The 57,671-nt window shown below is 65.7% G+C and carries 56 protein-coding genes, 3 tRNA genes and 1 pseudogene (2 of these 60 only partly in view); 27 read left to right on the top strand and 33 right to left on the bottom strand.

Annotation, left to right across the window (positions count from 1 at the left end):
• The 3 genes from V9E98_06415 to V9E98_06405 all read left to right on the top strand — a co-directional run.
• Window positions 1-390: the 3' portion of a rhodanese-like domain-containing protein gene (locus tag V9E98_06415; GenBank protein MEI2716613.1), read on the top strand. The gene continues 48 nt to the left of window position 1, outside the view; the window shows 390 of its 438 coding nt (coding positions 49-438); its start codon lies beyond the left edge, outside the window; the stop codon is at window positions 388-390.
• A 290-nt stretch (window positions 391-680) separates the two neighbouring features.
• The gene (locus V9E98_06410; GenBank protein MEI2716612.1) at window positions 681-911 is read left to right on the top strand and encodes a DUF2892 domain-containing protein; all 231 of its coding nucleotides are present in this window, start codon (window positions 681-683) and stop codon (window positions 909-911) included.
• A 75-nt stretch (window positions 912-986) separates the two neighbouring features.
• Complete coding sequence (locus V9E98_06405) at window positions 987-1,754, top strand: sigma-70 family RNA polymerase sigma factor (GenBank protein ID MEI2716611.1); 768 nt, start codon at window positions 987-989, stop codon at window positions 1,752-1,754.
• Window positions 1,755-1,877: 123 nt separating this feature from the next.
• On the opposite strand, the gene V9E98_06400 is transcribed toward V9E98_06405, so the two are convergent.
• The 4 genes and pseudogenes from V9E98_06400 to V9E98_06385 form a co-directional block, all read right to left on the bottom strand.
• A complete protein-coding gene (locus V9E98_06400) occupies window positions 1,878-2,861 on the bottom strand; it encodes an alpha/beta hydrolase (GenBank protein ID MEI2716610.1) in 984 nt (327 codons plus the stop codon).
• Between the two features lie 136 nt (window positions 2,862-2,997).
• Window positions 2,998-3,873: an LLM class flavin-dependent oxidoreductase gene (locus V9E98_06395; protein ID MEI2716609.1), complete on the bottom strand. Its 876-nt coding sequence runs from the start codon at window positions 3,871-3,873 to the stop codon at window positions 2,998-3,000.
• A gap of 113 nt (window positions 3,874-3,986) precedes the next feature.
• On the bottom strand, window positions 3,987-5,777 hold the full coding sequence (locus V9E98_06390; GenBank protein ID MEI2716608.1) for an acyl-CoA dehydrogenase: 1,791 nt from the start codon (window positions 5,775-5,777) through the stop codon (window positions 3,987-3,989).
• 1 nt (window position 5,778) lies between these two features.
• Window positions 5,779-5,835, bottom strand: a pseudogene (locus V9E98_06385) (acyl-CoA dehydrogenase N-terminal domain-containing protein).
• 120 nt (window positions 5,836-5,955) lie between these two features.
• On the opposite strand from V9E98_06385, the gene V9E98_06380 reads away from it, so the two are divergent.
• Window positions 5,956-6,576: a DUF6069 family protein gene (locus tag V9E98_06380; GenBank protein MEI2716607.1), complete on the top strand. Its 621-nt coding sequence runs from the start codon at window positions 5,956-5,958 to the stop codon at window positions 6,574-6,576.
• 361 nt (window positions 6,577-6,937) lie between these two features.
• Here V9E98_06380 and V9E98_06375 read toward each other — a convergent pair whose 3' ends face one another.
• From V9E98_06375 to V9E98_06365, 3 genes are all read right to left on the bottom strand, one after another.
• Window positions 6,938-8,023 carry a hypothetical protein gene (locus V9E98_06375; protein MEI2716606.1) on the bottom strand — a complete coding sequence of 362 codons (1,086 nt, stop codon included), beginning with the start codon at window positions 8,021-8,023 and terminating at the stop codon, window positions 6,938-6,940.
• Complete coding sequence (ppk2, locus tag V9E98_06370) at window positions 8,023-9,009, bottom strand: polyphosphate kinase 2 (protein ID MEI2716605.1); 987 nt, start codon at window positions 9,007-9,009, stop codon at window positions 8,023-8,025. Before ppk2 ends, V9E98_06375 begins: the two co-directional genes overlap by 1 nt.
• Window positions 9,010-9,252: 243 nt before the next feature.
• Complete coding sequence (locus V9E98_06365) at window positions 9,253-10,614, bottom strand: MFS transporter (protein MEI2716604.1); 1,362 nt, start codon at window positions 10,612-10,614, stop codon at window positions 9,253-9,255.
• Window positions 10,615-10,829: 215 nt separating this feature from the next.
• On the opposite strand from V9E98_06365, the gene V9E98_06360 reads away from it, so the two are divergent.
• From V9E98_06360 to V9E98_06350, 3 genes are all read left to right on the top strand, one after another.
• A tRNA-Leu gene (locus V9E98_06360) sits at window positions 10,830-10,916 on the top strand.
• 293 nt (window positions 10,917-11,209) lie between these two features.
• Window positions 11,210-11,626, top strand: coding sequence for a hypothetical protein (locus V9E98_06355; GenBank protein MEI2716603.1), 417 nt, complete (start codon window positions 11,210-11,212; stop codon window positions 11,624-11,626).
• The gene (locus V9E98_06350; protein MEI2716602.1) at window positions 11,605-12,081 is read left to right on the top strand and encodes a hypothetical protein; all 477 of its coding nucleotides are present in this window, start codon (window positions 11,605-11,607) and stop codon (window positions 12,079-12,081) included. The genes V9E98_06355 and V9E98_06350 overlap by 22 nt, the downstream gene beginning before the upstream one ends.
• Window positions 12,082-12,340: 259 nt before the next feature.
• Here the strand turns inward: V9E98_06350 and mdlC are convergent, their stop codons facing one another.
• The 10 genes from mdlC to V9E98_06300 form a co-directional block, all read right to left on the bottom strand.
• Window positions 12,341-13,933: a benzoylformate decarboxylase gene (gene mdlC / locus V9E98_06345; GenBank protein ID MEI2716601.1), complete on the bottom strand. Its 1,593-nt coding sequence runs from the start codon at window positions 13,931-13,933 to the stop codon at window positions 12,341-12,343.
• A gap of 260 nt (window positions 13,934-14,193) precedes the next feature.
• On the bottom strand, window positions 14,194-14,781 hold the full coding sequence (locus V9E98_06340) for a hypothetical protein (protein MEI2716600.1): 588 nt from the start codon (window positions 14,779-14,781) through the stop codon (window positions 14,194-14,196).
• Window positions 14,782-15,037: 256 nt separating this feature from the next.
• Complete coding sequence (locus V9E98_06335; protein MEI2716599.1) at window positions 15,038-17,182, bottom strand: PAS domain S-box protein; 2,145 nt, start codon at window positions 17,180-17,182, stop codon at window positions 15,038-15,040.
• Between the two features lie 102 nt (window positions 17,183-17,284).
• Window positions 17,285-18,253 carry a GGDEF domain-containing protein gene (locus tag V9E98_06330; GenBank protein MEI2716598.1) on the bottom strand — a complete coding sequence of 323 codons (969 nt, stop codon included), beginning with the start codon at window positions 18,251-18,253 and terminating at the stop codon, window positions 17,285-17,287.
• Window positions 18,254-18,336: 83 nt separating this feature from the next.
• The gene (locus tag V9E98_06325) at window positions 18,337-19,200 is read right to left on the bottom strand and encodes a hypothetical protein (protein ID MEI2716597.1); all 864 of its coding nucleotides are present in this window, start codon (window positions 19,198-19,200) and stop codon (window positions 18,337-18,339) included.
• Window positions 19,201-20,598: 1,398 nt separating this feature from the next.
• Entirely contained in the window at window positions 20,599-21,147 is a 549-nt protein-coding gene (locus tag V9E98_06320; GenBank protein MEI2716596.1) for a prepilin-type N-terminal cleavage/methylation domain-containing protein, read from the bottom strand.
• Between the two features lie 28 nt (window positions 21,148-21,175).
• Window positions 21,176-21,619, bottom strand: a complete 444-nt coding sequence (locus V9E98_06315; protein MEI2716595.1) for a hypothetical protein — start codon at window positions 21,617-21,619, stop codon at window positions 21,176-21,178.
• A 127-nt stretch (window positions 21,620-21,746) separates the two neighbouring features.
• Window positions 21,747-22,604: a type II secretion system F family protein gene (locus V9E98_06310; protein ID MEI2716594.1), complete on the bottom strand. Its 858-nt coding sequence runs from the start codon at window positions 22,602-22,604 to the stop codon at window positions 21,747-21,749.
• 31 nt (window positions 22,605-22,635) lie between these two features.
• Window positions 22,636-22,827 (bottom strand): hypothetical protein, encoded by a 192-nt coding sequence (locus V9E98_06305; GenBank protein MEI2716593.1) that lies wholly within the window; start codon window positions 22,825-22,827, stop codon window positions 22,636-22,638.
• Between the two features lie 122 nt (window positions 22,828-22,949).
• Window positions 22,950-24,752 (bottom strand): ATPase, T2SS/T4P/T4SS family, encoded by a 1,803-nt coding sequence (locus tag V9E98_06300; protein MEI2716592.1) that lies wholly within the window; start codon window positions 24,750-24,752, stop codon window positions 22,950-22,952.
• 94 nt (window positions 24,753-24,846) lie between these two features.
• Between V9E98_06300 and V9E98_06295 the strand changes: the two genes are divergently transcribed.
• A complete protein-coding gene (locus tag V9E98_06295; GenBank protein MEI2716591.1) occupies window positions 24,847-25,908 on the top strand; it encodes a PilT/PilU family type 4a pilus ATPase in 1,062 nt (353 codons plus the stop codon).
• Between the two features lie 365 nt (window positions 25,909-26,273).
• Here V9E98_06295 and V9E98_06290 read toward each other — a convergent pair whose 3' ends face one another.
• Complete coding sequence (locus V9E98_06290) at window positions 26,274-26,405, bottom strand: prepilin-type N-terminal cleavage/methylation domain-containing protein (GenBank protein ID MEI2716590.1); 132 nt, start codon at window positions 26,403-26,405, stop codon at window positions 26,274-26,276.
• Between the two features lie 297 nt (window positions 26,406-26,702).
• On the opposite strand from V9E98_06290, the gene V9E98_06285 reads away from it, so the two are divergent.
• The 6 genes from V9E98_06285 (at window position 26,703) to pknB (ending at window position 34,044) form a co-directional block, all read left to right on the top strand.
• Entirely contained in the window at window positions 26,703-27,401 is a 699-nt protein-coding gene (locus tag V9E98_06285) for a DUF3662 and FHA domain-containing protein (protein ID MEI2716589.1), read from the top strand.
• Entirely contained in the window at window positions 27,401-27,880 is a 480-nt protein-coding gene (locus V9E98_06280) for an FHA domain-containing protein (protein MEI2716588.1), read from the top strand. Before V9E98_06285 ends, V9E98_06280 begins: the two co-directional genes overlap by 1 nt.
• A complete protein-coding gene (locus tag V9E98_06275) occupies window positions 27,877-29,163 on the top strand; it encodes a PP2C family serine/threonine-protein phosphatase (protein ID MEI2716587.1) in 1,287 nt (428 codons plus the stop codon). Before V9E98_06280 ends, V9E98_06275 begins: the two co-directional genes overlap by 4 nt.
• The gene (locus tag V9E98_06270; protein ID MEI2716586.1) at window positions 29,160-30,575 is read left to right on the top strand and encodes an FtsW/RodA/SpoVE family cell cycle protein; all 1,416 of its coding nucleotides are present in this window, start codon (window positions 29,160-29,162) and stop codon (window positions 30,573-30,575) included. Before V9E98_06275 ends, V9E98_06270 begins: the two co-directional genes overlap by 4 nt.
• On the top strand, window positions 30,572-32,002 hold the full coding sequence (locus V9E98_06265; protein MEI2716585.1) for a penicillin-binding protein 2: 1,431 nt from the start codon (window positions 30,572-30,574) through the stop codon (window positions 32,000-32,002). The genes V9E98_06270 and V9E98_06265 overlap by 4 nt, the downstream gene beginning before the upstream one ends.
• Before the next feature lie 182 nt (window positions 32,003-32,184).
• Complete coding sequence (gene pknB / locus V9E98_06260; protein MEI2716584.1) at window positions 32,185-34,044, top strand: Stk1 family PASTA domain-containing Ser/Thr kinase; 1,860 nt, start codon at window positions 32,185-32,187, stop codon at window positions 34,042-34,044.
• Window positions 34,045-34,103: 59 nt separating this feature from the next.
• Here pknB and V9E98_06255 read toward each other — a convergent pair whose 3' ends face one another.
• The gene (locus tag V9E98_06255) at window positions 34,104-34,733 is read right to left on the bottom strand and encodes an aminodeoxychorismate/anthranilate synthase component II (GenBank protein MEI2716583.1); all 630 of its coding nucleotides are present in this window, start codon (window positions 34,731-34,733) and stop codon (window positions 34,104-34,106) included.
• A 157-nt stretch (window positions 34,734-34,890) separates the two neighbouring features.
• On the opposite strand from V9E98_06255, the gene V9E98_06250 reads away from it, so the two are divergent.
• Both V9E98_06250 and V9E98_06245 read left to right on the top strand, forming a co-directional pair.
• Window positions 34,891-35,163: a cell division protein CrgA gene (locus V9E98_06250; protein ID MEI2716582.1), complete on the top strand. Its 273-nt coding sequence runs from the start codon at window positions 34,891-34,893 to the stop codon at window positions 35,161-35,163.
• A 303-nt stretch (window positions 35,164-35,466) separates the two neighbouring features.
• On the top strand, window positions 35,467-36,420 hold the full coding sequence (locus tag V9E98_06245) for an EamA family transporter (protein ID MEI2716581.1): 954 nt from the start codon (window positions 35,467-35,469) through the stop codon (window positions 36,418-36,420).
• Here the strand turns inward: V9E98_06245 and V9E98_06240 are convergent.
• The 14 genes from V9E98_06240 to dnaA form a co-directional block, all read right to left on the bottom strand.
• Complete coding sequence (locus tag V9E98_06240; protein ID MEI2716580.1) at window positions 36,346-37,077, bottom strand: rhomboid family intramembrane serine protease; 732 nt, start codon at window positions 37,075-37,077, stop codon at window positions 36,346-36,348. The two genes, V9E98_06245 and V9E98_06240, sit on opposite strands and share 75 nt — an antisense overlap.
• A 191-nt stretch (window positions 37,078-37,268) precedes the next feature.
• Window positions 37,269-37,787, bottom strand: coding sequence for a peptidylprolyl isomerase (locus V9E98_06235; protein MEI2716579.1), 519 nt, complete (start codon window positions 37,785-37,787; stop codon window positions 37,269-37,271).
• Window positions 37,788-37,829: 42 nt separating this feature from the next.
• Window positions 37,830-37,902: transfer RNA gene (locus V9E98_06230), tRNA-Ala, on the bottom strand.
• A gap of 7 nt (window positions 37,903-37,909) precedes the next feature.
• The gene (locus V9E98_06225) at window positions 37,910-38,245 is read right to left on the bottom strand and encodes a DLW-39 family protein (protein MEI2716578.1); all 336 of its coding nucleotides are present in this window, start codon (window positions 38,243-38,245) and stop codon (window positions 37,910-37,912) included.
• A 44-nt stretch (window positions 38,246-38,289) separates the two neighbouring features.
• Window positions 38,290-38,364, bottom strand: a tRNA-Ile gene (locus V9E98_06220).
• Between the two features lie 57 nt (window positions 38,365-38,421).
• A complete protein-coding gene (locus V9E98_06215) occupies window positions 38,422-38,973 on the bottom strand; it encodes a DUF3566 domain-containing protein (GenBank protein ID MEI2716577.1) in 552 nt (183 codons plus the stop codon).
• Between the two features lie 27 nt (window positions 38,974-39,000).
• On the bottom strand, window positions 39,001-39,579 hold the full coding sequence (locus V9E98_06210; GenBank protein ID MEI2716576.1) for a DNA gyrase C-terminal beta-propeller domain-containing protein: 579 nt from the start codon (window positions 39,577-39,579) through the stop codon (window positions 39,001-39,003).
• Window positions 39,563-41,605: a DNA gyrase subunit A gene (gene gyrA / locus V9E98_06205; GenBank protein ID MEI2716575.1), complete on the bottom strand. Its 2,043-nt coding sequence runs from the start codon at window positions 41,603-41,605 to the stop codon at window positions 39,563-39,565. The genes V9E98_06210 and gyrA overlap by 17 nt, the downstream gene beginning before the upstream one ends.
• Window positions 41,606-41,627: 22 nt before the next feature.
• Window positions 41,628-43,595 carry a DNA topoisomerase (ATP-hydrolyzing) subunit B gene (gene gyrB / locus V9E98_06200; GenBank protein MEI2716574.1) on the bottom strand — a complete coding sequence of 656 codons (1,968 nt, stop codon included), beginning with the start codon at window positions 43,593-43,595 and terminating at the stop codon, window positions 41,628-41,630.
• Window positions 43,596-43,905: 310 nt separating this feature from the next.
• On the bottom strand, window positions 43,906-44,391 hold the full coding sequence (locus V9E98_06195) for a DUF721 domain-containing protein (protein MEI2716573.1): 486 nt from the start codon (window positions 44,389-44,391) through the stop codon (window positions 43,906-43,908).
• 494 nt (window positions 44,392-44,885) lie between these two features.
• Window positions 44,886-46,016: a DNA replication/repair protein RecF gene (gene recF, locus V9E98_06190; protein ID MEI2716572.1), complete on the bottom strand. Its 1,131-nt coding sequence runs from the start codon at window positions 46,014-46,016 to the stop codon at window positions 44,886-44,888.
• Between the two features lie 4 nt (window positions 46,017-46,020).
• Window positions 46,021-47,133 (bottom strand): DNA polymerase III subunit beta, encoded by a 1,113-nt coding sequence (dnaN, locus tag V9E98_06185; protein MEI2716571.1) that lies wholly within the window; start codon window positions 47,131-47,133, stop codon window positions 46,021-46,023.
• Window positions 47,134-47,648: 515 nt separating this feature from the next.
• Window positions 47,649-47,771 carry a hypothetical protein gene (locus V9E98_06180; protein MEI2716570.1) on the bottom strand — a complete coding sequence of 41 codons (123 nt, stop codon included), beginning with the start codon at window positions 47,769-47,771 and terminating at the stop codon, window positions 47,649-47,651.
• Between the two features lie 255 nt (window positions 47,772-48,026).
• A complete protein-coding gene (gene dnaA / locus V9E98_06175) occupies window positions 48,027-49,538 on the bottom strand; it encodes a chromosomal replication initiator protein DnaA (protein ID MEI2716569.1) in 1,512 nt (503 codons plus the stop codon).
• 523 nt (window positions 49,539-50,061) lie between these two features.
• Here dnaA and rpmH point away from each other — a divergent pair.
• The 11 genes from rpmH to V9E98_06120 all read left to right on the top strand — a co-directional run.
• Window positions 50,062-50,199 (top strand): 50S ribosomal protein L34, encoded by a 138-nt coding sequence (gene rpmH / locus V9E98_06170; protein MEI2716568.1) that lies wholly within the window; start codon window positions 50,062-50,064, stop codon window positions 50,197-50,199.
• A gap of 11 nt (window positions 50,200-50,210) precedes the next feature.
• On the top strand, window positions 50,211-50,627 hold the full coding sequence (gene rnpA / locus V9E98_06165) for a ribonuclease P protein component (protein MEI2716567.1): 417 nt from the start codon (window positions 50,211-50,213) through the stop codon (window positions 50,625-50,627).
• A 98-nt stretch (window positions 50,628-50,725) separates the two neighbouring features.
• Window positions 50,726-51,100, top strand: a complete 375-nt coding sequence (gene yidD / locus V9E98_06160; GenBank protein ID MEI2716566.1) for a membrane protein insertion efficiency factor YidD — start codon at window positions 50,726-50,728, stop codon at window positions 51,098-51,100.
• 67 nt (window positions 51,101-51,167) lie between these two features.
• A complete protein-coding gene (locus V9E98_06155; GenBank protein MEI2716565.1) occupies window positions 51,168-51,977 on the top strand; it encodes an alpha/beta fold hydrolase in 810 nt (269 codons plus the stop codon).
• Complete coding sequence (locus V9E98_06150) at window positions 51,922-52,458, top strand: hypothetical protein (protein MEI2716564.1); 537 nt, start codon at window positions 51,922-51,924, stop codon at window positions 52,456-52,458. The genes V9E98_06155 and V9E98_06150 overlap by 56 nt, the downstream gene beginning before the upstream one ends.
• A 4-nt stretch (window positions 52,459-52,462) precedes the next feature.
• Complete coding sequence (locus tag V9E98_06145; GenBank protein ID MEI2716563.1) at window positions 52,463-53,587, top strand: hypothetical protein; 1,125 nt, start codon at window positions 52,463-52,465, stop codon at window positions 53,585-53,587.
• 104 nt (window positions 53,588-53,691) lie between these two features.
• A complete protein-coding gene (yidC, locus tag V9E98_06140; protein ID MEI2716562.1) occupies window positions 53,692-54,663 on the top strand; it encodes a membrane protein insertase YidC in 972 nt (323 codons plus the stop codon).
• Between the two features lie 152 nt (window positions 54,664-54,815).
• The gene (locus V9E98_06135; GenBank protein ID MEI2716561.1) at window positions 54,816-55,463 is read left to right on the top strand and encodes a R3H domain-containing nucleic acid-binding protein; all 648 of its coding nucleotides are present in this window, start codon (window positions 54,816-54,818) and stop codon (window positions 55,461-55,463) included.
• Window positions 55,460-56,065 (top strand): 16S rRNA (guanine(527)-N(7))-methyltransferase RsmG, encoded by a 606-nt coding sequence (gene rsmG, locus V9E98_06130; GenBank protein ID MEI2716560.1) that lies wholly within the window; start codon window positions 55,460-55,462, stop codon window positions 56,063-56,065. Before V9E98_06135 ends, rsmG begins: the two co-directional genes overlap by 4 nt.
• A gap of 98 nt (window positions 56,066-56,163) precedes the next feature.
• Complete coding sequence (locus V9E98_06125; GenBank protein ID MEI2716559.1) at window positions 56,164-57,207, top strand: ParA family protein; 1,044 nt, start codon at window positions 56,164-56,166, stop codon at window positions 57,205-57,207.
• A 113-nt stretch (window positions 57,208-57,320) separates the two neighbouring features.
• Window positions 57,321-57,671 carry the 5' portion of a ParB/RepB/Spo0J family partition protein gene (locus tag V9E98_06120; protein ID MEI2716558.1) on the top strand. 618 nt of this gene lie beyond the right edge of the window, so only the first 351 of its 969 coding nucleotides appear in the window; its start codon is at window positions 57,321-57,323; its stop codon lies off the right edge, out of view.

Below are 57,671 nucleotides of genomic sequence, written 5' to 3'. Positions count from 1 at the left end.
GTGCTTCTCGCCGGTTGCAGTTCCGCCGCCGACACCGCCGTGGCCCCACCGGCTGGCGCGGCCACGGAACAGGTGGCAGGTGTGCAGAAGGTCGGGCCCGAGGAGTTCGACGCCGCCATCAAGCAGGGCGCCACAGTCATCGACGTGCGCACGCCGGCCGAGTTCTCCTCCGGTCACCTCGAGGGCGCAGTCAACATCGATATCGCCAGTCCCGATTTCGCGGCACAGATCGCTGAACTGGACCCCAAGAAGACCTACGCGGTCTACTGCCGCTCCGGGAACCGATCCGGCGTCGCCACCACGCAGATGCAGAACGACGGCTTCGTGTCCCTGTACGACCTTCAGGGCGGGATCGGGGCCTGGCAGTCCGCCGGCTTCCCGGTTGTCTGATACGACACATCTTGGCCACGGGACGGCGCGGGCGTTTGCCCGCTGGATCACTCGGGCATAAGAAGCCCATGAGGTTCACCGCTTCCGATCATTGATCTTCTTGCGGTCACCCGCTCCGGACACCGATTACGGGGGTGCCCGGATCGACACAACAAGCACATGAACGAGGGCAACGCCTGGAGGGTTGCCCTCGTTCAGTCATGTGTGCCTTCACCAGTCGTCTCGATCGATGTATCCCTTTCGCGTCCTCCTGCGTCTATGAGGCACAACCCAACAACGTGGAGGAAATCATGAAGACCAACGAAAGCAGCATCGACCGAGGCATCCGAGTAGTGGTCGCCGTCGTGGCAGCCATCGCGGCGTACCTGGTCGGCTTCGGTTCCATCGTCGGAATCATCCTGCTTGTCGTCGCGGCCGTCATGCTCGTGACCGCGGCCGTGGGCTTCTGCCCCCTGTACCGCGTCTTCGGAATCAGCACCTGCAAGGTGCCGCAGAACAAGAAGGTCCCGGCGCACCAGTGACCACACAGTGGCGGCGGCGAGCATCAGGCCCGCCGCCGTCACTGTCGCCACTGCCCACCTCCTATCGTCTCCCTCATGGACCGCAATGAACTCGCCCCCTTGCTCACTGCAGCGATCCCCGGGCTGCTCCGATATGCACGGTCCATCACGGCGGACGAGACCCTGGCCGAGGATCTCGTCTCCGACACCCTCGTGCGAGCCTTGGAACGGTCGGAGAGTTTCCGCGGCGATGCTGCCCTCCAGACCTGGCTGCACCGCATCCTGCACAACCTGGCGGTGGATGCGTTCCGCCGGCAGCGGGAGTTCGCCACCGAAGACGTCGTCGACCAAGTCGAGCAGGACTGGCGCGACGATGCGTACACCGTCGATGCGGCCACGGTCGTGGCGCGAGCCGAGACCTCCGACGAGTTGCTCGATGCGTTGGTCCGGCTGCCCTTCGATTACCGGGCCGCGGTCGTCCTGCACGACGCTCACGGCCTGACGAACCAGCAGGTCGCCGAGGTCCAGGCGGTGAGTCTGCCCGCTGCGAAACAACGGCTGCGGAGAGGACGCATGATGCTCGTCAGCGCTCTGGCCCAAGGCGCCGAGCGGCGCGCTGCTTTGAAAGGCGTCCCGCTCGGATGCTGGGAGGCGCGAGCGAAGGTCAGCGATTACCTCGATGACGACCTGCCCCAGTCCGACCGCAAGCTGCTCGAGGCTCACTTGGACACCTGTCCGACCTGCCCGCCGCTCTATGCGTCATTGGTGGGAGCCACCGAAGCGCTGAAGGCGGGTGGCCGCGATCCGGATTCCGTGATCGACCCGGCCGTGCTGTCCCGGATCAGCGAGCGCGCCCGGGCCTGACATCGGCTGCACCGCTCCTCCGGCTACTACAAGCTTCGGATGCTGTGATCCAGTCGCTACCGCCCGACCCAGCCGATCGTCCACACCGCCGCATGCGGTCGCACCACCGATCCAGGTAGCGATTCAGGCTCGCCGCGACCGTTGCTCCCGGACGTCGACGACCGCCTCGACGAGTTGAGCGCCTTCCGCCTGATCGGCCACCTCGGGCCGCTCGGTGAACATCCATTCAAGGATCGTGTCCGTGACCAGGGCTGGGTCTTCGAGTTGCGGGACATGGCCGACATGGTCCATGACCTCGAAGCGCCATGAGTCGTACTTCTGCGCAGCTTCGTCGGCCTGTCTGATCGAGACGAGGCGGTCGTGGCGGCCGTGGATAAGGAGCACCGGCGATCGGACGCCCTCCAGTTGGGCGACGTACCAGGGACTGGTGATCGCGAAGACCACCGAGCGCGCGGCTTGCACGAGCGCGTTGTGATTGCCCGAGAATCTGCGCCGTTCCTCGGCCAGCGCGGTCGCCGCGTGCCGGAACTCGTCGGGAATCTTGGTCGGGTCCAACGCCACGAGGCGCAGCATCCGGCCCACTTGGCGTTCGGCAGAAGCGAACCGCGTCCACAGGGACACCACGGCGCTTCCGAGGCCAGGGGTGGCCAGCACGGCGAACTCCACGGCGCGACGAACGTCCTTGAGCACGAGTCCCGTCAGCGGCAGCGCAGGACCGATCAGCACCAAACCGGCGACGGAATCCGGGCGCTTGGCCGCTTGGAGCAGCGCGATCAACCCACCCATGGAGTTGCCGATCACCACAGCTGGTTCGCCCACGACCTCGCGCATGAAGTGGTCCACGACGCGACGGTTGGCGCCGACCGTCGCGGAACGACCCAGGACAGGAGTGCGGCCATGCCCGATCAGATCCACGGCGTAGATGCGGCATTCAGCAGCCAGCAGAGCGGCGATGAGGTCGAAACTGATCGCCGAACCACCCAGACCGTGGACACACACCACGAGCGGCCCATCCCTGCGGCCCCCGTAGTCGAGGTAGTGGACCGGACCGTCGTAGTCGAAGTACCGCGAGGTGCCTGCCGGTCCCCGGGCCGCAGTGTCGGCCATACATCTGCTCCTCACGTCGTGCGCCACGCGCGTCACAGTGCGCGCGGCCCTCGTGCCGTCCCAGTGTGACACCGCACTCGCGGGAGTCCCGACCGCACCTGGCTCGGAAGAGAGGCCCCGGTTGATCCGGGATCGGTCACAGGAACTTGTCGGCGATGCGATCGACCGTCGCAGGGTCGTCATCCCAGACCGGATCGTCGGGACGTGGATCGTGGAAGACGATGTCGGTGAACCCGAGGGCCTCATACCTGGCCACGAAGTCGGTGAAAGCAGCCAGGTCCGCCAATGGTCGTTCGGCCCGGTTGCTGAGCAGGAAGATCCGCTCGATCGAGGCCGGGTCGCGGCCTTGGTCGGCGCAACTCCGGTCGAGTAGTGCAGTCTGTCGACGCATCGCCTCTTCGCAACTGGCGGCCGTCGGTGCGGGCTCCGTCGGTTCGCCCTCGGTGATCCACGCGTCACCGAACTCCGCGGCGACGGCGATCGTCTTCGGCCCGGTGGCCGCTATCGCCAGGGGGAGGCGCGGTCGCTGGACACAGCCGGGGATCATGCGGGCTTCATTGACGGAGTAACGCTCGTTGTCCGTGGTGTAGGTGGGGTTGCGCAGCAGTCCATCGAGAACGGTCACGAAGTCGGAGAGTCGGGTGGCGCGCTGGCCTGGGGTCAGGATCGGGTCGTCGAAGACGGTCGCGTCGAAGCCGACACCTCCGGCGCCCACACCTAAGGTGAGCCGTCCGGCGGACACATGGTCCAGCGACATGGCGTCCTTGGCCAAGGTGACGGGGTGCCGGAAGTTGGGTGACGTCACCATCGTGCCGAGGCGGATGGTGGTGGTGGCTGCGGCGATCCCGGTCAGCCAGGGGATGGCCGCATGCCATGGCTTGTCCTGGTATCGCTGCCAGGACAGGTGGTCGTACGTCCACAGGTGTGCGTAGCCCAGGGCCTCCAGGTGTTGCGCCCGAGCGACTGTGACGGGCCAGGAATCTGTGGGGATGAGCAGGACACCGAGGCGCACGACTGGATCCTGTCACGCGCCGTACAGACAACGAGGCCCTGCCCCGGGGGTGTGGGGCAGGGCCTCGTGTCACGGGATCCGGAGTAGCCTCCGGATCACCGTCGTGATCGAGATCAGAAAGCGCTCTCCGGCAGCTTCATGATGTCGAGATCAGTGTTCAGGGCAGCGACCTTCTCCGCAGTCAGCAGCGGCAGCCGGTTGTGGGCGAACCACTTGGCGGCCTCGACCTTGCCGGTGTAGAAGTCCTTGTCCTTGTCCGAGGCACCGGCAGCCAACGCCGCAGCAGCGACTTCGGCCTGGCGCAGCAGGAGCCAACCGATCACAAGGTCGCCGACCATCATCAGCAGGCGGGTGGTGTTGAGGCCGACCTTGTAGATCTCGTCCACGTCGGTCTGCGAGGCCATGGCCCACTCGCCGAGTTTGCCGATGGTGGCCTGGACATCCTCCAGCGCGGTGTTGAGCAGTTCCCGCTCTGCCGCGAGCTGGTCGCCGTCGGCGCCGCCCTTGACGGTCTCGGTGATCTGGCCCGCCAGGTGGAAAACGGCCTTGAACTGGTCGCGGACCATCTTGCGGAAGAAGAAGTCCAGACCCTGGATGGCGGTCGTGCCCTCGTAGAGGCTGTCGATCTTGGCGTCGCGGATGTACTGCTCGATCGGGTAGTCCTGCAGGAAGCCGGAACCACCCAGCGTCTGCAGAGACTGGGCCAGCATCTCGTAGGAGCGCTCCGAACCGACACCCTTGACGATGGGTAGGAGCAGATCGTTCATCCGCTCAGCCATGTCGACATCGATGTCCTCCGCGCCGTGCTCGGCGGCGGCGATGCGGTCCTGCCACGAGGCCGTGTAGGACACCAGGGCGCGCATCCCCTCGGCGTACGTCTTCTGCAGCATCAGCGAACGGCGTACGTCGGGGTGATGGATGATCGACACGCGCGGGGCGGTCTTGTCCAGCATCTGGGTCAGATCCGCACCCTGAACGCGATTCTTGGCGTAGTCCAAAGCATTCAGGTAGCCGGTGCCGAGGGTGGCGATCGCCTTGGTGCCGACCATCATGCGGGCGTACTCGATGACCTTGAACATCTGTGCGATGCCGTCGTGCACGTCACCGACGAGCCAACCGATGGCGGGCTCCTTGTCGCCGAACGTGATCTCGCAGGTCGTGGAGACCTTCAGACCCATCTTCTTCTCGACGTTGGTGACGTAGGCGCCGTTGCGCTCGCCCAGTTCGCCGGTGTCGGGGTCGAAGTGGTACTTCGGCACGACGAACAGCGACAAGCCCTTGGTGCCCGGGCCGCCCGCACCCTCGACACCCACGGGGCGTGCGAGGACGAGGTGGACGATGTTGTCGGACATGTCGTGCTCGGCCGACGTGATGAAGCGCTTGACGCCTTCGATGCGCCAGGAGCCGTCCTCGTTCGGGAAGGCCTTGGTCGTGCCCGCACCGACATCGGAGCCGGCGTCAGGTTCGGTGAGCACCATGGTGGCGCCCCACTGGCCCTCGATCATGCGCTCGGCCTGCTTCTTCTGGACCTCGTTGCCCAAGTCATAGAGGATTCCGGCGAATCCGGGGCCGGACATGTACATGAACGCGGCCGGGTTGGCGCCCAGGACCAGTTCGGCCACTGCCCAACGCAGGCTCGGCGGTGTCGAGATGCCGCCGATCTCGGGCTGGATCTCCATGCGCCAGCCCTCGGCGTCCATGAGCATCTGGTAGCTGCGCTTGAAGTCCTCGGGCATCGTGACCGAGTAGGTCTTCGGGTCGTAGACGGGCGGGTTGCGGTCCGCGCTGGCGAACGTGTCCGACAGCGGGCCGGTCGCCAGTTCGTTGGTCTCGCTTGAGGAAGTCCTTGGCCGTGGCGACGTCCATGTCCTCGAACGCTGCTGTGCCCATCCAGTCGCCGGCACCGAAGACCTCGAAGAGGTTGAACTCGATGTCGCGCAGGTTGCTCTTGTAATGGCTCATGCCGGATCCCTTCCAGGAACGGCGCCCCACCCCCGAGGCACCGGCAGGCGGGTAGGTTACCCGCCAGTAACTCCAATCATGCTACTCGCCAGTAACCTGCGCAAGACGCGGGGGTGTGCCGTGCGTCGCACTCTCGGCGAACCGGCTGCCATGGCGCGCCCGACGGCCCCGGTGCGGCAGGATGTCCCCATGGCCACGTCCGCGGATCAGCAGCCGCCGCGCGAACTGCCGCCGGGAGTCGACGCGGTTGCCGCCAACGCTGATTCGGTGACGCCGATCCCGCCGCCGCTGAGTTCTGTCCCGACCACCAAGACCGTCCTGACTGCGGGCTGGGTGACCGGATCGACGGCGGGGATCGTGTGTCTGCTGATCCGCCTCATCAGTGGCATCTTCGGCGTCGACTATTTGGTGGCCCGCCCGGGATCGGACCAGATGGAGCCGGTGCCGTGGCTTGTGGTGCTGCTTCTGCCCCTGGTGGTCGGCGTGGTGGGTTCGCTCATCGCGGCGATCTTCTTGGGAGTGCGGGGCTGCCAGCGGTGGACCTTCTGGCTCGGCACCGCCGCCATGCTCGCGTCGCTGTCCGGGCCGTTCCTCCAACCCGGTGCGGTCACCTGGCCCACGCGGATCTGGCTGGGGGTCATGCACGTGGTGACCTGGGCGATCATCGTCCCGCAGGTGGCGCGGGTCGTCGGTGACAGTGACCCCAGAGTCACCGCCGGGTACCGCGAAGTTCTCACCTGACCCGGTTGGCTCTCGATTCACCACTTCGTTCGCCGCGGAGACATCCGGTCGCCGCGGATACATCCGGCCGCCCCGCGATAGCCGGTTCGGTCCGACTACTCCGGCGCAGGATGTGATGTCGCCGCATTTGGCGACATGACGTCCTTGGTTGGCGGGGTTGCGGCAATCGGTCGGCGAGCTCAGGCACCAATCGCTGCCGCGCGTGTTGCGCGTGGTGCGCCGGTCCCCCGCCGACTCCAGCCCGCAAACCGGGGCTCCACACCTGACCTGCGACCTCGCGCACAGAGTGCCGTTTGTCGGCCACCTCGTGCCGCGTGGCGGCCACATACGGCGAGATCACGGCGGCCGACGCGGTGACGACTCAGAGAACCAGGCGCTGGGACTCAATCGGCAGGGCCAGGGCGGCCATGACTCCGACAGCTGCAGCGTGATCCAACACGAATCCGGAGTCGTACCTGCCCGCCCCGCTGATCAAGCCCCGCCGATCGCGGGCATCCCGCCACAGACGGTCGGTGTACTGGGTCACGACGTCCTGCCAGCGGCCGGTCCCCGTCACCGCGTCGAGCCGGAGCAGAGCGCGTAAGTAGATCGCATTGAAAGCCAGGGCATGCCGCCAGAATCCCGTTTCGCCGAAGTGATCCTGGACGGACTCCGCGAGAGCTTCGGCCGGGCGCAACAGACCGCGCTCGATCCGCAGTTGGATCGCCAGGCCCTGGTTGTAGGTGAACACTGAAGGATCGACTTCACCAGACGGTGAGACACGATCGGCGATCAGACCTTCGGCATCACCGAGTTCGTGGTCGAGGAACTCCCCCGCGGCGTCAGCCAGTGGATACCGTCGCCCGTCGAAATGACCGACCGCGGCAGCGAGCAGACCGGTCGATCCGGTGGAGCACGCGTTCAGGTCAGAGCCTCCTTCGACCCACAGCACACCGCCGTCCCGGCGCACTCCCTGACTGACGAATTTCAGCGAGGCCCGGGCCCGGCGTGCCCACACGGACCTCGTCTCCCCCGCCGAGGCCCCACCCGCCGTGGTCCCCCCCGCCGTGGCCCTACCCGCCGGGAGGGCGCCATCCGCGTTCCCAACCGCCGATGTCTCGCCCACCGCGGTCTCACCAACCGCGAGCAGGGCGCGCTGGGCACACGCGAGACCGATCCAGGCGTTGTCGTCGAAGTACCGGGTGCCCCCCAGGGCAGAATCGGCGAACCCGTCGGCCTTGCGGAAGCGGCGCAACGACCGCCACACCTGATCAGGACCGTAAGCACGGGTCGGGACTCCCGCCGCGGCGAGCAGCGCGGCGGCGTGCAGCACCTGACTCATCGGCCAAGCGGCGACCATCGCGATCCGTCCGGGTTCATGGATGCGGGGCCCGCGCAGACCGGGGCTGCGGGTGGCGGCGATGAGGGCCTGCCAGGCCTCGTCCGCACGCTCGGCCCAGTCGACCATCAGGTCAGGACGGGATAGACCGTTCCGGTGTTCTCACCGGTCTCGTAGATGACTGACGGTGGTCCGACGATGTTGGGATCGGGGGTGCCGACGACGGATTCGTCCTTCTCCGGGTAGTCCATCTGCGCGAGGACCCAGCGCATCGCCTCGAGCCGGCCGCGCTTCTTGTCGTTGCTGCGCACGACAGTCCAGGGGGCCCAGTCCGTGTCCGTGTACCAGAACATGGCCTCCTTGGCCTCGGTGTAGGAGTCCCAGCGGTCCAGCGAGGCGAGGTCCATCGGGCTGAGTTTCCACTGGCGTACGGGGTCGATGCGCCGGATCGTGAACCGGGTGACCTGTTCTTTGCGGGACACTGAGAACCAGAACTTGATCAGGGTGATGCCGGAGCGCACGAGCATCCGCTCGAACTCCGGGGCTTGCCGCATGAACTCCTGGTACTCGTCATCGGTGCAGAAGCCCATGACCCTTTCGACTCCAGCGCGGTTGTACCAACTGCGGTCGAACAGCACGATCTCGCCCTCACTGGGAAGGTGCGCCACGTAACGCTGGAAGTACCACTCGCCCTTCTCCTTCTCCGTCGGTTTGGTCAGGGCGACCACCGTCGCGCCACGGGGATTGAGGTGCTCCATGAACCGCTTGATGGTGCCGCCCTTGCCGGCGGCGTCGCGGCCTTCGAAGAGCATGCAGATTCGTTGGCCGGTGTCCTTGACCCAGCTCTGCATCTTCAGCAACTCGATCTGCAGGAGCCTCTTGGTCATCTCGTATTCGCGCCGGCTCATCCGCTTGTCGTAGGGGTAGCCCTCTTTCCAGGTGTCGACGGGGGTGCCGTCCGGCCCGATCAGAATGGGGTCGTCGACCTCGTCCCAGGTGCCGGTGACCGTCAGGCCGCGTTCCTCGAACTCGTCGTCGTCCAGATCCTGAAGCGACGCGATGATGTCATGGAGGTCCATGACGGCTTCGATGTCGAAGTAGTGGTCATCAGACACGGTGGCTCCTCGGTGGCTCCTCGATCGGCGGTTCCGCGCCGATGGGCGGTTCCGCCCCGACTGTAGGACCGGCGGGCGCGGCACGCGTGGCAGTACCGCTGTTGTTCACTTTCATTCTTGGCGCATGCTCGGCCATTCTTGGCGCATGCTCGGCGCACTCTCGGTGCGCCGACCCGGATCCGCTCAGTCGGGTCCAGCCGGAACTGGCCCGATCCGACCTGCGGTGGGCTGGTCCCGCGGTCGTCAGGTTCGGGCGGCGCCGAGCTCCTGCTCGAGGACGGACTCGGTCAGGGTGTAGCGGCTGATCAGCCACAGACTCAGACCCATGGCGACGGCGGGCAGGATCGACAAGGCGACGACGATGCCGGTCAGGGCGGTGTCGGTCTGAGTGGTTCCGGCGCCACCTTCGGAGGAGACGAACCCGAAGGCGCCCAGGATGAATCCGACGATTCCGGGTCCAATCGCGAAGGCGGCGGTCTCGCCAGCTGTCCACAGTCCGGTGAGCATGCCGCTGCGCCGCTCACCGCTTCGGGCCTCGTCGACGGAGACGGTGTCGGGGAGCATGGCCAGCGGGAACAGCTGCATGGCGGCGTATCCGATGCCCATGAGGGCCACGAGCGCGATGATCACACCGCTGGGCAAGATCCGGGCGGCGAGCAGCCCGATCACCCCTACGAGGTAGCAGACCGAGCCGATGACATAGCCGTGAGTTTTGTCGGTGCGTTTGCCGAGCCAGGCCCAGAAGGGCATGACCAGGATCGCGGGGCCGACGAGTGCCGCGAAGAGGATGGACTCCGACCCGGGGTTGTTCAGGATGTAGCGGGCGACATACGGGACGGTCGCCAGCATGGCCGCGTTGGCGAGCGCCTGGAGCACGAACGCACCCCACAACGGCATGAAGTAGTGGTTGCCGCGGGCTGCGCGGAAAGCGGTGAGCAGGCTGGTGCTCCCCGACGGGACGGAGGTCCGGGGCGCCTTGCGGGTACCGACGACGGCGACGAGCATCGTCACGCACATGAACAGCCCGATGACGACAGCCATGAGGGTGTGGCCCGCGTATCCGCCACCCCCGGCGTTGACGAGGACCGGGGCCAGCGAGCCGGAGATCAGGATGCCCAGGGTCAAGGCGACGATGCGGAAGGCGACGACAGAGGTGCGCTCCTTATAGTCGGACGTCATCTCTGCCGGCATGGAAACGTACGGGACCTGGAACAAGGCGTATGCGCTGGCCGCGATCAGGAACACGACCGCGACGATGATGGCGCTCGTCGTGGGGGACAGTCCGGCGGGAACCGAGAACAGCGCGATGAAGAAGATCGGAAGGATGATGGCACCGGCGAGCATCCACGGCCGGCGTGGTCCCATCCGACTGTTGGTGCGGTCGGACCAGCCGCCCACGATCGGGTTGAAGATGACGTCCCAGAACTTGGGGATCGCGACCGCGAGTCCGGCGATGGCCGCGGCGACCCCGAGGGTGTCTGTCAGATAGATGACCAGCAGGAATCCGGGAACCGTGCCGAACGTCCCGGTGGCGAGCGAACCGAACGCGTAGCCGATCTTCGTGCCCTTGCCCAGCTGCGGAGCCGACTGCTGATCAGTAGTCACATGCCGACCGTAGTGGACCAAGTGGGCGGTTCACCGGGGAAGAACATCGCTCTTCCGTTGCTCCCTCCAGTGCGCTTGCCGGCCGCGATCGTCAGGTGCGGTTCTGCAGTGACCCCGACCCCGCTCCGGCCCTGCGAAATGATCGTGCTCGCCTGACGACCGCCAGGTGGCTATTCCGGCGGTGATACCCTGAGCCCGGTCATTTCGACCGGTGAGCGCGAGTGGCGGAATAGGCAGACGCGCACGGTTCAGGTCCGTGTGCCCGCAAGGGCGTGGGGGTTCAACTCCCCCCTCGCGCACCAACCACCACAGACTGGGGGATTTTCCAGAAGACAGGGCGCGTACCTCCGCCCGAAGTAACCCCCGGAAACTTGTTGGCGCAAGATGAGTCATTTTCGGTGGACACCGGCACGTTGGAAGAAGTGCCAGCAACCAACGGTCTCATCACCGCCCTCAGCGTGGAACGAGCGATAGCCGCGTGGGCCGATCGCTGCCCGCATGCAATCGAGCGGCATTCCCGCCGATAAGTACTCATATGTACGTATACGTACCTGGTGGGGTACGCTCTGGTGCCAAGGAGTAAGGAGCTAAGGCCATGAACGTTGAGTTCAAGTCGTTTACTGATGCGCGCAAAGGTCTCAAGGATGCCCTCGATGTTGCTTCAGAGGGCGGCGTCGCGACCATCAGCCGCAGCCATAGCGGGCGAGCCGCTGTCGTGGACGCTCAACAGCTGCGACGAACGCTAGCAACTCTCCTCGACTTGAACCCACAGCTCGTGGCTGACGGCCCAGCCGAGTGGGCAATGTTCCTTCCTGGTTACCCAATCTCAGGGACGGGTGCAACCCCCGAGGAAGCCGTGACTGACACCGTTGATGCGCTGCGCGAGTACGCAGACGACTGGCAAGAGCGCTTGCAGCAGGCGCCCAATCACCGGGACAACTGGGGGCTCGTCCAACTCGTTTCCTTGTCCTCGAGCGACGAGTTGGAACGATGGCTCAACGGAAGCGCGTAACGCAGCGGAACGTCACCCGCGCAGATCATCTTAAGTTCTGCAATGTCGAGGGTTGGGAGGATGTCCCAAACGCACGGGGAAAGCCAACCAGCCACCACATCACGAAGGAACTGAAGCTGCCCGACGGTCGCATCCTGCGAACTCGGATCTCTCGACCCGCAGCCAAGAAGCACGTGTACGGCAAGAGCATTCTCAACCACATACTCGAGGACCAATTGCAAGTAACGCTGACCAGTTTCTGGGACTGCGTAAACGGAGATCCACCGGACCGCAATCCTGATCCCGCCGCGCCCGAACTCGAAGGAGAACGACTTCCAGCGAATCTGGTGTGGCAACTCCGGAAGCATGTTCAGGTACCCGTTGAGGAGATAGCCACAATGACTCGAGAGGAAGCCTCGCGACGCGTGCAGGAGTACTGGCGCAACCTGAACTCAGGCGACACCGAGCAGCAGTAGCCACGAAAGTCCGCGACACTGGCGCGACTGGCCCGCATGGGATTTTCGCTCGGGATCGATGGGATCGAGGACCCGAACCCCCCACAAATCCCCCGGTCAGAGGGTTTCGCACCATCGCCAGACGACGGGATATGGGTGGAGCCGCACCAACGAGCGGGGCGACGGGTGGCCGGACATCGCCGACGGCGGCCCACCCCAGGGGCCCCGTAAACACCCTCACCCCTCTCGGACGGATGCCCGCGCAGCCCCCCTGCCGGACTCACATCATCGCTGCCGATCCGTCGATCTCCACTTCGATGAGGCGCGGCCCGGGGGCGGCCAAGTCCTCCCGCAGGGCCGCCTCGAGTTCGTCGACCTCGCGGACTGAGCGCGCCGGAACCCCGTAACCCTGGGCGATGGCGACCGCGTCCAGGTTGGGCAGGTCCAAGCCCGGGACGCGAGGGGCGTTCTTCAACTGGCCGAACCATTTCAAAATGGCGTACTGGTGATTGCGCATCACCAGGAATGTGGCGGGCACGTTGTACAGCGCCGCCGTGTACAGGGCTTGCACCGAGTACTGAAGGGCACCATCCCCCAGCAGGCCGAGGACGGGTCGGTCCGGCATTCCCATCTGCACCCCGACGGTGGCCGGTGTGCCGAAGCCCAGGCCCCCCGAGCCGGAGAAGAACAGGCTGCGGGGGTGCACCGGGCGCCAGCAGTCCAGCAACGTCGTCAGATTCGACGGTGACTCGTTGACCATCACGAGATCCGGGCCTGACACTGCGCCCAAAACCGTGAAGACGTCGCTCGGGCTCAGAGGGGACGACCCCGAACTGGTCATTGGCTGCACCGCTCCACCCACGGCAGTGCTGTCCGAGTCGGATGACGCCTCGGCCAAAGCCCGGACGGCGGCCACCGGATCCGTCACATACGCATCTCCCATCGGTGCCCGCGTCGCCTGCGCGGGATCGTCGGTGATCTGCAGCAGCCGGGTTCCGTCCGGAAGAAGTTCGCCGGGCAGGTAGGGGTAGTAGCGGAAGACCGGCGCCCCGATCACCAGGACCAGGTCGTGCCCGGACATCTGTTCGGTCGCCGTGGCGATGGCCGGTGCCAGCATGCCGCGGAACTGAGGGTGCCACCCGGGGAAACTCCACCGGGACTCGACGGGCGCCATCATGACAGCGGACCCGGTGGCCTCGGCGAGGGCGACCGTGTCGGCCCAGGCCTGCGGGGTGTCCAGAGCCGATCCGAGGATGATCAGGGGCGAACTGGCTGCGTGCAGCATGTCGACGATCTCCGCTGCTGCGTTCCCGTTCAGTCCAGAGCCGCTGCGCACACTGCGCTCGACCAGGTGCCGGGTCTCGGCGGCGACCACATTGGCACTCCAGTCGTCCATCGCCTGGGAGACGAACACCGGCCCCGGCGGGGGCAGTGTGGCCTCGTGGATGGCGCGGGCGAGGACCGCTGGGGTGTCCTGGGCACGCGCCGCCTCTCCGGCCCACTTCACTGCCGGTCGCGGCAGGTTGGTGGCGTCCACGTTCGTCAGCCATGCCTCCATGGCCTGCATCGGCCGGACCTGAGTACCGGCGGTGATCACCAGTGGCGTGCGATTGGCCCGAGCCGTGATGATGCTGCCCATCGCATGGCCCACCCCGGGTGCCGAGTGGAGGTTGACCAGGACCGGCCCGTCGGTGGCTTGCGCGTATCCGTCGGCCATGGAGACGACCACCGACTCCTGCAGGCCGAGGATGTACCGGAAGCCTGCGGGCATGTCGTTGAGGAAGCCCATCTCGGTGGAACCGGGGTTGCCGAACACGGTGGTCATGCCGTGGTGCTCGAGCAGGGAGAAGACACTTTCGCGCACGGAGGTCATGGGTCACATGCTGCCCGCAGACAGCGCGTCATGCAGGGTCGACCCCCACGCCGATTTGCTCCCGAGCGGGGCGAGAGGTGCGGCCGCGCCGCGGCTGTCGGCTGTCGGCTATCGGCTGTCGGCTGTCTCGGGGGGCCCCAACCCGGGGGCCTCGGGTGACGTTCCGGCTACTGCGGAACTCAAGGCGTGCGGCGAACCCATCGGAACCGTCGCGGGAAGTCCGGACTGGGTCCTCGAGTTGGTTCTCGGCGTCGCTGAGGTCAGTCGTAGAGTTCCAGCGCCGTCCGGACGGCGGATCGGTCGAGCACACCGCCGTGCGACACCGGGATGCCGAACCAATGCTCGGTCGCGTCCCCGTTCGCATAGGAGAACTCCAGCGCTTTGTCGTGACCGGTGTCGCGGCCCACCGACGACGCCGCCACCATCGCCCACCACGAGTCGAAGTCGGCCAGGGCCGCTGCCGGGTCATCCACTCGGACCGGTCCGACAGACTGCCACGCCCCTTCGGCGCCGAGCTCCGCGAATGTGAAGTCACGCCCCACGGGGACGCCGAGTTCGGCACGGATCCCGGCGAAGAACTCCTGGCCATTGTTTGCAGCCCCCAGGATCGCGGTGAACGTCTGGACGAACTCCACAAGTTCCGGCCGCTCACCGACCTGCCTGACACCGAAGAAGGCTGCGCCGAAGAAAGCCTCGCAGGCCACGTCATTGCTCCGCCCGACCAACTGGCGGGCCATCCGCTCGCTGGCCGTCATCCCGGGTTGCAGCAGGACGGCGTCCTCCCACATTCCTGCGACCGCCAACTTCCCCGAGTCGGGCGCCTGAGTGAACAGCGGTAGGTCCCACACGACCCACAGCCTGGCAGGCAATTCAGTCCCGGACCTCCCGGACCCACACGCGCAGTTCCGGGCGCTGGCCGCGTGACGGCGGTCAGCGGGTGTCAGCGGCGGGGGGCGGGGGGCGGCGGGGGGCAGAGGACTGCCGCCTGACCAACGTCACGTCAGAATGCGGCGAGCCCGCCAACCGGCGCCGAGAACCGGCCATATCTGGCGTGATCCCAGCACTGTCAGCGGGTGGGTGTCGACTGGCTGTTCAACGACCGCCTCAGCCCTTGTCGGCAGGCGAATCCTGGCCGTCCGCGGGGTCCTCGTTGTGAAGGGGGTCCTCGTTGTGAAGGGGGTCCTCGTTGTGAAGGGGGTCCTCGTTGTGAAGGGGGTGGTGGGCGGTTTGGTTGCGGCCGGCGCCTTTCGCGCGGTAGAGCGCCTCGTCGGCGCGCTTCAGCACGGTGTCGGGATCCTCGCCCGGATCCGCCAGCGTCAGTCCGATGCTGAGAGAGACGGACAGCGAGAGTTCCTGAATCTGCAGTGTCTCGGCGAAAGCGTCGTGGATCTTCGCAGCGACACGCTTCGCGTCGTCCAGACTGTGCACTGCCGGCAGGGCAACGATGAACTCGTCTCCGCCTAGGCGGGCGACGACGTCATCAGCGCGGACCTGGGATCGAATCCGGCGCGCGACTTCGACGAGGACGTGGTCACCCACCGCGTGGCCGTAGGTGTCGTTGATCGGCTTGAACCGATCGAGATCGACGAACAGTATGGCCAGTCGCGTACCGGTTCGGGGTTTGTGCCCGAGGAACCGGCCGACGCGCTCCATGAGTTCGTGGCGGTTCGGCAACGACGTCAGAGCGTCATGGCCGGCCATGAAGCGCAGCTTCTCCTGCCGCCGATGTGCGTCATCGACGTCCAGGAACTGGGACACGTAGGACAACGGGGCCCCGTCGTCGTCGCGCAGGAGTCCTACGGAGTGTTCGACCCAGAGTGTGCCGCCGTCGGCGGTGACGAGCCGCTTGTCGTGGGACGCGGTGTCCGACTCGCCGGTTCGAACCTGGGACCGCATGGTGAGGTCCAGCTCGTGGTCCTGTGGATCGAGGACATCGGTCACCTGGTGGGCGAGCAGCCACTCCTGATCGCGGCCGGTCATGCGACACAGCGCGGGGTTCACCTCGACGAAGCGCCGATCCAGGTCCAGGACCGCCATCCCCATGGGCGCGAACTCCATGGCCATGCGGAACCGGCGTTCGCTGCTGGCCAGGGCCTGTTCGGCTCGTACTTGCGCGTCCACGTCCTGAAATCCACTGACTCGGGCGACCAACTTGCCCTTGTCGAAAATCGGGGTCGCCACCTGGGACACCCAGCGGTAGCCGCCGTCGGAGGTACGCAGCCGGATGCGACCTGAAGCGGCCTTTCCGGCGGACATGTCGGCGGCAGTGGCCGCGGTGGCAGCGATGTCGTTGGGGTGGAAGAAGTCGAATCCGCGCTTGCCGACGATGTCGTCAGGGCTCCATCCAAGGACGCGAGTAACCGAGGGAGACACCCACTCGACCGTGAAGTCGGGTGCGGTTCGCAACGTGAAGTCCGCGGCCTGCTCGGCCAGCAGCCGGTACTCCTCACGTGAGGCGGCCAGCTTCTGGGCGGTTTCCACCTGATCGGTGACGTCTCTGATAGAGCACACGACTCCGTCGAAGGAGCCGTCCGCAGTCCAGAGGATGCTGATGGTGTTGCTGATCCACACGACCCGCCCGTCGGCTCTGATCGCGCGGGAACGGTGGTGTACCTCGTCGCGCCCCGCCCGAACGGCATCGCGCAGGAGTTGATCGACTTCTTCGTTGTCGACGCCGGCCAGCCCGCGAAACTGAGTGCCCACGACCTCCGCGGGATCCCATCCGAACACCGTTCGAAGCGAGGGTGAGGCCCACAGCAAGGTGGCGTCCGCCGCGAAGCGCAGGATCGCATCACCGACGTTGTCCAGCAGGAGACGCAGTCGATCCTCGGATTCCTGGGCCTGTTCCTGCGCGAGTCGCAGTTCGCTGATGTCGTGAGCCGTACCTTCGAGCACCACTGATCCGTCGGGCCGCAGACGACGTCGACCCCGGTTCTGCGACCAGACCGGTCGTCCGTCCCGGTGGAACCAGCGAAACTCGAACTCGATGTCGCGACCGGGTTCGGCGCGGAGTGCCTCCGACATCTCCTCGGCGTGGCGACGGTCGAGGATACTGAGCAGTAACTGCGGATCAGCGATGTAGTCCTCCGTGCGGTAGCCGCCCCAGCCGTTGACGGTTTCGCTCAGGAACTCGACGGCCAGGTCTGGGTCCGTGCGGATGGCGAAGAAGACGTCCCCGGTTCGTTCGGCGAGTGCGCGGAACCAGCCGTCGCTGCCGATCTCCGCAGGTGACGCCTCGGGGTCGACCACGGCAACACCTCCGATCCCGCTGTGCGTCCATCTTGCGACGGCGGGGTCGGCGATGTCCTGCGGAAACCGCAGGTGGCGCTCTTCGGGCGATGTCCGCCCGGATCATTCCGAGGGCGTGGCCCAGGGGATGGAGTTGCCCAGGAGGACGGGTTCGGCGACGCGATGCAAAGGACCGGAGTCGGTATGGACCTGGTTGCGGCCGTTCTGTTTGCTGGCGTACATGAGGCGGTCGGCTCGTTCGATGACTTCGTCTGCGCTCTCGCCTCGGTGTCCGACGGTGGCGCCGATACTGACGGTGACGCGGATCTGTTGGTCGTCACGGGGCAGCCAGGAGTTCTCGACCAGCATGCGGATCCGCTCGGCGACGCGGGCGGTCCCGTCTTCTTGGGTTTCGGGCAGGATGGCGATGAACTCCTCACCGCCCCAGCGGCAGGGCAGGTCCCCGGGTCGTAGTCCGTTGGCCAGCGTTCGGGCCACCATGCGCAGGACCTTGTCGCCGATGTTGTGGCCGTAGTTGTCGTTGACTGTCTTGAAATGGTCGACGTCGAGGAAGAGCAGACCCATGCGGGAGTCCTCTGAGTCGAGGGAACCGAGTGATGCCGCCAGGTGCTGCTCGGCGTAGAGCCGGTTGCCGATGCCGCTGACGGGGTCCCGGTACGACTGGTCGGTGCGTCGCTCGCCTTCGAGGTCCGAGAACACGCCGCCAGAGCGTGCCGTGAACACCTCGGCGGATCCGACGATCTGTTCTGCGTCGTCGCGGATCGGTCGGGCGCGTACCGTCACGGGAACGCGGTGGCCATTCTTGTGGTGCATGTACACCTTGGCCTCACGCGGGTCTCCGTCGGTGATGGTGGCTGCCAGGGGACATCCGTGGAGGCACAACTGCTGGCCCTCGTCGGTGACGTGGCGCAGGATTCCCTCCGAGCAACTGTGCCCGACGACTTCGTCCATGCCGTAGCCGGTGAGAAGTTCGGCTCCGCTGTTCCAGTACGTGATGCGGCGATCGCGGTCGACGAAGTACACGCCTTCGAGGAGGTTGTCGACCAGTTCGCGGAAGAAGACCTCGTTCATGTGCCACCTACCCTCTCCAACTGTGCCACAGGCAGCACCCCGTCACGAGTGGTCGAGCGGCCGTCGCACTCACACTCGGGCAACTACCGCTTGATCCACCACGATTCGACAGCGACCTTGCGACTGCCCTCAGTGACTGATCCTCCGGGGTCTTCATAAGTGGCCGTCGCTGTTCCTGCCAACTCCCAGCCCCCGCCAGTGAGTACCGGGCCACTCTCATCGCCGCAGTCGCCATTGGGCTCCGTGCAGGTGTAGGCCCGGATCAGCATCTTGAGCGGTCTCGGCCGATTGATGGTTGGTCCGTCGTAACTGCCGGCATTAGAGGCGTTAAGACGGACCTGACGACCGATGAGGCCCGAGGCAAAAACCGGGGCTCTGATCTCATCTTGGGCGAGGTCGAATACCCCGAGGTCCGAATAGCCGGTTCCCTGGACATGGAAATGCCCACTGCTGCCCGCCTCCACCATGGCGCACGTTCCCGCTCGCACGCAGTTGCCACCCGGGATGTTGTTGGTGTCCTGCTTACGGAAGGCGGAGTCGCTCACGCCATCGGTCTTCATCACCATGACAATGGAGTCCAGACTAGTTTCGAAACTGGGCTGCGTGCCGGACCGATAGGGCAAGATCTCCCACGTCACGGTGGCGCCCAGGAACCCCTTTGCGCGAATGTCGGCCAGCAGCGAGTCAGGGAGCCTGAAGGGATCGTCGATCCAATCCTCATTGTTGCTTTGCTCGATCGGACTCATCAACGTGATTTCAGTCCCTTCGGTCCCGTCGGACCACCGGGGGGTGACCGTCAACCTTGCGGAATCGAGCCACGCGCTACCTCCAGTCCGCCACTCCCGGTGCCGCACGTAGACCTTCGCGTACTCCACAACCGTGTCTGGTTCGATCGAAGGAAGGTCATCGGTCCCGTCCTTGGCCTCCGATGGGTCGAATCCACTCACCACCGCCTGGGGCGTTTGGTTTCTGTTTGTGATCGTTGCCGTGACGGCTCCCGGGCAAGCACTGTTGTTGTTGCATCGGGATTGCCTGTCTTCGTCCCACTGACGGATCCGCTCCGGGAAGTCATACTGCGCACGCCTACTTGCCGTATCGCTGGGGGGCCTAGTGAATCTGGAGAGACTCTCTGAAACTCCGACAGGGTCAGAATCCCGTCATCCAAGGTGGCGGGGATGACATTAGGCAGAGGGCCCTCCTCGGGACCGTACCGAATGCCGGGACGGTCTGATGGTTCCCCGGTCCTCCGTGCCGCCGAAGATCCCTATGGGAGGGTCGTCCACATCCCCCGGACCACACACTTCCATCTGACCAGCTTCGATCTTGAGCCGGCTTGCACCTCCGAAAACCAATGCGGCCCCCCGGTTATCCTCTCGAGTCAGCGGGGGCTCGGACAGGATCCGGGAATGGAGCCATCAGGCTCACTCGCCCCCCCTACGACAACCCGAAGGTCTGAGTTGTTCAGGTGCCAGACCTTTTCATCATCACTCGGTGGATCCTCATCCTCCCCGTTGCGAAAGTCGAAGAAGTAGGCAGCACCCTGAGCGGCACCCGGGAACCAGAGTATGGAGTTGGAGCACTCGGTATTCATGAAACTCTGAAGGGCGGCAGCATCGTCGTATAGACCCGGTTCGAACGGGGTAACGTCCCCTGGCTGGCACTCTGGTAGATCCCGGCGGATCACGGTGCCTTCAGGCTGGGTGTAGGAAAGGCGTAGCCGTCGCACCCACAGAGCATTCCTTGTCGCCAACAAGGCTGACCACACTGCCCGAACAAGCACCAGACGCGCGCACAGGTCCATCAGCCTCGATCTCGCCTGATCCCGCATCGACACTTCCGTTGGACGCCAAAGGTCCCGCGATCCGCGCCTTGTCGCCAACGGTTCGATCAACACGAGAGGATCCCCCGATCCCTGAGTTCTCCGTCGCCAGCACGGTCCAGTTCGGGGTCCGGGTAACGGCAGTGCCATTTGTACCCCGTACCGATGACCGGCTGGAATGTAACCAGAACCTTCTTCCCCTGCTCCATCTGGCCCCGGGAACCAGAAGGGAAGCGGGGGATCCACGAGTTTGCCGTCCTTCGACTCGCTGCTGATGAAGTCACTGGTTCGGATTCGGTTTATCCCGGTCTGCAGGGCGCCGTCGACGTCGTAGTCCTGGGCTACGCGATCCTCGAGCACATCGGTGGTCCCCAGGCTCGTCTGTGCATAGTTCAACGCGGCGGCCGTGACGAGCCCGACGAACATCAGCAGGGCCATGACCAAGATCAGCGATGCGCCGGTGTCATCCCGGCGAAAATCCCTGAAGAGCGCTGCCTTGCGGATCATGCTGATCGCCTCGCAGCAGTCATACGATGCACCGAAGGTGGTTCTGATTCGGAACTTGAGCGTTCGTAATCAGGGTTACGCTGGAAGCCTCAGCACCACAGCCTTGGACCTCATCGCCGTTCGTGTCACGACACTCCGCCCAAGCCGAGACAGTGGAATCCAGTCCCTCCGCCACAACGACCTCGTCGGTCAGCTCACCGTCTTCACACGCATAGCGGGTTAGGGACTTCCCGTTAGCATCACCATTCGTGACGACGTAGCTGACAGTCGTTTCGATTGGGGAGTTCAAGTCTTGCCGGTAGTCGGTTCCGCTCAGAACTATCACTGCCTCAGAGTTAGAGCCGCAGTTTGCAGTGCCTCTCTCAACGAGGTCCGCGCTCTGAACGTCAGGGTTGAAGTACACGGAGGCGAGTCTCAGCCCACCGTCCTGGTTGAGTTGCTCGCGCGCCTTCTGGGTCGCACTCGTCGACACCAACAGCAGCGCGGTAATGCCCGACAACACGATCCCCATCACGGCGACGACCACTACCAATTCGATCAAGGTGACGCCGTCGGAGCGGCCCCGGATCGATCACCCGGGTCCTGCCACTGTGTGCTCAGGCGGAGCATCCGTCATCCTCGTCCGGGTCGACGGTCTTGCAGGGATTGCGCACGGTGACTTCGAGCGTCTTCGCGGTGCTGGGGAGGCCCAATCCCTCTGAGGTCACTTGGATGGTGACTCGCTGGATACCAGAGTCCTCGGACGGCGGGTCACAGGTCCCGACGAAGCCCGGATTCGTCGCCTTGTTATCCCAGTAGGCGACTTCGGCGATCGTGGCTGTGTACTGGATCTCGCCTACCGCACCTTCCCAGGTGCCGGGCCCGCCATCGGTCCAATCGGGTGCGTCAGGGTCGATCAAGGGTGGCTTCGGCCAACTCGAGTCTGTCGCATCACGACAGCGCTCGTATTGCGCCACGGCGACCTTCTCGGCCCAACTTCGGAGGATCATGTCGGAATCGGTGAGCTGGCTGTTCATGGCTGCCGCGCCGGTGGCCATCATCACGGCACCGCTGACCGCTGCCGTCGAGATCCAGGATCATGATCGCGAGCACGGTCTCAATGAGGGTCTCTCCAGCGGCGCGCTGGAGAGCAGAGGGCCGGAAGCCGCTCATGTCAGATTCGTCGCCCTAAAGATGCCGTACATAGCAGAGACCAGTGCCACTGCCACGAAACCCACGAGCCCGCCCATGAACACGATGACAGCCGGTTCCGACGAGCGCCGCCAGCTTCTTGACCTTGTAGTCAAGCTCCCGCTCGTAGAACTCGGCGGCGACCTCCAACTGGCTGTCGAGGCTGCCGGTCTCTTCGCCGACGCGGATCATCTGCACAGCCATCGGGGGAAACAGGCGCGTGACTGCGATCGGACCCGCGAGCCCGGCGCCTTCCATCATGGCCGTCCGGGCTTCTTGCAGCGGCTCCTCGAAGGCGAGGTTCTTGAGGCTGTCCACGCTGACTCCCATGGCCTGGGGCAATGGTACGCCCGCGCTCACGAGTGAGGCGAGCACGCGAGTGAACCGTTCAGCCATCGCGACCTGGACGGTGCTACCCACAACGGGCAGTTTCAGTATCGCGCGGTCCCGGGCTCGTGCGACCCGCGTGAGTCCGTGATCGCGAATGACGTACGCGACGACCAGTACGAGCACGATGAGACCGATCAACCACGCCCACTGCTGGATGAATGCGCTGATCGCCAGGAGCAATCGAGTGGGTGCCGGCAACTCGGCATCGAGGCTCTGGAAGAATTCCTGGAACTTCGGCAAGACGAACATCGTCAGCACCACCACAGTTCCTACGCTGATGACCGCGACGATGGCCGGGTACGTCATGGCGCTGCGCAGTTTGCGACGGGACTCATGATCCCGTTCGATGTCGATGGCTAGCCGATCCAGGACCGTGTCGAGATTGCCGGTCAATTCCGCCGACCGGAGGATCCCGAGATAGTAGGGCGGAAAGTCGTTGGAGTGTTTCTCAAAGGCCTCACTCAAGGTCGACCCTGCGGCAAGATCGTCGCCAATCTCACGCCAGTACCCGCTTTGTCCCCCGGTTCTCCGTCCCTTCTCGCAATTCAGCGAGGGCGTCGAGGATCGGAATGCCGGCCCGCAGGAACGCCGCGAGTTGGCGCGAGATGTGCATCAACTCGGCGGGCTTGATCCGAGCGGGGGTGATGTCGAGTTCGGTCAGACCCTTCTTGGCCTCGATCGAGGTCACCGTTAGGTCCTGCTCCTCGAGCTCGAAACGGACCTGCGAGAACAGTCTTCGCCCGCGTCTTGACCCGACACCTCAGCCCCGGTCCGGTCGAGGGCGGTGTAGACGAACTTCGGCATGACGACTCAGAGGGTGTAGATGCTGCGGATGATCTCCGCGATCGTGGTCCGATCCCGCTCTACCAGGCGGATACCTTCCTGACCCAAGGTCCGCGTTCCCTGCGCGATCGCGAGTTCCCGGATGTCGGAGTGAGTGGTGCTGGCGCGGACGATCAGTTCCTTCATCTCGGGAGACATACTGAGCAGCTCATAGACGCCCACGCGACCGGCATACCCGGTATGCGCACAGTGAGTGCAGCCGACACCTGCCGAGAACTCCTCCTTGGGCTCCCCGCCCATGCGCTCGTAGTAGGACAGCTCGTCAGGGGTGGGCTGGTAGGGCTCCCGGCAGTCGTTGCAGGTGCGCCGAACCAGGCGCTGCCCGACGACGCCAAGCACGGAGGCTGACAACAGGAAGGTCTCGATGCCCATGTCGATGAAGCGATAGAGAGACGACACAGCATCGGTGGCGTGCACGGACGACAACACGAAGTGGCCCGTCAGTGCGGACTGGACGGCGATGTTCGCCGTCTCGACGTCGCGGATCTCGCCGACCAGGATCACATCGGGGTCCTGGCGCAGGATCGCGCGTAGCCCTGATGCGAAGGTGATGCCGGCGGCTTCGTTGATCTGGATCTGATTCACACTCGGGAACACGTACTCGACGGGGTCCTCAATGGTTGTGATGTTGCTGTAGACCTCGTTGATCTCGTTCAACGAGGCATACAGGGTCGTGGTCTTACCGCTGCCGGTTGGGCCAGCGCACAAGACCATCCCGTAAGGCGACGCCAGCATGTCCCGGTAGGAACGCAGCATGGTACCTCCCATGCCGAGGTCCCGTAACTGCAGAACGGCCTTGGTGCGGTCGAGGACCCGCAGCACCACCTTCTCGCCGAAGACCACCCCGGTGGTAGACACGCGGATGTCCACGGAGTGACCGTCGATCGTCATAGCGATCTGACCGTCTTGGGGGCGGCGGCGCTCCACGATGCTCATCCCGGCCATGATCTTGATTCGGCTGGACAGCGCTCCGGCCATGCTCCCGGGCAAGGTCAGCGCTTCATGTAGGGCGCCGTCGATGCGGTACCGGACCCGCACTTGCTCGCCTTGGGGCTCGATGTGAATGTCGGAGGCACGATCCCGCATGGCCTGCGTGAGGATCATGTCCACGATCTTGACGACGGGCGCATCGCTGGCGGCCGCTTCGATCGCGACGTTCGTGGCAGTGGCGGCCTCGCGCCGACCATGGGTCGCGACGTATTGGTCGACTTGGCCGCTCACTTGATCGAACGCGTGGTAGATAGTCGAGATGGCCCATCGGATGTCGTTCTCGGTTGCCACCTTCAGGATCACCGGGGCGCCGATCGCGTCGCGCAGCTTGGCCTCGAACTCTCCCCGCTCCGAGGGGGCACACGCCTGCAGATTGCTGGTGGCAATCACGACCGTGCCATCGGGTTCGCGAGCGATGGGGAGGGCGCGCAGGCTCCGCACCATCGTCTCGGGAAGCAGCCCCGCTACTTGTGAGTCCAGAGTCTGGCCCTTGAGTTGCGCCAGCCCGATACCGAACTGATCGGACAGAGCTCCGAGCACATCCCTCTCGTCGACCATGCCGAGGTCGACAAGGAGTTCGCCGATCTTCTTGCCCGACTCCGCCTGCTGGTCCACCGCCTCTGCGAGTTCCGCCGGCGTGATGGCACCGCGGTTGATCAGGAGCTGGCCCAGTGGAACGGGTCTGCCGGCCGGCGAGGGGGACGCCGGCTGAGGAGCTGCGGCGGGCGATGGCTGGGTCGCCTTCTGTGCGTCACTCTTGGAGGCCCGGCGAATCCGCATCAGAACTCCTTCCCGTGAAACCTCGGCGACAACTGCCACCGACCGCAAACGCACCACGCCTCGGCGCGTGGCGCCACGCCCTAGTCTGGTGGATATGAGCACGGAAGTCTGGACGGTCGACAGTTTGCTCGGTGCTCTATGGGATGCGGGAGGGACCGACCTGCATCTGTCCGCGATGAGCCGGCCGCTGATCCGCGTGCACATGGACCTCATCCCGCTCGCGGGCACCGAAGTGATGAAACCCGCCGAGATTGAGCGACTGGCGCGCGAGTTGCTCACCGACGAGCAACTCGACGACTGCCGTCGCGGTCACGATGTGGACTTCTCATTCGGTTGGCGGGGCCAGGCCCGCATACGGGGTAACGCCTACAGGCAACGAAACACCGTCGCACTGGCGCTGCGGATCATGCCGCACACAATCCCCAGTTTCGATGATCTGGGAATCCCGATGAGCGTACGGGAACTGGCGGCGGCCGATCAGGGCCTGATCCTGGTCACCGGACCCACTGGGTCCGGCAAGTCCACGACCCTGGCGACGATGCTCGACTGGATCGCAGCTAATCGGGCCGTTCACATCATCACCATCGAAGACCCCATCGAGTACGTGCACTCGCATCAAAAGGCTGCCGTGCATCAGCGAGCCGTCGGCGAAGACACCGAGTCGTTTGCCGCAGCGCTGCGCAGCGCCCTCCGCGAAGACCCGGACGTGATCCTGGTCGGCGAGCTGCGAGATCTCGAATCGATTCGCTTCGCCCTCACGCTGGCCGAGACCGGTCACCTGGTGCTCGCGACGGTCCACACCAACGACACGGCGCAGACCATGGACAGGCTCGTGGAGGTGTTCCCCGGTGACGAGCAGAGCCAGATCCGCACCCAACTGGCACTCTCCTTGAAGGCCGTGGTCTACCAGCGGCTACTGCCGCGCCGCGGTGGGGGGCTGGTGGCCGCCTACGAGGTGCTCAAGAACAACTCATCGATCCGCAACCTCATCAAGGAGGGGCGGACCAACCAGTTGCGCAATCAACTCATCATGGGTCGCAAGGAGGGAATGATGTCACTCGAGGATTCACTCAGCGATCTGGTGCAGAAGGGACTGGTCGACTACGAACAGGCAGCGATACGCTCCCAACACCCCAACGAGGTTGCGAAGGGATGACTGCCCTGCGGGGGTCGAGGCCTCACCAATGGTGATCAACGCCGCAGGCGCAGACAAATGCGGGCCACACGCTGGGTGTGGCCCGCATTTCGTCTGTCGAGTCCTAGCGAGGTCACACACCCCGAAGCGGCTGGGTTGCCGTTGACCAGCGCCTGGCCCTATCTTTACGACTGGGGGGCCTGCCGCATTCGCTTGTGCGATCGTAAATGCTGTTGGAGCCAGCGGTTGAATTGCTTTCCAAGTAGCCCGCAGTCACCAATGCATCAACATCAGCTAGCGACGTTGCCCGTCTTTGCGCGTGTAGGCCTGAGATCCCACGTTGACCTGCTTCACGATTCGCGTTCACACGCTGCCTCGAGTACGAATCAGCGCGGAAGTTCGCCAACTCCGAACACAACGATGCCGCCCAGGATGCCCAGCACGACGATGACAATAAGGAGTTCAACCAGCGAGAAGCCTTCGTCCTCGCGATGAACCCGGCGCAGATACTTCGACATGGTCTTCCCACTCTTTCTTCCATTGACCAGTGCGGGCCGATTTCCCGCCCGTCACTCTGAGTGTAGGCACGGCTACCCCGCGGGGTACAAGTGCTGGGGGGAACTTAGGACTTTTGGCCTAGTCAGGTCGGCCTAACGGAGGCGCAGCGAATCCCGAACGAGTGGTCCGATGTTACGCACATCGCCAGCCGCGACCGTCGTCGTGCCAGGTGACCGCCACGTGTTGCCCCCATCACTCCCCCGAGGTGGTCGGGCGCGGATAGCATCGACCGACGTCTAGGCACCGGGAGGTGAACGATGGGCCTGCTCGACAACTTCGAACAGCGCCTGGACCAGCTGGTCAACGGCACCTTCGCCAAGGCGTTCCGCGACGCGGTGGAGCCCGTCGAACTGGCGGCCCGGATCCAGCGCGAGATGGACACCCGCTCAGCCATCGTGAGCAAGGGCCGCACTGTCGTGCCGAACATCTTCACCATCGAGTTGTCCAGTACCGACATCGAACGTCTCGATGTGTACGCCGACCAGATGCGCGCGGAGCTCGCACAGGTGGCCCGGCAGTACGCGACCGAGCAGCGCTACACGTTCCTCGGTTCGGTCGACGTCAGGTTCGCCGAGGACCCCGATCTGAGCACCGGGGTGTTCCGCGTGCGCAGCCAGGCGCACCCCGATGACGCCGGCGGAACCTCCCGATCCGTGACCCCGGTGCCGCCCGGCAACGCCACCGGTCACCCCCGGCTCATGATCGGCGCCACCTCCTATCCCCTGACCCGCAGCCACACCCGGCTGGGCCGAGGGCAAGGAGCGGACATCCAACTCGACGACGCCGGCGTCAGCCGGGCGCACGCCGAGATCGTCCTCGGGCTGCCGGTCATCGTGCGCGATCTCGGCTCCACCAACGGCACCCTGGTCGATGGCCGCAAGGTGACCGAAGCCCCTCTGCACGACGGAGCCCGGATCCAGGTGGGATCCACCGTCGTGACGTACCGGGACATCTGATGTCCGAACTGGCCCTCACGCTGCTGCGACTGGGTTTCCTGGTGCTGTTGTGGGTGGGGGTTCTGTTCACTTTGAGTGTGCTGCGCCGCGACCTGCGCGCCCCGCGCGAGGCCCGTCCGGTCGCACTCGCCGCCGGGCAGCAGCATCCAGCACCGGCCCCGCCGTCGCGTCGGGCCCGTTCCGGGGGCCGCGGCAACCGGCTGGTGGTCACCGAGGGTCCGCTGTCGGGAACCGTCGTTCCCCTCGGAGCGACGCCCATCACGATCGGCCGGGCCGCCGACTCCACTCTCGTGCTCGAAGACGACTACGCCTCGACCAACCACTGCCGGATCTACTCGGCCGGCGGGGAATGGGTCGTCGAGGACCTCAATTCGACCAACGGCACCTGGCTGGACCGCACCCGCATCACCCGGCCCACGGTCCTGCCCGTGGGAGTGCCGCTGCACGTGGGCCGCAGCGTCATGCAGGTACGCAAATGAGCGATCAGGTTCGGCTGAACTATGCCGCCCGCTCCGACATCGGACTGCGCCGCCCCGGCAACGAGGACAGCGGCTTCGCCGACAACCACCTGCTGATCGTCGCCGACGGCATGGGCGGCCACGCGGCCGGGGAGTTGGCCAGCGCCATGGCCGTGGCCACCTTCGCGGAGATCTCCGACGAGGATGTCCCCTTGGACGAGGTCCTCGAACACCTCGCGGGCGGTGTCGACGTGCTGAGTGAGCGCATCGGGGACGTCGTGGCGAAGGACCCCGCGAACCAGGGGATGGGCACCACGCTGACCGGCCTGGCCTACCTCGGTGACCGCATGGCGGTCGTGCATGTGGGTGACTCGCGGGCCTATCTGCTGCGTGACGGCGCCCTGGACCAGATCACGCGCGACCACACCTACGTCCAAAGCCTCGTCGATGCGGGCGAGATCACCGCCGAGGAAGCCACCCGACACCCACGGCGCAACCTCCTCAACCGAGCCGTCGACGGAATCCACACCGTCGACGCCGACCTGTCCATGCGCGAAACACGGCCCGGCGATCGCTACTTGCTGTGCACCGATGGGCTGTCAGGAGTGGTCCCGGACGATCAACTCGCCGACGTGCTGCGCACTGATGCGGACCCCACGGGCGCTGTGACCCGACTGGTGGACATGGCACTGGAAGCGGGGGCGCCCGACAACGTGACCGTCGTCGTGGCCGACGTCCGCGCGGCCGAGGGCTCCGCGCCCCAGGAACCCGTCGTCGTCGGAGCCGCCGGTGAGCCCCAGAACCGGGCCCGCCTGCCCAACGTGCCGTGGCCGGTGGACGAGCAACTCAATCCCGACAACCCCCAACCCCGCGGCGCCCGGCCGTCGCTGGACGCCCTCGCGGTGGAACCGGAACCCGAGCCGGTGCCGCCACCCACCGGCCATCGGCGCACCCGACGCGTGGTCTTCGGCATCGTCGCCGCCCTCATCTGCCTCTTGGCCCTCGTCGGAGCGCTGCTGGTGTGGTGGCTGACCTCTCAGTGGTACGTGGCCGAGTCCGACGGCCGCGTCGCAGTGTTCCACGGGGTCCCCGGCACACTGGGACCGATCCCGTTGCAGCAACTCGACGAGCAGACCGACCTGGCCGTCGCCACCTTGCCGAACTACGACCAGACCCGGTTGACGTCCGGGATCATCACGACGTCCGCGGCGCAAGCCTCGGAAGTAGTCGCGGAACTGCGCAGTCACGCAGCCGAATGCCAGGTGAACCCGGCCGAGGCCGGCTGCCCGGAGCGCGTGCGGTGAGCGCCGCGGCGGCCCCGGCGCCGGCCGCGACCCAGGAGGAGATCCGGCAACCCACACGCCGCAACCAGGAACTGGCATTGCTGGTGTTCGCCTGGTTCCTCGGCTCGGTCGCGTTGGCGAACGTCGGGTGGGCAACGCAGTCCGGTCTGCCGGCGCAGTTCTGGCTGGCCCTGTCGGTTCTCGCCGGGGCCGGATTGGTCGCTCATGTGGCGGTCCGGGTGTTGGCCCCGTTCGCCGAGCCGATCATGCTCCCGACTGCCTACCTGCTGAACTACCTCGGCCTGGTGATGATCTATCGCCTCGACGTCGCGGCGGCGCGGCGGGCCACCGAGAACGGCAGCCCCGTGCCCACGCCTGAGGTCCTGGGTCAACTGACCTGGACCGTCCTGGGAGTCGCCCTACTGGCGGCGGTCCTTCTGATCGTGCGCGACCACCGCAAACTCCAGCGGTACACCTACATCTCTCTGTTCCTGGGCGTCGGCCTGCTGCTCCTGCCCCTCGTCCCCATCCTCGGCATCAGCATCAACGGCGCCCGGTTGTGGATCCAGGTCGGACCACTGACCTTCCAGCCCGGTGAGCTGGCCAAGATCGTCCTGACGCTCTTCCTCGCCGGTTACCTGGTCACTCATCGGGACTCGCTCGCGATCGTCCGGCGCAAGGTGCTGGGTGTCTCGCTGCCCCGCGGCCGGGATCTCGGCCCGCTGCTGGGGGCGTGGCTGTTGGCCCTCGCTGTCATGGCCTTCGAGACCGACCTCGGTACCGCACTGATCTTCTTCGGCTTGTTCGTCGCCATGACCTACGTGGCGACCCAACGCCGCGGCTGGCTGATCCTCGGCGCGCTGCTGATGATCGTGGGCGGGACGCTGGCGTATCTGCTGTTCGGCCACGTGCGCACCCGGGTGCAGATCTGGCTGGACCCGTTCGAATTCGCCAACGACGCCGGCTACCAGATCGTGCAGTCGCTGTACGGGTTGGCCAACGGCGGGATCTTCGGGACCGGGTGGGGCCAGGGCTATCCGCAACTCGTTCCCTTCGCCAGCAGCGACTTCATCCTGTCGGCCTTCGGCGAGGAACTCGGTTTGACGGGCATCTTCGCCATCTTGTTGATGTACGGGATCTTCGTGCAACGGGGCCTGCGCACCGCCGTCGCCTGCCGGGACGTGTTCGGGCGGTTGCTGGCCACCGGGCTGGCCTTCGTATTCGCTCTGCAGGTCTTCGTCGTCGCAGGTGGCGTCACCAAACTGATCCCTCTGACGGGACTGACGACACCGTTCCTGTCGGCAGGCGGGTCGGCCCTGATCGCGAACTGGATCATGGTGGCGTTGCTGCTCCGGATCAGTGACATCACCCGGCGACCCGATCCGGTCGTCACGTCCCCCGACCAGGCGCTCACCCAGGTGGTGCGGCTGTGACTCGTTCGATCATCCGGTTGTCCGCCGTCCTCGCGGTCCTGCTGATCGCCCTGCTGGCCAACCTGACGTACATCCAGGTGTTCAAGTCCGACGACTACCGCACCGCGAGTGGGAACTCCCGCGCGATCCTCGAGGAGTACTCCCGGGAGCGGGGACCGATCCTGGTCGGCCGCGAGGCAGTCGCGGAGAGCATCGAGACCGACGGTGAGCTGAAGTACCTGCGCCGCTACCCCCAAGGAGAGGTGTACGCGTCGGCGACGGGTTTCTACTCCCAGGTCTACGGCGCGACCGGGATCGAGAAGGCGGAGAACCCGGTGCTGTCGGGATTCGACGACCGGCTGCTGTTCGACCGACTCCAGCAACTCTTCGGCGGCCGCGACCCACAGGGCGGCGGAGTCACGCTCACCCTCGACGCCGCAGCCCAGGAGGCCGCCTTCGCCGGATTGGCGGGCCGGCCCGGCGCGGTGGCAGCGCTGAACCCGAGCACCGGCGAGATTCTCGCGCTTGCGCAATCCCCTTCGTACGACCCCAACCTGCTGTCCAGTCACCGTTCTCGGCAGATCCGTGACTACTACCGGCAACTCACCGCCGACCCTGCGGAACCGCTGCTCAACCGCCCCCTCGCCGCGGTGGACCCGCCGGGGTCGGTGTTCAAGATCGTCGTCGCGGCTGCCGCGCTGGAGTCCGGGCGGTTCACTCCCCAGACCGTGATCCCCGGGCCCGCCGAGTACGTACTCCCCGGCACTGAGACGGTGCTGCGCAACGCGTCGCGGACCGAATGCGGTCCGAACGGAAAGGTGACTCTGACCGAGGCGCTGGTCGTGTCGTGCAACACCGCCTTCGCGTGGCTGGCCAACCAGCTCGGAGACGACGCCGTGCGCAGCCAAGCCGAACGGTTCGGGTTCGGTCACAGTTTCGATGTCCCCATGGCGGCAGCCGCGGGCCGCTACCCCGACAACCCCGACCCGGCCCAGACGGCACTGACGGGAATCGGGCAGTTCGACGTCCGCGCCAGCGCCCTCAACATGGCCCAGGTGTCCGCTGCCGTCGCCCAGAACGGCAGCGTGATGAACCCGTTCATGGTCAAGGAGATCAGCAGCCCCGACCTGCGGGTGCTCGACACGACGGCACCGACGACCTATGGCCAGGCCATGAGCCCGCAGAACGCGGAGGCACTGACCGACATGATGGTGCAGGTCGTCGAACGCGGGACCGGTAGCGGCGGGGCCATCCCCGGCGTGCGGGTGGCGGGGAAGACCGGAACGGCCGAGACGGGCAACAGCGCCGACACGGTCTGGTTCACGTCCTTCGCTCCGGCCGGTGACCCGCAGGTCGCCGTCGCCGTGGTGCTCCAGGGCGCGGGCGGCAGCGGGGGGTCGCTGGCGGCACCCATCGCCCGGTCGGTGATGGAGGCGGTACTGAACTGACCCGGTGCTCCGATCTGACGCAGTGCTCCGACGGAACACCACGTCCTGAGTGCAGCAGGCGCCACTGCGTCGGGACATCCGGCTGCGGCGGGCGCGCACAATTGAATGATCCGGGTCGCTGAATCACACGACCCGACACGTGGGTCATCATGGGTGATGGCCGGCTCGAGGAGGGCTTCGTAATGACTGATGTTCCGCCCAGCGGTGGGGGTGTTCCCGAACCCACCCCGCGGGATCCGGGCACCAACCCGGTCGTTCCCCCCGGCACCGGCACGACGATGCTCGGCGACCGCTACGAGATCGGCGACACTCTCGGCCGCGGTGGCATGGCCGAGGTGCACGAAGGCTATGACCTACGGCTCGGACGCCGCGTCGCGGTCAAGATCCTGCGCCCCGAGTTGGCCCGCGACCCGTCCTTCCATCAGCGGTTCCGGCGTGAGGCTCACAGCGCAGCCGCCCTGAACCACCCCAACATCGTCGCCGTCTACGACACCGGTGAGGACACTCTCGGTTCCGGTCCGACAGCCGTCACCGTGCCCTACATCGTCATGGAGTACGTCGACGGCATGACGCTGCGGCAGCTGCTGGGCAGCGGTCGCCGGCTGCTGCCCGAGCGGGCCTTGGAGATCACCTCGGGCATCCTCGCTGCACTCGACTACAGTCACCGCCACGGCATCGTGCACCGGGACATCAAGCCCGCCAACGTCATGCTCAACAAGAGCGGCGAGGTCAAGGTCATGGACTTCGGCATCGCCCGGGCCCTGGCTGCGCAAGGTCAGACCATGACGGCAACGTCCCAGGTCATGGGCACCGCGCAGTACCTGTCTCCGGAGCAGGCCCGCGGCGAGGTGGTCGATGCCCGCTCCGACCTGTACTCCACCGGCTGTGTGCTCTACGAATTGCTGACCGACCGACCTCCGTTCGTCGGCGAGTCACCCGTGTCTGTGGCCTACCAGCATGTGAGCGAGCACCCCACACCCCCGTCTCAGCTCGACAGCCAGGTGACTCCGCAGGTCGATGCGGTCGTGCTCCGTGCCCTGGCCAAGAACCCCGATCAGCGCTACCAGACGGCTGCCGAGTTCAAGTCCGACGTCGACCGCGCCATCGTCGGTGCTCCGGTGACCGCGCCCGTCCCCGTCGTCGCGGCTGTGCCGGAACCGACGGCCATGATGAATCCCGTCTCCGACCAGGCCGGCGGTCCGCCCACCGACGAGGACAAGAAGCGCAGCCCGTGGCTGTGGGTGGGAATCATCGCGGCACTCCTTCTGCTCGTGGGCGGCATCACCTGGGCGTTCATGTCCATGTCCGGCAACTCAAAACCCGACACGGTTCAGGTCCCCAAAGTGGTCGGCCAGACCCTCACGCAGGCCGAGAACACGCTCAACGCGAGCGGCCTTCGGCTCGGTACCGAGACCGCCGAGGCCTCCGACCGCCCCGAGGGCACCATCTTGTCCCAGGACCCCTCCGCGGGGGAGTCACTGGAGAAGGGTCAGGCGGTCAACGTCACGGTGTCCGGCGGCCCCGGCCAGACCGTCGTACCCAATGTCGTCGGTATGACAAGCCCGGAGAACGCTTCCAAACAGTTGGAGTCGAGCAAACTGAAGCTCGGTGACGTCCAGTCCCGCGACAGCGACCAACCCCAGGGCTACGTGCTGAGTCAGAGCCCGGAGCAGGGCACCAACGTCGATGCGGGCACCGAGGTGAACATCACCGTGTCGAACGGGCTGGTGCTCGTCCCAGATGTCGTGGGCGACTCCGAGCAACAGGCCCGCAGTGCACTGTCGAATGTGGGTCTGAACGTCACGGTGACTTCCCAGTCCAGCGACGAGATCGCGGGCACGGTGCTGGCGCAGTCCCCCAACGCGGGCACGACCATCGCGCGCGGGGAGACGGTGACCATCACGATCTCGACCGGACCCACGAGCACCCCCACACCAACGGTGTCCAGCGGCAACCAGCAGAACCCCAACCGACAGGGTCAGTCGTCCGCACCCACCAACAGGCCGGCCCCCGAGGGCGAGGGCAACACCGTTCCGAACTGACGCCGAGCTCCTAAACCCGAGCCTGAGTCGACCCGGGATGCCGAGTCGTGGGACTCCGGTCAGCCCTGTTGGACGACGGGTCGCAGTCCCGCACTGCGCGCCACCGCGTCCGCGTCGCCGCAACTGGTCAGCCAGTTGGCCAGCAGTCGGTGGCCGTGCTCGGTCATGACGGATTCCGGGTGGAACTGCACCCCCTCGACCGGGTACTCCCGGTGCCGAATACCCATGATCACTCCCGAGTCCTGGGTGTGTGCGGACACCTCGAGTTCGCTCGGAACCGTCGCCGGGTCGACCGCCAGCGAGTGGTAGCGGGTGGCCGTGAACGGTGACGGAATCCCGGTGAACACTCCGCGACCGTCATGGACCACCAGGGACGTTTTGCCGTGCAGCAGTTCAGGAGCGCGATCCACGACGGCACCGTAGACCTCGGCGATCGCCTGGTGCCCCAGACACACGCCGAAGACGGGCACAGTTGGGCCGAAGCGGCGCACGATGTCGGGGCAGACCCCGGAATCAGCTGGTGTGCCCGGACCGGGGCTGAGCAGCACGCCGTCGTAGTCCGGCACCGCGTCCAGCGGAACTTCGTCGTTGCGGAGCACGGTGACGTCGGCACCCAACTGCTGCAGGTACTGCGCGAGGTTGAACACGAACGAGTCGTAGTTGTCGACGACGAGGACGGACAGGCTCATGAAATCTCCATCCTGGGGCTCGCAGGTGGCGTCCGGGGCAGGTGCACTGGTGCGGATCCTCGGTGATGCGGCGTGAGATCACCAGAGTAGACAGCGGTCTCGTGGAAGTCATTGGCCCCGTGGGGCATCATGGGGTCAGTCCAGCGAAAGGAACGCCGTGCCGGAGTCGCGCCGCCGCAAGAAGCAGGCCTACACGCCGCCGCCTAAGAAGGCCGGCGAATCGGCTCCCAGCCGCATTCCGGTGAAGGTCGACGGTGCTCGTTGGGTGGCGCCCGTGATGGTCGCACTTTTTGTGATCGGGCTGCTGTGGATCGTGACGTGGTACATCGCGCCGGAGAATCCGGTGATGGGTCCGTTGGCAGGCTGGAACGTGGCGATCGGCTTCGTCTTCATCGCCGCTGGGTTCTTCCTGTCCACCAAGTGGCAGTAGGAGTTCCCACCGGTTGGGAGGGATCTCCGCCAGAGAGTGGGCCCGCGTCATCCCCACAGTTATCCACAGTCTGCTCGGATCCTCATGACGCAGCGTGCTCGTGTGGTTTCGGTGCGCAAGTACGAGTTACCCGTTTGTGGCCAACTACCCCGCCAGGGACCACAAAACGTAAGCGTTGTCACGCAAATAGTGGTTGCCATAGGGCGCAGGTCACACCAGTTTCCACAGGTTTCCACAACCGGGACATTCCGGGTGATCCCCCGAACTACAACCGTGTAAGTTTTCCCCACTGGGGACAAGGCTGTGGATAACTCGCCGCTCGGTGGCTCGGTGCGCGGCTACACACTCGTTCTCATCGGGGTCACCTGTTTCTCCCTGAACGCCGCGGTCTCGCGCCTCATCCTGGACACCGGGGTCTCCGCGTGGACGTTGTCCCAATTCCGCGCCCTGGGGGCGACCGTGCTGCTCGCGGTCATCCTGTTGGTGGCCGGACGCTCCTTCCGCCTTCCGGCTCACCACCGCACGCGAATCGTCGTGTACGGGATCCTGGGGCTGGCCTTGGTCCAGGCGCTGTACTTCGAGGCCATCGCGCGCATCCCGATCGGGTTGGCGCTGCTCATCGAGTTCCTCGGACCGGTGTGGGTCGCATTGTGGGCCCGCTTCGTGCAGCGGCAGTTCGTCAGCAACCTACTGTGGCCCGCGCTGGCCTTGACCGTGATCGGTCTGGCACTGGTCGCCGGGGCCGGCTTGTCGGGACTCGACCCCTGGGGAGTGGCCGCGGCTTTCGGAGCGGGACTGTCGTTCGCCGTGTACTTCGTGGTGGGTGAGGAACTGGTCGCGGACACGAATCCGTTCGTCGTCAGCTTCTGGGGATTCGCTATCGCGGCGGTCGTGTGGTTGCTCGCCACGCCGCTGATTCCGACCCTGATCCCGGTGTGGGAGGTCGACTACAGCAGTCCGATCACACTGCCCATCAGCGGCCTCATGGTCCCAGCGATCCTGCTCTTCGCGTGGCTGGTGTCACTGGGCACTGTCGTTCCGTTCGCAGCCGAGACCTCGGCCATGCGGTGGGTCCCCGCCACCACAGTCAGCGTCCTGGCCACGGCCGAACCGATCGCCGCGGGTGCGGTGGCCTGGTGGTTGTTCGGCGAAACGGCCGCCGCGGTGCAACTCGTGGGCGCGCTACTGGTGATCGCCGGGATCGTCCTGGCGCTGCTCAGTCGGTCCGGCCATCGCCTGCCCGCTGTTGTCGATTAGCAGGGCTACCTCACCGTTGATCTGGGCGGTTCGCAGCAGCATCATCGTCACCAGAATCGCGCACACCGCGAGAACCCCGAGGCTCTGCCACAGCACGCGGCCATCCTTCGGCGCGTAGGCCATGACGGCAGCCACGACGGCTCCGACGACGGCTCCTCCGAGGTGCGCCCGCCAGTCGATACCGGGGGCGACGAAGCCGATCACCACGTTGATCACCAACAAGATGACGATCTGAGTGACGTCGGCGCGCATCGACCGACCCGCCACGATCAGTGCCGCCATGAGCCCGAAGATCGCGCCACTCGCACCGACGGAGACGGTGGCGAACGGCCCGAATGTGTACGACACGACGCTGCCGCCCAGAGCGGACAGCAGGAACAAGATGAGGTACCGGATGTGGCCGAACACCGACTCCAGTTGCGGTCCGATCACCCACAGGACGTACATGTTGAACGCGATGTGCAGAAACCCACCGTGCAGGAACGCGGCGGTCAGCAAGCGCCACCATTCCCCGCCGACCGACACCGCGGCCGGGGACATTCCAAAACCGGTGATCACCCCGTCCAGGCCCGCCACGAGTTCAAGGACGAACGCGACCAGATTGATGCCGATCAGCACCTGTGTGACCGTGGCCCGGCGGATCGGCGTTCCACCCATCGGGGTGATGGGCGAGCGTGACCGGGCGGCTGCCTGCGCCACACACTCCGGGCAATGAAATCCCACTGACGCGTCCACCATGCAGTCCGGACAGATCGGACGGTGGCAGCGAGCACAGGTGATGTAGGTCTCGCGGTCGGGATGCCGGTAGCAGACCGGCGCAGCGGCCGGAACCGCCGGCGTCGGCTCGGTCAGGATTCGCTCCGCTCGATGTCGATGCCGGTGATGACGACATCGGTCACGGGGCGATCCTGGGCACCCGTGGGAACCGATTCGATGGCGTCCACGACGTCCTGGCCTTCGATCACGGCGCCGAAGATGGTGTGCTTGCGGTCGAGCCACGGGGTCGCGGCGGTGGTGATGAAGAACTGCGATCCGTTGGTGTTCGGTCCGGCGTTGGCCATGGCCAACAGATAGGGCTTGTCGAACTGAAGCTCCGGATGGAACTCGTCGGCGAAGCGGTAGCCAGGCCCACCGGTTCCCCGCCCGACGGGGTCGCCGCCTTGGATCATGAACTGCGGGATCACGCGATGGAAGATCACCCCGTTGTACAACGGGTCAGTGGTCTTCTTGCCCGTGCCCGGATGGGTCCATTCGATCTCGCCGGTCGCCAGGCCCACGAAGTTGCGGACTGTCTTCGGGGCATGGTTGTCGAACAGTTCGACCTTGATGTCGCCCTTGGTGGTGTGCAGAGTCGCGTAGGTGGTCACAGCGTGATCCTGCCATGGGACGCACGACAGCGCCCTACCGGGTGGAGGCGAAGGGACTTGAACCCTCAACCCCCGCCTTGCAAAGGCGGTGCTCTGCCAGTTGAGCTACGCCCCCGGAGCCGTCAGGACGACGAATCGCCCGCGGCACCCTTGGCAGCGTCTTTGACCTGATCTCCGGCGTCCTTCGCCGCGTCCTTGGCGGCATCCTTGACCGCCTCGGCCTTCTCGGCGGCGGGCTTGTCCGGAGCCTTCGCAGTCGCCGGCTTGGGCGCTGGGGCGGCTTCCTTCTCGGGTGCCGGAGAGTCGAAGACGGGCTGGTAGGCACTCGTCAGGTCGGGGGCGTTGGTGGCTTCACTCCACAGATCGTCCTCGGCGCGAGACGCCATGCGCTGGCGATACACCAGGTAGCCGACGCCTGCGACGGCACCGATCAACAGGACTTTCTTGAAAGCGCTCATGCGCCTATCCCTTCGTCGGGCGCTGGGCGGAACGGCCGCCAGCGTGGGCCTAGATGGACTTGAACCATCGACCTCTTCCTTATCAGGGAAGCGCTCTAACCAGGCTGAGCTATAGGCCCGCGAACACCCGAAAGGTTATCTGACGCGTCGAGTCGAGTGAAATCCGCCCGGGTGGATCAGGAGTCGTCGGTGAGGGTGACCTGTAGACCACCGGTGATGCCGACGGCCAGGTTGTACAGGAAGGCGAACAGGGTCGCCAGCGCGGTGAGCAGGATGACCTCGAGCACGGACAACAGCGCCGAGATGCCCACGACCCGCGAGAACGAGAAAAGGCTGGAGGCATCGATGCTGTTGGCCCCGCCGCCGGCGATGTCGGTGATCGTGCGGGTGATGGCATCGAGCGTGCCGCTCAACGACAGCATGCTCCACAGCACGGTGACGGCCACGATGATCACGATGGCGATCGCGATCGACAGCATGAACGCGTTCTTCATGACCGACCACGGGTCGATGTGCGTGACGAACAGGTGCGCGTGGCGGGCGCGCGCCTTGGGAGCAGGTGCATCAGCTCGCGACATGCGCGCCTCCTGGGCCTGGTTGACTGCGGACGGTGGTGGAGTGGGGACTGCCCGTTGATTCGGGTCGACCGCCGGGATCACCCGGGTATCGGCGGTCGGGACCACCCGAGGGGCGGCCACGGTCCGACCGGGACCTGGTGGGTTCGTCATGCGGCCTCCTCTTGGCCCTCACGGGGGTCATGAGAGTTCCTCATGTCCGCCGGTGAGACTACCGGCACCGTCTGGTTCATCGGGTGCGTCGGGTGACTCCGCGGCCGAGCCGGAATCAGTGTCCGGAACCACCGTGTCGTCGCTGTCGTCTTCTTCTCGTTCCGCCGCGCGGGCGACGGCAACAACCGATTGTCCCTCACCGAGACCCATGAGTGAGACACCCATGGTGTCTCGGCTTGTGGTGCGGATCTCATCGACAGGGCATCGGATGACCACGCCACTGTCCGCGATGGCGAGAATCTCGTCTCCGGACTCGCAGATCAGCGCACCCACGAGGGCACCCCGTTCGCTGACCAGGCGCATCGCCCGGACGCCCTTGATGTTGCGGCCCTTGCGGGCCCATTCGGACACCGGAGTGCGCTTGCCGTAGCCGCCGTCGGTCACCGTGACGAGGTACTCGTCGCCGTGCGCGACCTGCATGGCGAGCAGGTTGTCACCGGGCGCGAGCCGGATTCCACCGACCCCACTGGTGGCCCGCCCCATCGGACGCAGGGTGGCGTCGTCGGCCCGGAACCGCACGGACATGCCCTTACGGGACACCAGCATCAGATCGTCGTCGGATGTGATCGAATTCCGCAGAGATCAACTCGTCGCCGTCCACGAGATTGATGGCGACAATGCCGCCCGTGCGAGCCGAGTCGTACTCCCCCAGGGCCGTCTTCTTGACCCTGCCCTCGCGGGTGGCCAGCACCAGGTAGGGGGCGTCGGCGTAGGTGCGCAGCGCGACGACCTGCGCGATGGCCTCGTCCGGCTGGAATGCCAGCAGGTTCGCCACGTGCTGGCCTTTGGCATCACGTCCGGCTTCGGGCAGTTGATAGGCCTTGGCTCGGTAGACCCGCCCCTTGGTGGTGAAGAAGAGGATCCAGTGGTGCGTGGTCGTGACGAACAGGTGTTGCACGACGTCGTCGGCCCGCAGGAGGGCACCCTTGACGCCCTTGCCGCCGCGGCGTTGGGAGCGGTAGAGGTCCAGTGGCGTGCGCTTGGCGTATCCGGAGCGGGTGATGGTGACCACGACGTCCGTCTCGGCGATGAAGTCCTCGTCGGCCATGTCGCCTTCCCAGGCGGCGAACTGGGTCCGGCGGGTGTCGCCGTACTTGTCGACGATCTCGCGCAGCTCGTCGGCGATGATCTGCCGCTGGCGTTCGGGGCGTTCGAGGATGTCGGTGAGGTCGGCGATCTTGACCATGAGTTCCTGGTACTCGTCCAGGATCTTCTGTCGTTCCAGTGCAGCCAGCCGCCGCAACTGCATGTCCAGGATCGCGGTGGCCTGGATCTCATCGATGTCGAGCAGTTCCATCAGCCCGGTACGGGCATCGTCGACGGTCGGTGAGCGCCGGATCAGGGCGACGACCTCGTCGATCGCGTCGAGTGCTTTGAGGTAGCCGCGCAGGATGTGGGCGCGTTCCTCGGCCTTGCGCAGCCGGTAGCGAGTGCGGCGTTGGATGACCTCGATCTGATGGGTGATCCAGAACTTGATGAACCGATCGAGGGTGAGCGTGCGGGGGACGCCGTCGACCAGGGCCAACATGTTCGCACCGAAGGTGTCCTGCAGTTGCGTGTGCTTGTAGAGGTTGTTCAGAACGACCTGGGCGACAGCGTCCTTCTTGAGTTCGACGACCAGCCGCATGCCGGTGCGCGACGACGAATCGTCGCGGACGTCGTTGATGCCGGCGAGTTTGCCGTCGCGCACCAACTCGGCGATCTTCGACAAAAGGTTGTCGGGGTTGACTTGGTAGGGAAGTTCCGTGACGATCAGCAGTTGCCGTCCCCGGTTGTCTTCCTCGACCTCGACGACGGCGCGCATGACGATGGACCCGCGGCCGGTGCGGTAGGCCTCCTCGATGCCGCGGCGCCCGGTGATCAGACCGCCCGTGGGGAAGTCCGGGCCCTTGATGCGGGCGATCAGTGCTGCGAGGAGTTCCTCGCGTTCCGCTTCCGGGTGCTCCAGCGCCCACAGTGCACCGTCGGCCACTTCGCGCAGGTTGTGCGGCGGGATGTTGGTGGCCATTCCGACCGCGATCCCGGCACTGCCGTTGACCAGCAGGTTGGGGAAGCGCGCGGGCAGGACGACCGGTTCTTGAGTCTTGCCGTCGTAGTTGGGAACGAAGTCGACGGTCTCTTCGTCGATGTCGCGGACCATCTCCATGGCCAGCGGCGCCATCTTGCACTCGGTGTAACGCATGGCGGCCGCGGGGTCGTTGCCCGGGGAGCCGAAGTTGCCCTGCCCGATGACGAGTGGGTAGCGCAGGCTCCAGGGCTGCGCGAGGCGGACCAAGGTGTCGTAGATGGCGTTGTCGCCGTGCGGGTGGTAGTTGCCCATGACGTCGCCGACGACGCGCGCGCACTTCGATGTGGCGCGGTCGGGTCGGTAGCCGCCGTCGTACATGGCGTAGATGACCCGGCGGTGGACCGGCTTGAGCCCGTCCCGGACGTCCGGCAGCGCGCGGGACACGATGACTGACATCGCGTAGTCCATGTAGGACCGCTGCATCTCGGTGTTCAGGTCGACGACGTCGATCCGCCCGCCCGGGGCGGCGTCGGGCTCGGTCGTGGGGATGTCGTCGTCAGGCATTGTTGGTCCTCACAGGTCGCGGTCAGATGTCCAGGAACCGGACATCGCGGGCGTTGCGCTGGATGAAGCTGCGGCGGGCCTCGACGTCGTCGCCCATGAGTTCTTCGAAGATCTCGTTGGCGCGGTAGGCGTCGTCGACGGTGATCTGCAACATGATCCGCCGGGAGGGATCCATGGTGGTCTCCCACAGTTCGCTGGCGTTCATCTCGCCGAGGCCCTTGTAGCGCTGGACCTCCTCGCCCTTCTTCATGCGCCGACCCTCGGCCCGACCGGCTGCGATGAGCGCGTCTCGTTCACGGTCCGAATACGCGAACTCGACGGGGCCGCTGGTCCACTCGATCTTGTACAGGGGGGGCTGCGCGAGGTAGATGAAGCCGTCCTCGACCAGGGGCCTCATGTAGCGATAGAGGAACGTGAGGAGCAGTGTGCGGATGTGCTGGCCGTCGACGTCGGCATCGGCCATCAGCACCAGTTTGTGGTAGCGCAACTTGTCGCGGTCGAACTCTTCGCCGACCCCGGTGCCCAGCGCGGAGATGATCGCTTGGACCTCGTTGTTGCCTAGCGCCCGGTCGGGCGTGGACTTCTCGACGTTGAGGATCTTCCCGCGGATGGGGAGGATGGCCTGGGTCTTGGGGTCGCGGCCGCTGCGTGCGCTGCCACCGGCCGAGTCGCCCTCGACGATGAACAGTTCGTTGCGTTCGGGATCGCGCCCGGAGCAGTCGATGAGCTTGCCCGGCAGCCCCGCCCCACCGAGGAGTCCCTTGCGGTTGCGCGCCAGATCACGCGCCTTGCGGGCCGCGAGCCGCACCGCAGCGGCGTCGACGGACTTTCGGGCGATCGACTTGCCCTCGGTCGGGTTGGCTTCGAGCCAGGCGCCGAGGTGGTCGTTGACGACTCTCTGCACGAAGGTCTTGGCCTCGGTGTTGCCGAGCTTGCCCTTGGTCTGGCCTTCGAACTGCGGTTCGGCGAGCTTGACCGACACGATGGCGGTGAGGCCCTCGCGGATGTCGTCGCCGGACAGGTTCGGTTGTTTGTCCTTGAGGATCCCCCACTCACGCGCGAACTTGTTCATCAGCGTGGTGAGTGCGGAGCGGAAACCCTCTTCGTGCGTGCCACCGCCAACCGTGTTGATGGTGTTGGCGAAGGTGTAGACCGACTCGCTGAAGCCCTGGTTCCACTGCAACGCGATCTCGACGGCCATGTGCTGGTCGTCGGTTTCGGCCTCGAAGTGGATGACGGTCGGGTTGGCCGCGCCCTTGGTGGCGTTCAGATGCACCACGAAGTCGGCGATGCCGCCGGCGTAGTGGTAGACGACGTCGTGGAGAGCCTCGACTTCGTCCTCGTCGTCGAGTTCGGGGTCAGGGGCCGCATGCTCACGCTCGTCGTGCAGGGCGATGGTGAGGCCCTTGTTGAGGAAGGCCATCTCCTGGAAGCGACGAGACAGGGTTTCGAAGTCGTAGCGGGTGGTCTCGAAGACGTCGGGGTCGGCCCAGAACGTGATGCTTGTCCCGGTCTCCGCGGTCGGCTCGCCCTTTACAAGATCCGCCGCGGGAACTCCCACGTCGAAACTCTGCTGCCAATGGGAGCCGTCGCGGCGAACCTCGACATCGAGTCTGGTCGACAAGGCGTTGACCACCGAGACACCGACTCCGTGCAGGCCGCCGGAGACCGAGTAGCCCCCGCCTCCGAACTTGCCGCCCGCGTGGAGGACGGTCAGGACCACCTCGACCGCGGGGCGGCCTTCGCTCTCCTGGATGTCCACCGGGATGCCCCGGCCGTTGTCGACCACGCGGACCCCGCCATCGGCGAGAAGGGTGACGTCGATGCGGTCGCAGTAGCCGGCCATGGCCTCGTCGACGGCGTTGTCGACGACTTCGTAGACCAGGTGGTGCAGCCCCCGCTCACCGGTGGAGCCGATGTACATGCCGGGCCGTTTGCGGACGGCTTCCAGACCTTCGAGGACAGTGATCGCACTGGCGTCGTAGGACACAGGCTGATCTCCTTCGGGTGGGAACACCCCAGATCGGAGTGCGGCAGACCCACAGTTTACCGTGTTTGCTGACCGACCCCTGCACGCGACGGGCCGAGAAGGGCGATTTCCGGGGATCGACCCCCGTCCTTGATCCCCCCCACACAGGAAGGGCCCGCCATCGTAAGAGGCGCGATCTTCCGATCAGTCGGTCGATCCGATCTTTGGACCGGTCAGTCGATCTTTGGATCAGGCCGAGGATCTTTGGATCAATCAGACGAATCGCGGGATCAGGTGGACGATCGTGAGATCAGGTGGACGAATCGCGGGATCAGGTGGAATTGAGGCGCGGGCTGCGTCGACCGGTGCGCACCCGCCACCCCCCCGTGGTGGTCCGTCCGGGTCCTCGCACGATCACGTTCGTCACGACACCGGCGCCCAGCTCCTCATCGATGCGTTGTTGGATCTTGGGCACGAGGTACTTCAGCTGCACCGCCCACTCGGCCGCGTCGGCCACGATGATCAGCTCGCCACCGCGGGGCCCCGGGGTAAAACCTTGCACGGACACGTGGTCGGCCACCTGGGGACCCACGATCGCCTGCCATCGATCGGCCAGGCCCGCGACGGCGATCTCGTGACCGTAGCCGTTACCGCGGACCCACGTGTCGACGCAGCGACCCAGCAGTTGCGGGTCCCGATCGTCGGGGACCGCGGAACTCAACGTCGGACTGACAACCGGCCGGTACCGCTCCTTGGCTCGGTTCGATGTCGCCATCCGGACCCGAGCCAGAGCGGCCAGCGCGGGGTCGGTACTCATGGCCGCCAGAATACGCGTCCGGTCCGACTGCTCGTCAGCTGCGACCATGTCTCGTCTCGCTCTCGTCGCACCCTCGTCTGGCTGCCCGTCTCGCTCCCCGTCGCGCTCTCTTGGCGTCTACTCGCGGCCTCGTCGCGCTTCCCGTCGCCGCGCTCGCATCGCGCCGCCCGTCGCGCTGCTCGTACCTTGCCGCGTACGGCGTGATTGAGGCACCCGGTGGCGGGATTCGGGCCGGACGTGCCGAGCTCGACCCTGACCTCATGCCTCCTCGGCGGTGCAGCGCGACCAGGGGCCCGGGCTACCCATCGAGTCCACCAAGCGCACCGATTTCCCCGAGTTCCCTGAGCGCACCGAGTTCGCCGCTGGAATGACGTGAACCCGCCAACCGAGGACGAAATCCAGCCGTATTTGGCGGGAGAGAGGGCTGTGGTGGGACAGCGGGATGGCGGGAAGCGGGATCGCGGGATGACGGGAATGAGGCGGGGTCCGGTGTACTACGGCATTGAGAGTTGGGACAGTCCGCTGTCCTTGCTGACAGTGATGATCTGGGCGTTCAACCGGGCCGGGACATCGGCCGGCACGGCCGCGGTGACGAGGACCTGTTCGGCATCAGCAACTGCGTCGAGCAGGCGGTCACGGCGCTTCTCGTCGAGTTCGGCGAAGACATCGTCGAGGACCAGCACGGGAGGGTCGTCCGCAATGCGGTGCAGCACGTGAAACGACGCCAGTTGCAGCGCCAGCGCCAGCGACCACGCCTCACCGTGACTGGCGTAGCCCCGGGCCGCGTGGCCGTTCAGGGACAGCGCCATGTCGTCACGGTGGGGGCCGACCAGCGTGACTCCCCGGCGCACCTCGTCGCGGTGTCGCACCGCAAGTTCCTGTTGCAGGTCGGCGGCCAACACGTCCTTGGAGTCCCACCGGCGGGATTCGGCCACCGACGACTCGTACTCGACCTCGACCTGGTCGGCAGCCGGACTGATCCGGCGATACGAATCCGCCACGACGTCAGCGAGTTGCCGCACCGCGTTGATGCGGCCCCACGTCAGTTCGGCCGCGATCGGCACGTAACGGTCGTCCCAAGCCGTCAGTACCGCCTCCGCCTCGGAGCCGGGCGCGGAGGCGAGGCTGCGCAGGGCGGCGTTGCGCTGCTTGAGCACCCGCTCGAAGTCGGCGCGTACGGCGATGTAGCGGGGAGCGACCTGGACCATGACGGAGTCGAGGAAGCGGCGGCGATCGGCAGGATCGCCTTTGACCAGGCGCAGATGCTCAGGGGCGAACAGTGAACAGCGAACCGTCCCTACGACATCGCGGTTGCGGGTGACGGGTTGGCCGTTGATCTGGACCCGATTCGACTTTCCCGGATTCAGTTGCAGTTCGACCGTGGTCTCCCGGTCCCCCACGACGACGGTCATCCGGATGACGGCCCGCTCAGCGCCGGAGCGCACCAAAGCCGCATCGCCGTGAACCCGGTGACTGTCCAGCGCAGCGCAGTAGGCGATCGCCTCGACGATGTTGGTCTTCCCTTGACCGTTGGGGCCCAACAGGACGACCGCACCGGGATCGAGGGCCAGGTCGATCTCGTCATATGAGCGGAAATCAACCAGGTGCAGGCGCTTGACCCACATCGGGTCAGCTACTCAGGCGCACCGGCATCAGCAGGTACTTGTAATCAGCGGCGTCGCCCCCGGGGCTCAGTACGGCGGGCTTGGCGGCCGTGGTGAACGACAGCGTCGTCTCCGCGTCGCCGATGGCCCCCAGGCCATCCAGCAGGTAGTCGGGGTTGAAGGCGATCTCGAGGCTGTCTCCGTCCATGGAACACTCCAAGGACTCCATGGCCTGGGCGTCATCGAACGCGCCTGCGCTCAACATGACCTCACCGTCGCTGAAGTTCAGTTTGATGGGAGTGGTCCGCTCCGCAGCGACGAGTTTGACCCGCTTGACGGCCTCGGCCAACGCGGCAGTGTCGACGCGTGCGAGGGTGTGCGACTCGGTGGGGAGCAACTGCTCATAGCGGGGGAAGTCCCCGCCGAGCAGTCTTGTGACAAGTTCGCGCCCGTCGACCCCGAAGCCGATTCGGCCGTCGTCACCTTCGCCAAGAGCGATCTGTACCGAATCGGAGTGTCCGAGGGAACGAGCGAGGTCGGCCAGTTGCCGGCCCTTCACCAGTGCGAAATGGTCGGATCCGCCGCCGCTGGGCTGCCAGGGGATGTCGCGGACAGCCAGTCGGTAGCGATCGGTGGCGGCGAGCCGCATGGTGTCGGAGGACAACTCGACCCGGATCCCGGTGAGGACTGGAAGGGTGTCGTCGCGACTGGAGGCGATGGCCACCTGTCCCACAGCTTCCGCGAAGTCAGCTGCGGCGACTTGTCCCGCGTGGGGAGGGAGTTCAGGAAGTTGCGGATAGTCCTCGACTGGCAAGGTGGGGAGTCCGAATGACGAGCGACCACAGCGAACCGTGACGCGGCTGCCCTCCAGACCAAGTTCCACGGGTTGGGCCGGCAGCGCCTTCGCGATCTCGGAGAGCAGCCGGCCGTTGACGATGGCGACACCTGGTTCGTCGATGACAGCGGCAACATCGGCTTTGGCGGAAACTTCCAGATCGAACGCCGACAGCTGGACCCGGTCACCTTCGCCGCTGAGGCGGACCCCGGTCAACACCGGGCTGGTAGGACGAGTCGGCAGCGTGCGAGCCGCCCATGCGACTGCTTCTGCGAGATCCTCCTGCTCGACGCGGATCTTCATTGGCCCTCCCGGACATCAGTGGCTAATCCTGACATACGCATCGGTGCGCAGGGACCATCTGCGCTGGTCGGTGGATGGCCCGTTGCAGCCCCTTCCACCAAGTCGCTTGAACAGAAGACCGGAGCTTGTCCACACACACCAAGATGGTTCTTCACTGGATGAATGGAGAGGAGTAGTCGTCATCGTAGGTACTGGGGACAGTGTGGATATCCCGGTGTTGCAGCGGGGGCCCGGCGCGCCGTGATCCGCAGGGGGTGTGGGTGAGTCGGGTGTATCTGTTGATGACCGGGGACGAACGGTCAGACGACTTGTGGTTGTCCCGCACGATCCGGAATGACAATCATGTCGATCCCCCGGCGGTGCACATCCGTTGCACAGTTCCTTGAACGATCAAATGACGGGCCCCCGAACGTATCAACATGAAGTGGGCCCCGAGCGTTCAAATGACGGGCCCCCGAACGATGGAACGAAGGGCGACAGCAGTAAGGATTTCTTGGAGCCGTGAGCATTGGGAATCACCGGTAGAGGTCTTCGATCCGGCGGTCCCACGAGCGGACGATCGCGGTTTCAGCCGCCGCTGCCAAGGCCCCGGCCGCTGCGGCGGCGATGATGGCGGCGGACACGGCGGGGACGTTCATGGCCCCTGTCTAACCGATGGGCGTAACAGCCAAACATCCGGCGTGTAAACACTCTGCAAGGGCCAAGCGACACCTTGACAGCCCACCGAGAGGGACAGAAGGACCTCGTCGAGAGGACAGCAGAACCTCGCCGAGACACGCAGAAGAGCGGTCGAGACAGGAGAAGAGCGGTCGAGACAGGAGAAGAGCTCAGTGAGCGAGGACGCCGTCGAGAAGAGCGGCCCGCCGGCAGCGCCGGACCGGCTCGCGGGACGGTCAGAAGCTGCGGTTGGCCCGGGCCTCGGACTTGATGCGCTGGGTCAGGTCGGCGACCTGGTTGTACAGACTGCGCCGCTGGGCGATCTCCTTGCGGATCTTGCGTTCGGCGTGCATGACCGTGGTGTGGTCCCGACCCCCGAACTCCTGGCCGACCTTGGGGAATGACAGATCGGTCAACTCCCGACACAGGTACATGGCCACCTGCCGGGCGACCACAAGATTCCGGCTGCGCGAGGGCCCACACAGGTCCTCGATGGTGAATCCGTAGTACTGGGCGGCCTCGGACATGATCAGCCCGGCGGAGATCTCAGGGCGGGACTGATCGGTGATCAAGTCCTTCAGCACGTCCTGGGCAAGATCGAGGTCGACCGGGGAGTTGTTGAGACTGGCGAACGCCGTGACCCGGATCAGGGAGCCCTCGAGTTCGCGGATGTTGCTGGAGATCCGGTCGGCGATGTACTCGAGCACGTTGTCGGCGACGTTCATGCCCTCCTGGTTGGTCTTCTTGCGCAGGATCGCGATCCGGGTTTCGAGGTCCGGGGGCTGAACGTCGGTGATCAAGCCCCACTCGAATCGCGACCGCATCCGGTCTTCGAAGTCGGGCAGCTGCCGCGGGTGGATGTCGCACGTGACCACGATCTGCTTGCTGTTGTTGTGCAGCGTGTTGAACGTGTGGAAGAACTCCTCCTGCGTCTGGACCTTGCCCGACAGGAACTGGATGTCATCGACGAGGAGGAGGTCGACGTCGCGGTACCGGCGCTGGAACACGGCGGCCTTGTCGTCGCGGATCGAGTTGATGAACTCGTTGGTGAACTCTTCGCTGGACACGTAACGCACGCGGGTCCCGGAGTACATCTCACGCGTGTAGTGGCCGATCGCATGCAGCAGGTGGGTCTTACCCAGCCCACTCTCCCCGTAGATCACCAGTGGGTTGTAGGCGCGGGCGGGCTGTTCGGCGGCTGCCACGGCAGCGGCGTGGGCGAATCGGTTGCTCGAACCGATGACGAAAGTGTCGAACGTGTAGCGCGGGTTCAGCCGGCTTTCTTCGAGGCGAGGGGTTCCGGGGCCGCCGCTGCCGGGGCGAACCGGCTCGATGACGGTGCGCTCGGCGGGTTGGTTGATGGGGCCGCCGGTCAGTGAGACCCGGGGGGTCTCGGGGATCGTGGTGACACCGGTGCGTGCCGGAGCGGTCTCGGTGGCTGCGGCGTAAGTGGCATCAGCGACGACGTCGGTAGTGGCTTCGTCGGGTCCGGGCGCTAGATCCGGATCGACCGTCAGCGCCAGTTGGACTCGTTGGCCCATGTGGCGCCCGAGACTGTCGGACAACGGCCCACGGTGCCGGGTCTCGACCGCGTCACGGGTGAAGTCGTTCGGAACCGCCACGACGACGGTGTGGCCGACGACCCCTACCGGGCAGGTGAGCGCCAGGATCGCTCGTTGATGTGGAGTGACATCCGGACCTGTGATCTCGGTCAGTACCTCCGGCCAGATCGCGTTCAGATCCGTCATGCCCATTCATAGCCCCTCGCGATATCCGGCCGGCGAATAACGATTCACAACAGTATTCACAGGCTGTGGATAGAGTCGCCGCAGCACCCGCCCCCAACGGCGTGACGCTGCGAAGATTTCCCCTCCAGTGCGGTGTGACCTTAGTCGCAGCAGCCCCGGTCGCGTCAAGGCAGATCCCCATTTTTTCCTGGAACTGGGGGACCGCTTCGGCGTGTCCCGTTCACCAGTGACCGGAATCGCCCTATCTTTCCCGGACACCATTGCCCGAGGGGCCCAGGTGTCGGGAGTTCGGCCCACATTCCGTGGGTGCATCGCTGCTGAAACGGGGCTTCGATGCCGTTCAGGAGCGGCCTCGGGTTCGGTGTCGCGACGAGCTCGGGCCGAGCCCGGATGCACGGATCCGAGCACGTCGTGGGGTGACGGATACGCCCGCAGTTTGACCGGAATCGGGTCGGGTCCGTACCGTTGGGGCGTCGCCGGGCGCAGGCTCGCGACCCCACCGCGTCTTTCCGGGAGTCCCACCATGTCGAAGCGCACCTTCCAGCCGAACAATCGGCGTCGTGCGAAGAAGCACGGATTCCGTTTGAGAATGCGCACCCGCGCGGGGCGCTCCATCGTCAACTCCCGTCGCTCGCGTGGCCGCGCCAAGCTGACGGCCTGACCCACACCATCATGCTGCCGCGGCGGCACCGCCTGGTCAGCAGTCGAGAGTTCGCCGCCACCATCCGGACCGGTCGACGGATCCGGTCCGGGCCACTGCTCGGGCACTATGCACCCAGAGCCGACACCGCACCCAGAGCCGACACCGCAATCGGAACCGACACCGCAATCGGAACCGGCGGCAGGACCCGAACAGACGCGGAGCCAGCACTGGTCGGACTCGTCGTCTCGAAGCGGATCGGCAACTCCGTAACCCGACATCGGGTGAGCAGGATCTTGCGCCACGCTGCGCGGGACTCGGTGTCGACCCTGCCCCCTGGCTCTGTTCTCGTGCTGCGGGCCCTGCCGGGCGCCGCTGAGCGTGACTCCGCACTGCGCGACGATGTCCACAACATCATCCGCCGAGCGGCCGGCGGACCACACTCATGACCGCACCCGATCGGCTCCCGCAGGCAGACAGTCATGACCGGAGGGCGAAGTCAGCGCCCGTAGCGTCGCTGTCGAGGGGCTCGGGCGCGTCTTCGTCGGTGGAGTCGACATCGGTCGGGTTGCGGTTGCGGCAGGGGGTCACCAGAGCGCTGTGGGTGATCGGATGGCCGGTGCGCATGATGCTGCTCGGGGTGATCCGCATCTACCAGCGGCTTATCTCGCCGCTGCTGGCCCCCTCGTGCCGGCTGTATCCCTGCTGTTCGGAGTACGGGGTCCGCGCCATTCACCGTCACGGGGCTGCGAAGGGTTCCCTACTCACCGCGGGCCGCCTGGTGCGCTGCAATCCCTGGAACAAGGGCGGGATCGACCAAGTGCCCCGCCGGGGCCAATGGCGTTCACCGGTGAACCCCGACGGAACCGCACGCGAGGTGGAGGCCGATCCAGGAGGCGAAGCAGCCACCCGTCCGCGGTAGCGGCTGAGCGGAGTTTCCGATCCCGTTCACCGCGCTAACCACTCGGTGAGCCGCAACAATGCCGGGCATGCAGCCGCATCACAAGGTGCTCACTGTTCTCGTCGTCGCGGTGGTGACGGTACTGGCAGCCGTCCTGCTCAACCTCACCGCCGGGACACCGGACCAAACCCTGGCGGGCGGGAACACCACAGCAGCCACCCAAACCCCGTTCAGCGCCGCCAAAGGTGTGGAGCCGACGTCCTTCTACGACCCGCCGGACACTTTGCCGGACGAGCCGCCAGGGACAGTGCTGCGCTCCGAGCCGATCAAAGACGCTCCTGAGGGAGTGTCCGCATGGCGGTTGCTGTACTTGTCGCGCAACAACGCGGGCGATCCGATCACCATCTCGGGGCTCTATCTGGAGCCCACCACACCACCGCCGACCGGGAGCCGGTATCCCCTGGTCGCCTTCGCGCACGGCACCACAGGCGTGGGCCGGTCCTGCGGCATGTCGCAGGCCCCGTTCACCAATGAGACCGCTGGCAACGAGTACTGGCGGACGTTGATGAGTCCCATGGTCGGCGCCGGTTACGCCGTTGTGGCCACGGACTACGAGGGAATGGGCGCACCCGGCACCTACACGTACCTGCTGCGTAAGCAGTCCTACGACGTGCTCGACAGTCTGCGCGCTGCGCTCGAATTCCGACCCCAGATGCTCGACAGCGGCAGCCTCGGGGTCCTCGGGCACAGCGAAGGGGGATTCGTCGCGCTGACGACCGCCGACATGGCACCGGACTACGCTCCCGAGTTGGCGATCCGCGGGTCGATTGCGCAGGCTCCCGGTGGAGTGCCCCCGTTCCCGGCGGCGATTCAGAGCTCTGCTCGGCTCCACAGGTGACGACGGCCCCACCCCGCGCAGTGGGTACCTCACGGACCTGACGGCGTCGTGGAACGCGACCTTCCCCGAGTTGTCGAAACCGGAGTACTGGTACACCCCGCAGGGAATGACGGACATCCCTGCGGCGTACGACCTGTGCCAAGGCGCCCAGTTGAAGGCTCTCGACCAGACCTTCCACACCTACTTCAATCGTTCGGTGCCACTGAGCGTGGCCAAGATCCCAGCGATGGAGCAACCGTTGCTGGGGACGACGTCGATCCCGATCTTGGTCCAGCAGGGAGCCGCCGACACCAGCGTCGTACCGCAGTTGAGCCGCGCGATGGCCATCCAGGGTTGCGCTCTCGGAAACTCGATACAACTGCAGGAGTTCCCCAACGACGTGCACCGGTCGGTGCAGTACACCGCTCGCAGTCAGTATCTCGATTGGTTCGCGGAGCGATTCGCGGGAGAACCGGTGACCGGCGATTGTGTGGGGTGGTGACGGCATGATCAGCGCGTTGATCGCAGTGGCCATGGGAGTGGTGGCCCTCGTCGGACTCACGGGCAAGCAGACCGTACCGCGCACTTGGATGCGCACGTTCATGGCCGGTTTGCCGGTGGTCGCGGTATCCGGAACGTTCTTCGCGGCCGGTGGGTGGACCCTGACCACGGCCCTCGCCATGACCGTATCGGTGGTTCTCGGCATGCTCGCGTCCCTGATCGGACCAGCGAGCCTGACGTTGCCGCGGGATCACTGGGTCGCGGCGGGGTGGCAGATGCTTTGTGCCGCCGCGGTCGCGGTGGTCCTGGGATCAGGGGTGGTGCGCTGGGGCGCCAGCGCCGTGGCTCCTCTCGAACTGCTCAGTCCTGAGGCGGTGGCGGTCGTCATCGCAGTCGCCGCGGTCGCCGCGGCGATCGGAGGGGCGGCGCAGCGGGGCATCGTCTCCACCGGAACGGTCATTGCGCTGGTCTTGTTCCTCGTGCTGGTCGCAATCGGGGGAATAGCGGGTGCACCCGCAACTCTGGCTGATCCACTCGTGCCGGCCGCCCAGTCCACTGGAGCGTGGCTGTCCTGTTTGGTTACCTTCGTGCTGGCCGCCTCGAACCCGGCACTGCGGGAGATCCGCAGCGAGGGTGGGTCCATCGTGGCGGGAACCATCGTGACGGGTGTGCTCATGCTGGTGGCCCTCGTGGCATTGCTGTCGTTCAATGGCGGGTCGATGTCGCTGCCGTCGTTCTCGCTGGCGATCGTCGCAGGCTACGTCGGGTTCGGGTCGCTGCTGCCAGGTGCTGTGTTGTGTGTGGTGCTCTCGCTGGTTGTTGTGGCGTCCGCTGTGGTGCAGTACCGCAGCGTGTACAGCGCCTTGCAGGCGTACGCGGATACTCCTGCCGGTCCCCCCGGATTCTGGCGGCACCCCGTTTTCAGCGCGCTCTTGATCGGCGTGATCGCGGTGGTCTTGTCGGTGCTGGTGGTGCCCCTCCAGGCGATGCTGGTGGCGGCTGCCGTGCTGGCGGTGACCGGGTGGATCGTCGCCTGGTGGACGTCGCGGACGAAAGACTCGCAGGTTCACGGCGAGGCTGCTGTGGCGGGAGTTGACCCGGCCCCGGTGGGTCAGGGAACATCGTCGTGACCCTGACGTCCGGTCGCTGAGCGGCGAGGGGTGACCCCGGGTCACCGTCTCCTTCATTCGGCAGTCACACTGGACGGCACACCCTGCTCGCCTGGAGTTCGCCCGTGTTCATACTGGACTGGCTGCGCACTGCCGTCTCGTGGATCCTCGTCCAGTTCCACAGCCTGTTCGGCGCCATCTTCGGAGAGGCGAGCGGATGGGCCTGGGCGCTGTCGATCGTCGGTCTCGTCGTCGTCATCCGGATTCTGCTGATCCCGCTGTTCGTCAAGCAGATCAAGGCTCAGCGCAACATGCAGCTGATCCAGCCGCAGATCAAGGAAATCCAGAAGAAGTACGCCGGCGACCGAGAGCGCCAGTCGCAGGAGATGATGAAGCTGTACCGGGAAACCGGTACCAACCCCTTGTCGTCCTGCCTGCCGATCCTGCTGCAGATGCCGATCTTCTTCGCGCTGTTCAGTGTGCTGCAGGGTATCGCCACGAACACTCCCGAGGGGGTGTTCAAGTGGGAGCAGTACGCGGACCTGTTTCAGCAAGCGCGTGAGGCGACCATCTTCGGGGTCCCGTTGTACGGGACGTTCCTCGGCGCGGCCGAGACCCCGAACCCCATTAACACCCGCATTCTGACCGTCATCCTGATCATCGCCATGACGGCGACGACGTTCCTCACCCAACGCCAGTTGATCGTGAAGAACATGTCCGACGACAACCCGATCGTGCGCCAGCAGAAGATCCTGCTCTACGTCTTCCCGTTCATGTTCGCCATCGGGGGCATCAACTTCCCCGTGGGTGTCCTCATCTACTGGTTCACCACGAACCTGTGGTCGATGGGGCAGCAGTTCTACGTGATCCGCAACAACCCCCAACCGAACACCCCCGCCTACGAGGCATGGGAAGCCCGCAAGGCTGAGAAAGAGGCACGCAAAGCCGTGAAGCGCGGCGAGATCGCCACCGTGGAGGAGGCCTTGGCCCCCCCGCCCGCGGCACCTGTGAAACGAGCGCAGCCCAAGCGGCAGTCGCGCAGTCAACGCAAACGGGGCCCCGGCGCCTCGCCCGACCAGACCTCCAGCAGCAACTAGGAGACACCATGACCCAGGAAGCCCACGAAACTTCCCCAGTTCACCAAGGGGATATTCCGGATAACTCTGACAATTCAGACAGTCCAGACGGTCCAAACGGTCCGGACAGCGCGAGTACTCCGGACACTCCCAGCGGCGGAACCGTGCCCGTTGTGGATCACGAACCTTCGGAGTCCGCCGGTCCCGGGCACGCTGAGTCGGGCAGTGAGGCGATCGGGGACGACGCGGTTGCGCAGTCCGGCGGCGCGGATTCGGAGGGCGAGCCTGAGGCTGCAGCGGGGACCGCACAGCCGGACCAGGCGGCCGTGTCGGACCAGGGCGCCGAGTCGGACGACAGTACCGAGTTGGTGGATGAGGGCGAGGTGGCCGCCGATTACCTCGAGGGCCTGCTGGATATCGCCGACCTGGACGGCGATATCGACATCAGCGTCGAGAACGACCGGCCGGCTGTTGCGGTGATCGAGGTGAACGAGGGCGACTTGGCCCATCTGGTCGGCGATCGCGGGAAGGTCCTGACGGCGCTGCAGGACCTGACCCGACTCGCAGTCGCCCGAGAAACCGGTCACCGGTCGCGGCTGATGCTCGACATCGCCGGACATCGCGCCACCCGACGCGCCGAGCTGACGAGACAGGCCCAGGATGCGATCACGGAAGCTCGTGACAGTGCGCAGCCGGTGCGGATGCCCGCTATGAGCGCGTTCGAGCGGAAGGTGGTGCACGACGCTGTCGCTGCGGCGGGCCTGGCCAGCGAGAGCGAAGGCACCGACCCGAATCGCTACGTGGTGATCACGCCGGCGTGAGCGCTGTTTCACGTGAAACAGAAGGGCTGCGCGAGCTCGAGCAGTTCCTCGCCGGTCCCGGCATAGAACGGGGACTGATCGGTCCCCGTGAGGCAGACCGCCTGTGGGATCGGCACATCCTCAACTGCGCGGTCGTGGCGTGGGACAACACCTTGGTCCCGGCATCCGCGCGTGTGGTGGATGTGGGATCCGGAGCCGGGTTGCCCGGGGTGGTCTGGGCGGTCGCCCGTCCCGATCTGAGGGTCTCGTGCGTGGAGTCCCTCCAACGCCGGGCCACCTTCTTGTCCGAACTCGTTGCGCACCTGGGGTTGGGGGCCCGCGTCTCGGTGGTGCGTTCCCGCGCCGAAGATCTGCCGACCGGTGAGTTCGACGTAGCAACAGCCCGTGCCGTGGCGCCACTGCCCCGACTTCTGCCCTGGTTGGCGCCACTGACCCGGGGGACGGTCGTGGCTTTCAAGGGTCGGATGGCTGCCCAAGAGGTGGCAGCGGCCGCGGAGGTGGCCGACCGGTTGGGCCTGACCGATCCTGAGGTCCTCCAGGTGGGTGGCGAGATTGTCAACCCGCCGACGACAGTCGTTCGGTATCACGTCCGCAGCACCTAACCTGAACTCTCGACGCCGGGAATCTCGACCGGGAGGGTGCTGTGGCTGGAACGTGGGAAGTGGTTCCCCCGCTGGGAACATGCGTGGCTCCAGTGCCCGTGTCTGACGAAACTCCGACTGTTTCACGTGAAACACCGCTACCGCAGCCCGACCCGGAGGTGATCGCCCGGCAACGCATGATCAAGGCCCTCGGTCTGACTGAATCCGAACCTCTGCCTCGGCCGGCAGGTACTCGCCTCGTCGCGGTCGCCAATCAGAAGGGCGGTGTCGGCAAGACAACGACTGCCGTCAATCTGGCAGCGGCCCTGACATTGCTGGGACAACGCGTTCTGGTGATCGACATGGATCCGCAGGGCAACGCCTCCACCGCCTTGGATCTGCCCCATGAGTCCGGTGTCACCGGTACGTATGAGGTGCTCGTGGGGGGCAAGTCACTACTGGACGCTGTTCAGGTAGTTCCGGGTCTGCCGGAACTCTGGGGAGTGCCCGCGTCAGTCGACCTGGCCGGCGCCGAGATCGAGTTGGTGAGCCAGGTCGCGCGCGAGAACCGGCTGCACAAAGCGGTGCAGACCTACCTCTCCGAGCACGAGACCGCACACGATCGCCTTGACTACGTCATCATCGACTGTCCACCCAGCCTGGGGCTGCTGACCCTCAACGCCTTGGTCGCCGCGCAAGAGGTCCTGATTCCCCTGCAGAGTGAGTACTACGCACTCGAGGGGTTGTCGCACCTGTTGGGCACCATCGGTCTGATCCAGGAGCACTTGAACCCCGGCCTGACAATTACCGGGATCCTATTGACGATGTACGACGGCCGTACAAAGCTGGCGCCTCAGGTCGCCGACGAGGTCCGCACACACTTCCCTGATCGAGTCCTCGACACGACCATCCCGCGCACGGTGCGGGTCAGCGAGGCTCCGTCCTACGGTCAGACGGTGCTCCAGTACGACCCTCAGTCCCCGGGTGCGCGCGCGTACCTGGCCGCAGCCCGAGAGTTCGCGACCGGACAATCGCCGGTGACGGTCGAGAGTGCGGCCCGGTCCGCGTCCGCCGACGAGTCCATAGCGTCCGATACCGCAGAACCGGTCGCTGAGGCGGACGTCCCTGACACCCATGTAACAGACATTACGAACATTCCATGACATACCGGATTAAACGGACGCTCCTCGCTCATGATGCGGGCATCCGGACAGAGCACGAACGGCCACACGACTCGCGACGACACAACAGAACGCCCCGGGACGAAGGGAAGAACATGACACAACGACGCGGACTCGGAAAGGGCCTCGGGGCGCTGATCCCGAGCGGAGGAGTCTCGGTGCCAGTCGTGGTCGCCGAGGGATCGACACCAGCGACCGAGAAGGTCATCGACCTACGTCCAACGCCCCCGGCAGTGCGTGAGGAGCCGATGACCGAGTCGGCGGCGGGACTGCAGTACCGAGAGATCCCCCTCGATCAGGTCGTCCCCAACCCGCGGCAACCACGGCAGGTCTTCGACGACGACGCGATCAGCGAACTCGTGCAGAGCATCACCACGGTCGGGCTGCTCCAACCGATCGTGGTGCGCCCAGCCGAGCAAGGCTTCGAACTCGTCGCGGGCGAGCGT

It is taken from the genome of Candidatus Nanopelagicales bacterium (genome assembly GCA_037045355.1).
Classification (GTDB): Bacteria; Actinomycetota; Actinomycetes; order S36-B12.
The sequence above is the reverse complement of the archived record's forward strand: the minus strand, read 5'-3'. Positions and strand labels throughout refer to the sequence as shown.

What these genes read in the sequence shown, in the direction of transcription:
- rnpA (MEI2716567.1), top strand. Translation starts at nt 50,211, where the DNA reads ATGCTGCCGCGGCGGCACCGCCTGGTCAGCAGTCGAGAGTTCGCCGCC.
- dnaA (MEI2716569.1), bottom strand. Translation starts at nt 49,538, where the DNA reads ATGACGGATCTGAACGCGATCTGGCCGGAGGTACTGACCGAGATCACA.
- V9E98_06405 (MEI2716611.1), top strand. Translation starts at nt 987, where the DNA reads ATGGACCGCAATGAACTCGCCCCCTTGCTCACTGCAGCGATCCCCGGG.
- mdlC (MEI2716601.1), bottom strand. Translation starts at nt 13,933, where the DNA reads ATGACCTCCGTGCGCGAAAGTGTCTTCTCCCTGCTCGAGCACCACGGC.
- V9E98_06280 (MEI2716588.1), top strand. Translation starts at nt 27,401, where the DNA reads ATGTCCGAACTGGCCCTCACGCTGCTGCGACTGGGTTTCCTGGTGCTG.
- V9E98_06215 (MEI2716577.1), bottom strand. Translation starts at nt 38,973, where the DNA reads ATGACGAACCCACCAGGTCCCGGTCGGACCGTGGCCGCCCCTCGGGTG.
- V9E98_06355 (MEI2716603.1), top strand. Translation starts at nt 11,210, where the DNA reads ATGAACGTTGAGTTCAAGTCGTTTACTGATGCGCGCAAAGGTCTCAAG.
- V9E98_06240 (MEI2716580.1), bottom strand. Translation starts at nt 37,077, where the DNA reads ATGGGTGGAACGCCGATCCGCCGGGCCACGGTCACACAGGTGCTGATC.
- V9E98_06210 (MEI2716576.1), bottom strand. Translation starts at nt 39,579, where the DNA reads ATGCTGGTGTCCCGTAAGGGCATGTCCGTGCGGTTCCGGGCCGACGAC.
- V9E98_06155 (MEI2716565.1), top strand. Translation starts at nt 51,168, where the DNA reads ATGCAGCCGCATCACAAGGTGCTCACTGTTCTCGTCGTCGCGGTGGTG.
- V9E98_06315 (MEI2716595.1), bottom strand. Translation starts at nt 21,619, where the DNA reads ATGATGGCCACCGGCGCGGCAGCCATGAACAGCCAGCTCACCGATTCC.
- pknB (MEI2716584.1), top strand. Translation starts at nt 32,185, where the DNA reads ATGACTGATGTTCCGCCCAGCGGTGGGGGTGTTCCCGAACCCACCCCG.
- V9E98_06330 (MEI2716598.1), bottom strand. Translation starts at nt 18,253, where the DNA reads ATGAACGAGGTCTTCTTCCGCGAACTGGTCGACAACCTCCTCGAAGGC.
- V9E98_06350 (MEI2716602.1), top strand. Translation starts at nt 11,605, where the DNA reads ATGGCTCAACGGAAGCGCGTAACGCAGCGGAACGTCACCCGCGCAGAT.
- V9E98_06195 (MEI2716573.1), bottom strand. Translation starts at nt 44,391, where the DNA reads ATGAGTACCGACCCCGCGCTGGCCGCTCTGGCTCGGGTCCGGATGGCG.
- V9E98_06400 (MEI2716610.1), bottom strand. Translation starts at nt 2,861, where the DNA reads ATGGCCGACACTGCGGCCCGGGGACCGGCAGGCACCTCGCGGTACTTC.
- V9E98_06145 (MEI2716563.1), top strand. Translation starts at nt 52,463, where the DNA reads ATGATCAGCGCGTTGATCGCAGTGGCCATGGGAGTGGTGGCCCTCGTC.
- gyrA (MEI2716575.1), bottom strand. Translation starts at nt 41,605, where the DNA reads ATGCCTGACGACGACATCCCCACGACCGAGCCCGACGCCGCCCCGGGC.
- V9E98_06255 (MEI2716583.1), bottom strand. Translation starts at nt 34,733, where the DNA reads ATGAGCCTGTCCGTCCTCGTCGTCGACAACTACGACTCGTTCGTGTTC.
- V9E98_06295 (MEI2716591.1), top strand. Translation starts at nt 24,847, where the DNA reads ATGAGCACGGAAGTCTGGACGGTCGACAGTTTGCTCGGTGCTCTATGG.
- V9E98_06300 (MEI2716592.1), bottom strand. Translation starts at nt 24,752, where the DNA reads ATGCGGATTCGCCGGGCCTCCAAGAGTGACGCACAGAAGGCGACCCAG.
- recF (MEI2716572.1), bottom strand. Translation starts at nt 46,016, where the DNA reads ATGTGGGTCAAGCGCCTGCACCTGGTTGATTTCCGCTCATATGACGAG.
- V9E98_06180 (MEI2716570.1), bottom strand. Translation starts at nt 47,771, where the DNA reads ATGAACGTCCCCGCCGTGTCCGCCGCCATCATCGCCGCCGCAGCGGCC.
- V9E98_06410 (MEI2716612.1), top strand. Translation starts at nt 681, where the DNA reads ATGAAGACCAACGAAAGCAGCATCGACCGAGGCATCCGAGTAGTGGTC.
- dnaN (MEI2716571.1), bottom strand. Translation starts at nt 47,133, where the DNA reads ATGAAGATCCGCGTCGAGCAGGAGGATCTCGCAGAAGCAGTCGCATGG.
- V9E98_06285 (MEI2716589.1), top strand. Translation starts at nt 26,703, where the DNA reads ATGGGCCTGCTCGACAACTTCGAACAGCGCCTGGACCAGCTGGTCAAC.
- V9E98_06375 (MEI2716606.1), bottom strand. Translation starts at nt 8,023, where the DNA reads ATGGTCGACTGGGCCGAGCGTGCGGACGAGGCCTGGCAGGCCCTCATC.
- V9E98_06290 (MEI2716590.1), bottom strand. Translation starts at nt 26,405, where the DNA reads ATGTCGAAGTATCTGCGCCGGGTTCATCGCGAGGACGAAGGCTTCTCG.
- V9E98_06275 (MEI2716587.1), top strand. Translation starts at nt 27,877, where the DNA reads ATGAGCGATCAGGTTCGGCTGAACTATGCCGCCCGCTCCGACATCGGA.
- rpmH (MEI2716568.1), top strand. Translation starts at nt 50,062, where the DNA reads ATGTCGAAGCGCACCTTCCAGCCGAACAATCGGCGTCGTGCGAAGAAG.
- V9E98_06225 (MEI2716578.1), bottom strand. Translation starts at nt 38,245, where the DNA reads ATGAGCGCTTTCAAGAAAGTCCTGTTGATCGGTGCCGTCGCAGGCGTC.